The sequence below is a fragment of the Negativicoccus succinicivorans genome, assembly GCF_014207605.1.
Lineage (GTDB): Bacteria > Bacillota > Negativicutes > Veillonellales > Negativicoccaceae > Negativicoccus > Negativicoccus succinicivorans.
The window spans coordinates 56074-113744 of the sequence record NZ_JACHHI010000005.1 but is presented as its reverse complement, the minus strand read 5'-3'; the positions used below and the strand labels follow the sequence as shown (position 1 = coordinate 113744).

The 57671-nt window shown below is 52.8% G+C and carries 53 protein-coding genes, 1 tRNA gene, 2 other RNA genes, 2 pseudogenes and 1 riboswitch (2 of these 59 only partly in view); all 58 genes and pseudogenes read left to right on the top strand.

All coding sequences use genetic code 11. From position 1 onward, the window contains the following. Nucleotides 1–1701, top strand: the 3' portion of a protein-coding gene (recJ, locus tag HNR45_RS06055) for a single-stranded-DNA-specific exonuclease RecJ (protein ID WP_159823273.1). It extends 306 nt beyond the left edge of the window; 1701 of the gene's 2007 nt are visible here — the last part of the coding sequence; its start codon lies off the left edge, out of view; it ends in the stop codon at nucleotides 1699–1701. Next, on the top strand, nucleotides 1689–3908 hold the full coding sequence (locus HNR45_RS06050) for a RelA/SpoT family protein (RefSeq protein ID WP_159823272.1): 2220 nt from the start codon (nucleotides 1689–1691) through the stop codon (nucleotides 3906–3908). The genes recJ and HNR45_RS06050 overlap by 13 nt, the downstream gene beginning before the upstream one ends. Continuing rightward, nucleotides 3908–4357 (top strand): D-aminoacyl-tRNA deacylase, encoded by a 450-nt coding sequence (dtd, locus tag HNR45_RS06045; protein WP_024048563.1) that lies wholly within the window; start codon nucleotides 3908–3910, stop codon nucleotides 4355–4357. The genes HNR45_RS06050 and dtd overlap by 1 nt, the downstream gene beginning before the upstream one ends. A gap of 7 nt (nucleotides 4358–4364) precedes the next feature. Then, a complete protein-coding gene (locus HNR45_RS06040; protein ID WP_024048564.1) occupies nucleotides 4365–5006 on the top strand; it encodes an MBL fold metallo-hydrolase in 642 nt (213 codons plus the stop codon). Then, nucleotides 4973–6073 (top strand): AI-2E family transporter, encoded by a 1101-nt coding sequence (locus tag HNR45_RS06035; RefSeq protein ID WP_159823271.1) that lies wholly within the window; start codon nucleotides 4973–4975, stop codon nucleotides 6071–6073. The genes HNR45_RS06040 and HNR45_RS06035 overlap by 34 nt, the downstream gene beginning before the upstream one ends. 16 nt (nucleotides 6074–6089) lie before the next feature. Further along, entirely contained in the window at nucleotides 6090–6548 is a 459-nt protein-coding gene (locus HNR45_RS06030; protein WP_184327576.1) for a Fur family transcriptional regulator, read from the top strand. Next, complete coding sequence (gene hemZ, locus HNR45_RS06025) at nucleotides 6545–7984, top strand: coproporphyrinogen dehydrogenase HemZ (RefSeq protein ID WP_159823270.1); 1440 nt, start codon at nucleotides 6545–6547, stop codon at nucleotides 7982–7984. Before HNR45_RS06030 ends, hemZ begins: the two co-directional genes overlap by 4 nt. Then, nucleotides 7981–9249 (top strand): histidine--tRNA ligase, encoded by a 1269-nt coding sequence (gene hisS, locus HNR45_RS06020; RefSeq protein WP_024048568.1) that lies wholly within the window; start codon nucleotides 7981–7983, stop codon nucleotides 9247–9249. Before hemZ ends, hisS begins: the two co-directional genes overlap by 4 nt. Before the next feature lie 4 nt (nucleotides 9250–9253). Beyond that, complete coding sequence (gene aspS, locus HNR45_RS06015; protein ID WP_159823269.1) at nucleotides 9254–11047, top strand: aspartate--tRNA ligase; 1794 nt, start codon at nucleotides 9254–9256, stop codon at nucleotides 11045–11047. A gap of 62 nt (nucleotides 11048–11109) precedes the next feature. Then, nucleotides 11110–11268, top strand: a non-coding RNA gene (ssrS, locus tag HNR45_RS06010) — 6S RNA. A 53-nt stretch (nucleotides 11269–11321) separates the two neighbouring features. After that, nucleotides 11322–12662: a replication-associated recombination protein A gene (locus HNR45_RS06005; protein WP_159823268.1), complete on the top strand. Its 1341-nt coding sequence runs from the start codon at nucleotides 11322–11324 to the stop codon at nucleotides 12660–12662. Continuing rightward, the gene (locus HNR45_RS06000; protein ID WP_420892097.1) at nucleotides 12643–14910 is read left to right on the top strand and encodes an FtsK/SpoIIIE family DNA translocase; all 2268 of its coding nucleotides are present in this window, start codon (nucleotides 12643–12645) and stop codon (nucleotides 14908–14910) included. Before HNR45_RS06005 ends, HNR45_RS06000 begins: the two co-directional genes overlap by 20 nt. Beyond that, the gene (locus HNR45_RS05995; RefSeq protein WP_159823266.1) at nucleotides 14907–15338 is read left to right on the top strand and encodes a helix-turn-helix domain-containing protein; all 432 of its coding nucleotides are present in this window, start codon (nucleotides 14907–14909) and stop codon (nucleotides 15336–15338) included. The genes HNR45_RS06000 and HNR45_RS05995 overlap by 4 nt, the downstream gene beginning before the upstream one ends. A gap of 137 nt (nucleotides 15339–15475) precedes the next feature. Then, nucleotides 15476–18961: a chromosome segregation protein SMC gene (gene smc / locus HNR45_RS05990; protein ID WP_159823265.1), complete on the top strand. Its 3486-nt coding sequence runs from the start codon at nucleotides 15476–15478 to the stop codon at nucleotides 18959–18961. Next, nucleotides 18958–19911 carry a signal recognition particle-docking protein FtsY gene (gene ftsY, locus HNR45_RS05985; protein WP_024048256.1) on the top strand — a complete coding sequence of 318 codons (954 nt, stop codon included), beginning with the start codon at nucleotides 18958–18960 and terminating at the stop codon, nucleotides 19909–19911. Before smc ends, ftsY begins: the two co-directional genes overlap by 4 nt. Nucleotides 19912–19980: 69 nt before the next feature. Continuing rightward, nucleotides 19981–20622, top strand: a complete 642-nt coding sequence (locus HNR45_RS05980; protein WP_159823264.1) for an NUDIX hydrolase — start codon at nucleotides 19981–19983, stop codon at nucleotides 20620–20622. Continuing rightward, nucleotides 20619–20831 carry a heavy-metal-associated domain-containing protein gene (locus HNR45_RS05975; RefSeq protein WP_159823263.1) on the top strand — a complete coding sequence of 71 codons (213 nt, stop codon included), beginning with the start codon at nucleotides 20619–20621 and terminating at the stop codon, nucleotides 20829–20831. Before HNR45_RS05980 ends, HNR45_RS05975 begins: the two co-directional genes overlap by 4 nt. Beyond that, a complete protein-coding gene (locus HNR45_RS05970; RefSeq protein WP_159823262.1) occupies nucleotides 20831–21475 on the top strand; it encodes a precorrin-2 dehydrogenase/sirohydrochlorin ferrochelatase family protein in 645 nt (214 codons plus the stop codon). The genes HNR45_RS05975 and HNR45_RS05970 overlap by 1 nt, the downstream gene beginning before the upstream one ends. Next, entirely contained in the window at nucleotides 21444–22739 is a 1296-nt protein-coding gene (gene hemA / locus HNR45_RS05965; RefSeq protein ID WP_159823261.1) for a glutamyl-tRNA reductase, read from the top strand. The genes HNR45_RS05970 and hemA overlap by 32 nt, the downstream gene beginning before the upstream one ends. Continuing rightward, nucleotides 22729–23670: a hydroxymethylbilane synthase gene (hemC, locus tag HNR45_RS05960; RefSeq protein WP_159823260.1), complete on the top strand. Its 942-nt coding sequence runs from the start codon at nucleotides 22729–22731 to the stop codon at nucleotides 23668–23670. The genes hemA and hemC overlap by 11 nt, the downstream gene beginning before the upstream one ends. 1 nt (nucleotide 23671) lies before the next feature. Then, nucleotides 23672–25195 carry a uroporphyrinogen-III C-methyltransferase gene (cobA, locus tag HNR45_RS05955; protein WP_159823259.1) on the top strand — a complete coding sequence of 508 codons (1524 nt, stop codon included), beginning with the start codon at nucleotides 23672–23674 and terminating at the stop codon, nucleotides 25193–25195. Next, on the top strand, nucleotides 25192–26178 hold the full coding sequence (gene hemB / locus HNR45_RS05950; protein WP_159823258.1) for a porphobilinogen synthase: 987 nt from the start codon (nucleotides 25192–25194) through the stop codon (nucleotides 26176–26178). The genes cobA and hemB overlap by 4 nt, the downstream gene beginning before the upstream one ends. Beyond that, entirely contained in the window at nucleotides 26175–27485 is a 1311-nt protein-coding gene (hemL, locus tag HNR45_RS05945; protein WP_159823257.1) for a glutamate-1-semialdehyde 2,1-aminomutase, read from the top strand. The genes hemB and hemL overlap by 4 nt, the downstream gene beginning before the upstream one ends. 108 nt (nucleotides 27486–27593) lie before the next feature. Then, the gene (locus tag HNR45_RS05940; protein ID WP_159823256.1) at nucleotides 27594–28529 is read left to right on the top strand and encodes a glycosyltransferase family 2 protein; all 936 of its coding nucleotides are present in this window, start codon (nucleotides 27594–27596) and stop codon (nucleotides 28527–28529) included. Nucleotides 28530–28537: 8 nt separating this feature from the next. Then, a riboswitch (cyclic di-AMP (ydaO/yuaA leader) is annotated at nucleotides 28538–28662 on the top strand. Further along, complete coding sequence (locus HNR45_RS07355; RefSeq protein ID WP_200841516.1) at nucleotides 28659–29321, top strand: C40 family peptidase; 663 nt, start codon at nucleotides 28659–28661, stop codon at nucleotides 29319–29321. It overlaps the preceding riboswitch by 4 nt. 53 nt (nucleotides 29322–29374) lie before the next feature. Beyond that, nucleotides 29375–30091 carry a metal ABC transporter ATP-binding protein gene (locus HNR45_RS05930; RefSeq protein WP_024048111.1) on the top strand — a complete coding sequence of 239 codons (717 nt, stop codon included), beginning with the start codon at nucleotides 29375–29377 and terminating at the stop codon, nucleotides 30089–30091. Then, nucleotides 30088–30906, top strand: coding sequence for a metal ABC transporter permease (locus tag HNR45_RS05925; protein WP_235020647.1), 819 nt, complete (start codon nucleotides 30088–30090; stop codon nucleotides 30904–30906). Before HNR45_RS05930 ends, HNR45_RS05925 begins: the two co-directional genes overlap by 4 nt. 51 nt (nucleotides 30907–30957) lie before the next feature. Continuing rightward, nucleotides 30958–31743, top strand: a complete 786-nt coding sequence (locus HNR45_RS05920) for a carbon-nitrogen family hydrolase (protein ID WP_159823255.1) — start codon at nucleotides 30958–30960, stop codon at nucleotides 31741–31743. Between the two features lie 79 nt (nucleotides 31744–31822). Beyond that, a complete protein-coding gene (gene alaS, locus HNR45_RS05915; protein WP_159823254.1) occupies nucleotides 31823–34429 on the top strand; it encodes an alanine--tRNA ligase in 2607 nt (868 codons plus the stop codon). A gap of 13 nt (nucleotides 34430–34442) precedes the next feature. Next, on the top strand, nucleotides 34443–34703 hold the full coding sequence (locus HNR45_RS05910) for an IreB family regulatory phosphoprotein (protein ID WP_024047931.1): 261 nt from the start codon (nucleotides 34443–34445) through the stop codon (nucleotides 34701–34703). Then, nucleotides 34700–35179: a Holliday junction resolvase RuvX gene (gene ruvX / locus HNR45_RS05905; RefSeq protein WP_159823253.1), complete on the top strand. Its 480-nt coding sequence runs from the start codon at nucleotides 34700–34702 to the stop codon at nucleotides 35177–35179. Before HNR45_RS05910 ends, ruvX begins: the two co-directional genes overlap by 4 nt. Next, nucleotides 35133–35453 (top strand): DUF1292 domain-containing protein, encoded by a 321-nt coding sequence (locus tag HNR45_RS05900; protein WP_235020646.1) that lies wholly within the window; start codon nucleotides 35133–35135, stop codon nucleotides 35451–35453. The genes ruvX and HNR45_RS05900 overlap by 47 nt, the downstream gene beginning before the upstream one ends. Nucleotides 35454–35552: 99 nt before the next feature. Further along, nucleotides 35553–36596: an ABC transporter substrate-binding protein gene (locus HNR45_RS05895; RefSeq protein WP_159823252.1), complete on the top strand. Its 1044-nt coding sequence runs from the start codon at nucleotides 35553–35555 to the stop codon at nucleotides 36594–36596. Then, nucleotides 36593–37936 (top strand): 30S ribosomal protein S12 methylthiotransferase RimO, encoded by a 1344-nt coding sequence (rimO, locus tag HNR45_RS05890; RefSeq protein ID WP_159823251.1) that lies wholly within the window; start codon nucleotides 36593–36595, stop codon nucleotides 37934–37936. Before HNR45_RS05895 ends, rimO begins: the two co-directional genes overlap by 4 nt. An 11-nt stretch (nucleotides 37937–37947) precedes the next feature. Then, nucleotides 37948–38442, top strand: coding sequence for a CinA family protein (locus HNR45_RS05885; protein WP_159823250.1), 495 nt, complete (start codon nucleotides 37948–37950; stop codon nucleotides 38440–38442). Then, nucleotides 38432–39484, top strand: a complete 1053-nt coding sequence (gene recA, locus HNR45_RS05880; RefSeq protein ID WP_159823278.1) for a recombinase RecA — start codon at nucleotides 38432–38434, stop codon at nucleotides 39482–39484. The genes HNR45_RS05885 and recA overlap by 11 nt, the downstream gene beginning before the upstream one ends. Further along, nucleotides 39474–39938 (top strand): regulatory protein RecX, encoded by a 465-nt coding sequence (locus HNR45_RS05875; protein WP_159823249.1) that lies wholly within the window; start codon nucleotides 39474–39476, stop codon nucleotides 39936–39938. The genes recA and HNR45_RS05875 overlap by 11 nt, the downstream gene beginning before the upstream one ends. A gap of 385 nt (nucleotides 39939–40323) precedes the next feature. Then, complete coding sequence (gene rny, locus HNR45_RS05865; RefSeq protein WP_159823248.1) at nucleotides 40324–41844, top strand: ribonuclease Y; 1521 nt, start codon at nucleotides 40324–40326, stop codon at nucleotides 41842–41844. 96 nt (nucleotides 41845–41940) lie between these two features. After that, the gene (gene dnaG, locus HNR45_RS05860; protein WP_159823247.1) at nucleotides 41941–43716 is read left to right on the top strand and encodes a DNA primase; all 1776 of its coding nucleotides are present in this window, start codon (nucleotides 41941–41943) and stop codon (nucleotides 43714–43716) included. Nucleotides 43717–43736: 20 nt separating this feature from the next. Beyond that, a complete protein-coding gene (gene rpoD / locus HNR45_RS05855; RefSeq protein WP_024048519.1) occupies nucleotides 43737–44828 on the top strand; it encodes an RNA polymerase sigma factor RpoD in 1092 nt (363 codons plus the stop codon). Nucleotides 44829–44868: 40 nt separating this feature from the next. Beyond that, a pseudogene (locus HNR45_RS07375) lies at nucleotides 44869–45660 on the top strand (sigma-70 factor domain-containing protein); the annotation flags it as partial. Between the two features lie 393 nt (nucleotides 45661–46053). Continuing rightward, nucleotides 46054–46767 (top strand): annotated as a pseudogene (gene rpoD, locus HNR45_RS07315) (RNA polymerase sigma factor RpoD); the annotation flags it as partial. A 54-nt stretch (nucleotides 46768–46821) separates the two neighbouring features. Then, nucleotides 46822–46896 (top strand) — tRNA-Ile (locus tag HNR45_RS05845). Between the two features lie 54 nt (nucleotides 46897–46950). Further along, nucleotides 46951–47679, top strand: coding sequence for a tRNA (adenine(22)-N(1))-methyltransferase (locus tag HNR45_RS05840; RefSeq protein WP_159823244.1), 729 nt, complete (start codon nucleotides 46951–46953; stop codon nucleotides 47677–47679). Beyond that, nucleotides 47661–48776 carry a Nif3-like dinuclear metal center hexameric protein gene (locus tag HNR45_RS05835; RefSeq protein WP_159823243.1) on the top strand — a complete coding sequence of 372 codons (1116 nt, stop codon included), beginning with the start codon at nucleotides 47661–47663 and terminating at the stop codon, nucleotides 48774–48776. The genes HNR45_RS05840 and HNR45_RS05835 overlap by 19 nt, the downstream gene beginning before the upstream one ends. A gap of 32 nt (nucleotides 48777–48808) precedes the next feature. Continuing rightward, nucleotides 48809–49147, top strand: an RNA gene (gene rnpB / locus HNR45_RS05830) — RNase P RNA component class A. 187 nt (nucleotides 49148–49334) lie between these two features. After that, the gene (gene trxA / locus HNR45_RS05825; protein WP_024048523.1) at nucleotides 49335–49661 is read left to right on the top strand and encodes a thioredoxin; all 327 of its coding nucleotides are present in this window, start codon (nucleotides 49335–49337) and stop codon (nucleotides 49659–49661) included. A 152-nt stretch (nucleotides 49662–49813) separates the two neighbouring features. Continuing rightward, nucleotides 49814–50065 carry a type B 50S ribosomal protein L31 gene (locus HNR45_RS05820; protein WP_024048524.1) on the top strand — a complete coding sequence of 84 codons (252 nt, stop codon included), beginning with the start codon at nucleotides 49814–49816 and terminating at the stop codon, nucleotides 50063–50065. A gap of 108 nt (nucleotides 50066–50173) precedes the next feature. Further along, on the top strand, nucleotides 50174–51001 hold the full coding sequence (locus HNR45_RS05815; RefSeq protein WP_159823277.1) for a DUF1385 domain-containing protein: 828 nt from the start codon (nucleotides 50174–50176) through the stop codon (nucleotides 50999–51001). After that, nucleotides 50988–52064, top strand: coding sequence for a peptide chain release factor 1 (gene prfA / locus HNR45_RS05810; protein WP_159823242.1), 1077 nt, complete (start codon nucleotides 50988–50990; stop codon nucleotides 52062–52064). Before HNR45_RS05815 ends, prfA begins: the two co-directional genes overlap by 14 nt. Next, nucleotides 52064–52921, top strand: a complete 858-nt coding sequence (gene prmC / locus HNR45_RS05805) for a peptide chain release factor N(5)-glutamine methyltransferase (RefSeq protein WP_159823241.1) — start codon at nucleotides 52064–52066, stop codon at nucleotides 52919–52921. Before prfA ends, prmC begins: the two co-directional genes overlap by 1 nt. Next, on the top strand, nucleotides 52918–53946 hold the full coding sequence (locus HNR45_RS05800) for an L-threonylcarbamoyladenylate synthase (protein WP_159823240.1): 1029 nt from the start codon (nucleotides 52918–52920) through the stop codon (nucleotides 53944–53946). The genes prmC and HNR45_RS05800 overlap by 4 nt, the downstream gene beginning before the upstream one ends. Continuing rightward, complete coding sequence (locus HNR45_RS05795) at nucleotides 53947–54411, top strand: low molecular weight protein arginine phosphatase (RefSeq protein ID WP_024048529.1); 465 nt, start codon at nucleotides 53947–53949, stop codon at nucleotides 54409–54411. Nucleotides 54412–54474: 63 nt separating this feature from the next. Continuing rightward, a complete protein-coding gene (gene rpiB, locus HNR45_RS05790; RefSeq protein ID WP_159823276.1) occupies nucleotides 54475–54930 on the top strand; it encodes a ribose 5-phosphate isomerase B in 456 nt (151 codons plus the stop codon). Then, nucleotides 54923–55465 carry a TIGR01440 family protein gene (locus tag HNR45_RS05785; protein ID WP_159823239.1) on the top strand — a complete coding sequence of 181 codons (543 nt, stop codon included), beginning with the start codon at nucleotides 54923–54925 and terminating at the stop codon, nucleotides 55463–55465. Before rpiB ends, HNR45_RS05785 begins: the two co-directional genes overlap by 8 nt. A gap of 27 nt (nucleotides 55466–55492) precedes the next feature. Beyond that, nucleotides 55493–56728 (top strand): serine hydroxymethyltransferase, encoded by a 1236-nt coding sequence (gene glyA, locus HNR45_RS05780; protein ID WP_159823238.1) that lies wholly within the window; start codon nucleotides 55493–55495, stop codon nucleotides 56726–56728. A gap of 11 nt (nucleotides 56729–56739) precedes the next feature. Further along, on the top strand, nucleotides 56740–57366 hold the full coding sequence (gene upp, locus HNR45_RS05775) for a uracil phosphoribosyltransferase (RefSeq protein WP_024048533.1): 627 nt from the start codon (nucleotides 56740–56742) through the stop codon (nucleotides 57364–57366). Nucleotides 57367–57522: 156 nt separating this feature from the next. After that, on the top strand, nucleotides 57523–57671 hold the 5' portion of the coding sequence (locus HNR45_RS05770) for a FeoA family protein (RefSeq protein WP_024048534.1). The gene runs 106 nt beyond the window's last position; the window shows 149 of its 255 coding nt (coding positions 1–149); its start codon is at nucleotides 57523–57525; its stop codon lies beyond the right edge, outside the window.

Here is a 57671-nt window from a genome sequence, read left to right as displayed (position 1 = left end):
TGTTTACGTCGACTTGGCGGCAATGTGGAGTATTATATTCCCGACCGCATTGAAGAGGGCTACGGTCTGAACGAAACGGCTCTTGCGGAACTTGTCGCCAAGGGCGTGAAACTCGTCATTACCGTGGACTGCGGAATCAGCTCGACGCAATTGTGCAACCGTTTTCAAGGACCGTTGGATTTGATCGTTACAGACCATCACCAACCGCCGGAAGAATTGCCGCAGGCTCTTGCCGTCATCAATCCGAAACAGCCCGGCTGTGTCTATCCCGATAAAAATCTGGCGGGGGTAGGCGTGGCTTACACGCTGTGCCGAGCGCTTTGGCGGGAGATCAAAGGCGAAGATTATACGGACGATATTGAACTCGTGGCGTTGGGGACGGTCGCCGATGTGGTACCGTTATTGGCGGAAAATCGTTTGTACGTCAAAGAGGGATTGAAACGGTTTGCAACGACGGACAATGTCGGATTGCAAGCGCTTTTACAGGTCTGTGAAATCGATCCGGAGCAAGTGACATCCGAGCGCATCGGATTTTCTATCGCCCCGCGCTTAAATGCGGCGGGACGTTTGGCGCATGCGCGTTTGGGCGTGCAGCTTTTAACGGCGACCGACGCGGAGCAAGCACTGGCGCTCGCGCAAAAATTATTTACGATCAACAGTGAGCGACAGTCCTTGGAACGTGAACTGGTGACTGCGGCTCGGCATCGCTTGGCAGAGCTTGGCGCCGCTGACGACCGGATGTTGGTGGTGGACGGAGCGGCATGGCATCCGGGTGTCATCGGTATCGTGGCCTCGCGCTTGGTGGACAGCTTTCATCGCCCCGCTTTGGTCATTTCGGTAAATGACGGGATCGGCAAGGGTTCTTGCCGCAGTATTCCCGCGTTGGATATATATGACGCTCTGCATTCCTGCGCGGACATTTTGGAACAATTCGGCGGACATCATCAGGCGGCCGGGTTCTCCATTCGGGAAGAACGCATTCCCGAATTGCGTAAGCGTTTACAGGATTATGCCGATACGCATTTAACACCGGACGATTTCATCCCGGTGTTGCGTGTGGAACGCGCGCTTGCGTTGGCGGATGTCGATTTGGATTTCGTCACGGCGCTCGAACGCTTAGAGCCGTTCGGCGAAGGCAATCCGTCACCTTTATTTGCGTCCCGCGATCTGACCGTGCAAAAAATTCGCCGTATCGGTAAAGATCGGCGTCATTTGAAAGCCAACTTTGCGCAGCAAGGTGATGACTTGGAATGTGTCGGCTGGGGATTCGGGGAACTGACCACGGAAATTTTCAGCGGCGATACTGCCGCGATCGTTTACGCGTTGCAAAAAAATACATGGCAGAACCAGGTGCAAGTGCAGGGCGTGGTGAAAGATATCACGTGGGAAAGCGCGCAAAAAGTGCATTTAAACCGTGAAATTATGGTAGCCGTATATCGTGAACTGCGCGTGCTTTTGGAGCCGCATGATCGGACCGTCGCGCAAGTTCAGACTATCCTCGCGGAGCAGAGTGGCTTGTCGTATGCGCCGCGGGATTTGTTCGCGGCGGTGACCGTGTTGGAAGAACTGCATTTATTGGAACGTCAACAGCATGAGAATGAAACCTGGTATAATTGGCGACCCAGTGACGAAAAACTTGCGCTGGAAAATTCCGCCACATATCGTGCCGGTGCGGGAAAGGAGGATATATGGAAACCGTAAACACGGAATTTGATCGGGAAGCGGCGTATGCGAAATTAGTTGCCGACGTCAAAAAATATTTGCCCGATCTCGATGAAGATTCCCTGCGTGAAGCGTATGAACTTGCCGATACGGCGCATGCGGACCAAAAACGTGTTTCGGGTGAACCATATATTATGCACCCGTTGGCTGTCGCCGACATTATTGCCGGCCTGCAAATGGATCCGGACGGTATCAAGGCGGCGTTGCTGCATGATGTTGTGGAAGATACCGATTACACGCTGGAAGATATTCGCATGCTATTCGGTGATGAAGTGGCGTTTCTGGTGGACGGCGTCACCAAGCTTAACCGGATGAATTACAAGACGAAAGAAGATCAGCAGCTCGATACCTATCGTAAGATGTTTCTCGCGATGGCGAAAGACGTGCGTGTGGTCGTTATCAAGTTGGCCGACCGCTTGCATAATATGCGGACGCTGTCTTTCGTGCGGGAAGAAAAGCAGCAGCGCATTGCCCGCGAAACGCTGGAGATTTTTGCGCCGCTCGCGCATCGGCTCGGTATTTTTAATATAAAGTGGGAGCTGGAAGATCTTTCGTTCCGCTATTTGGAACCGATGGCATACTACGACCTCGTCGAACAGATGAAGGTCAAACGCCAGGTGCGCGAAGAAATCATCAAACAGACGATTGATATCTTGCGCGATTCACTGCAGAAGAACAATATTGAAGCGGACATCAGCGGTCGTCCGAAACATTTTTACAGTATTTATAAAAAAATCAAGAAAAAACATCAGGATATCAGTGAGATTTACGATCTGTACGCGACTCGAGTGATCGTCAACACGATCCCGGAGTGCTATGCGGTTTTGGGGATTGTCCACAGTTTATGGAAACCGTTGCCGTATCGGTTTAAAGATTATATCGCGATGCCGAAACCGAATATGTACCAGTCGTTACATACGACGGTCATCGGCGAATCGGGGCAACCGGTCGAAATTCAGATCCGTACGCAAGAGATGCACCAGGTCGCCGAGTACGGTGTGGCGGCGCATTGGCGCTATAAAGAAGGTACGAAAAAAGCGTCGCAGCAACAGAATTTTGATGAAAAAATCGGTTGGTTGCGCAAATTGCTCGAATGGCAGGATACGAGCAATTCGAAGGAATTTGTCGACGCGTTGAAACTCGATGTATTCGCCGACGAAGTCTTTGTGTTTACGCCGCGCGGCGACGTCATTGACTTGCCGCAGGGCGCCATTCCGTTGGATTTCGCGTATCGTATTCATACGGAAGTCGGCAATACCTGCACGGGAGCTAAAGTCAACGGCAAAATCGTGCCGATCGACTACAAACTGAAAAACGGCGATATCGTTTCGATTATTACGTCGAAAAACGGTAAACCGAGTTTGGATTGGCTGAACATTGTCGCATCATCGGAAAGCCGTTCGAAGATTCGCGGTTGGTTTAAGAAGGAAAATCGCGCGGATAATATTGCCAAAGCGAAAGAAGCGCTGGAGAGCGAAGCGAAAAAACTCGGGTATGAGTTCAAGACGCTGAATAAGCCGGGACGCTTGGAGGCGGTTGCCGAACAGATCAATGCGGGCACGCCGGAAGATTTGCTGGCGGCGGCCGGATATGGCGGGTTAACCGTGCGCGGAATTACGCTGAAACTGATTGACCTGCACAAAAAAGAGGAAGAGAAAAATAATCCGATTTCTTCTCAGCTGCAACAAACGCTCGACAGCTTGCGGGTCAGCAAAAAGGCGACGAAGGGCAACAGCGGCATTCTCGTCAAAGGCGAGCCGGGACTGTTGGTGCATATGGCTCGTTGCTGCAATCCGGTACCGGGCGATCCCGTCATCGGCTACATCACACGCGGTCGCGGTATTTCCGTGCATCGTTTGGATTGTGACAATATTATTCACAACGATGACCCGAATCGCCTGATCGAAGTCAGCTGGATGTACGGGGCGAATGAAACTTTTTTGGTGGTCGTCGAGATCGAAAGTTACGATCGTCGCGGTTTGCTGGAAGATGTCTTGGGCGTCGTTTCGGAAATGAAATTATCCGTCGGCTCGGTGAACGCCGATTTGCCGCAGGATAATGTCGCCAAAATTCGGCTGGGCGTACAAATTAAAGACTTACATCAATTGGAGTTTATGATGACCAAGCTGCGACGGATTCGCGATGTGTATTCCGTGCGCCGTTTGGAATCGGCAGGAGGAACGTAATGCGTGCAGTGATCCAACGAACGACACAAAGCCAAGTAACGGTAGACGGTGAACTTGTCGGCAAAGCCGGCGCGGGATTGACGGTGTTGCTCGGTGTCGGGGCGGAAGATACGGCAGAAGATGCCCGTTATCTCGCCGATAAAATTGTCAATTTACGCATCTTTGAAGACGCGGACGGCAAGATGAACCGGTCTCTTTTGGATACGGGCGGCGAAATTCTCGCGATTTCCCAATTCACTTTATACGGTGACGTACGCAAAGGCCGGCGGCCGAGTTTTACCGCCGCCGCTCCGCCAAGTCTCGCGGAGCCGCTTTATGAAGTATTTGTTCAAGCGCTGCGCGCGCATGATGTGACGGTCGGGACCGGTCGTTTTCAAACGGAAATGCAGGTCACATTGACGAATAACGGACCCGTGACCATTTTGCTGGATAGCGGAAAGTTATTTTGAGGTAGCTATGAAAATTATCGCGTTAACACTCGGACCGCTGGCGACCAATTGCTATATTCTGTTTTCAGAAGCGACCAAGCATGCGATCGTCATCGATCCGGCAGCGGAAGCCAAAGAGATCCAAAAAGCGCTGACGAAATTTGATTTACAATTGAAAAAAATTCTGCTGACTCATGGTCATGCCGATCATATCGGAGCATTAGAAGAACTGCGCGCGTTGTACCCGGATGTACCGGTGGCGATGCATCAGGCGGATCAAGCCTATTTGAGCGATCCGAAACTGAATTTATCGGCTTACCAATACCAAAGCGTGAAGGCGCAGCCGGCGGAAGAATTTCTGACGGAGGGCGATACCGTCGTCTTGGATGATATCCGACTTGAGGTTTTGGAGACACCGGGCCACACGCCCGGCGGCATCAGCTTTTACGCCGCCGAACCGGGAGTGGTATTTGTCGGTGACGCTCTGTTTCAAGGCTCGATCGGGCGCACGGATTTTCCGGGCGGCTCGATGTCGCAATTAATTACCCGTATTGAAGAAAAATTATTATCTTTGGCCGATGCCACCGTGGTTTTATCCGGACACGGACCATCGACTACGATCGGAGAAGAAAAAAGATGCAACCCGTTTCTGAACATGAAAAAACAGTGAATGTAGTACCTTTGAAACGCGATGCGCAATTTTGGCTGCGCATTGTCCTTGTGACGGCCGTCGCTTTAACCGTTTACTATGTGCCGTGGATTGTCGTACCGTTTTTGATCGGCCTCTTTTTGTGCCTGATCTTGCGACCGCTCGTCGATTTTCAGATGAAAATGGCGGAGAAATTGCGCTGGCGCCGGTTCCCCATCGATATTGCCATTATCATTGCGTTCTTGGTATTTATCGCGGTGATGACCATTCTGGCGCGCAGTATTTTCGTGCCGTTCTGGCATCAATTTGAAGGCTTTGTATTGCAGATTCCGTCGTTGACGTCGCAACTTTTAGAAACCATGCAGTATTTGCAGGCGCGCTATATTGACTTCATCCCGCCGGAAGCGCAGGAGATGATCAATGACTCGCTGGTGCGTGCGGGTAACTACTTGATTGACGTTGCGAAAAACGGTATCTTCGCCGTGATTGCATTTACCGGCACTTTGGTCGAACTGGTCGTCGTGCCGATTATTACGTTTTACATGTTAAAAGCGGGCAGCACATTCAAACGCATTTTCGCCGGATTGTTCCCGATGGAGTATCGTCAACATATTATGGATCTGGTGCAGGAAACGGATCATATCCTGAGCGCCTATATTCGCGGTCAGTTGATCTTGTGCGTGGCGATCGCCAGCATGGTGTTTGTCGGCATGTGGTGGCTGGAAGTTCCGTATCCTTTGGTCATCGCGCTGCTCGCGGGAATCGTGGAATTGGTGCCGATCGTCGGTCCAATCGTGGGCGCGATTCCGGCCCTTTTGTTGGCGCTGACCATCAGCGGCTCACTCGCCGTAAAAGTACTGATCTTCTACATCGTCGTGCAGCAATTTGACGGTCATATCTTAATGCCGAAACTCATGGGCAACGTCATTGAGATTCACCCGGTCGCGATTATCGCCGGCGTTCTTTTGGGAAGCGCCGTTCTCGGCGTGTTCGGCATGATGCTTGCCGTACCGACACTCGCCGTGTTGAAGGTCATTACCAAGCATATGTGGTATTACAACAAGTACAGAGAAATCGCACGTAGTTAACAGAAAGGATTTCGACATGCGACAAAATGAAATTATGCGGACGTTGCGCGAAAAGATCAAAGAACACAAGTATAAATTTACCACGCAGCGGCAGGATATTTTGAAAGTGTTTGTGGAAAGCGACGAAAATCACATGAGCGCGGAAGATGTCTACAATGCGGTCAAAGTCATTCAGCCGGATATCGGTTTGGCGACGGTATATCGTACGCTCGATTTATTCGTGGAACTCGGCTTGTTAAAGAAGTTGGATTTCGGAGATGGGCGTTCGCGCTACGAATTATTTGATGATAATATGCCGCATTTCCATCACCATCTGATTTGCTTGGGTTGCGGCACCATTAAAGAATTTGAGTACGATATGCTGGATCCGCTGGAACAGATCATCGAAGAAGAGGAGCGGTTCCAAATCGTGGATCATGTGCTGAAATTCTACGGCTACTGCCGCAAGTGCCGTCGTAAACAGCGTCGTATATGACGCTGCATACCTATTTTCTGGACGGACCGGCGGCATGGCATTCCCCCGTGGCGCAGCTGATGCTCCGCTTCGGTTTGCGTTGGGACGAAAAACAGCCGGATTGTCGGGTACGAGTGACGCCGCAAAACAATACGTACCGGGTAGAATTGTTGCTGGGTAACACCTCGTATGCTTCGCAAACAGTTTCCACGCGGCGCGCGGGCGGTCATTTTTTGAGTGACGTACTTGTTACTCTTTGCGAAAAGCCGCTCGGTGAATGGGGTTACCTCGTTGGGATGCGTCCGACCAAGCTTTTGCACCCGTTGCTTGCAGAAGATGATTTCGCCGCGCAGGCGGAGGCGCTGTGGGCACGCGAAAAAGTCGCGCCGCGCTGGGGACGACTTTTAACCGCGATCGGTGAACGCCAACGGCCCTATCTTTCCAACGATTGGCGGCAAACCGATCACCAAGCGGCGGTGTATATCGGTGTTCCGTTTTGTCCGAGCCATTGCGTATATTGCTCGTTTCCGGCTCGTGTCGCGCGACCGGATGAAGATTGGGACGGATTTCTGGCGGCGCTGCTGGAAGATGTACAGCGCGCCGGCGCGCTGCTGCGCCGACATCAGTTGATGATCGACAGCGTCTACTTCGGCGGCGGTACACCGACCGTACTTCCGGAGCAACACTTGCAAACGTTATTGACGGCGTTACAAACGGAACTTGCAATTCCATCCGGTACGGAATTTACCGTTGAAGCGGGGCGCCCGGATACGATTACCGAAGCGAAGCTGGCGGCGATGCGCAGGGCGGGAGTAACGCGCTTGAGTATCAACCCGCAAACATTGCAAGATCGCATTTTGCAAACCATTCATCGCGCGCATACCGGCGCACAGATCGAACACGTGTACGCCGAGGCGCAAAAGTATCATTTTGACGCGATCAATATGGATTTCATTGCGGGTTTGCCCGACCAGACCATCGCGGATATGAAAGAAAATTTGGACGCGGTGGCGCGTCTGCGACCGGAAAATGTCACCGTGCATACGTTGGCATTGAAGCGGCACAGCCCGTTGATGCAAACGGCGGGCAAATACCGGCTGCCGTCCGTGGAAACGACGCGGGCGATGGCGGATCTCGCCTATGAAACACTGTGCGGCATGGGTTATGAGCCGTACTATTTATATCGTCAGAAATATCTCGCGGCGGATTTGGCCAATATCGGGTACGCCTTGCCCGGCACGCTTTGCCGCTATAATATACAAATGATGGGCGAACGCATTCACATACTCGGCATCGGACCGGGAGCGACGAATAAAGTGATCAAAAATGCCGCGTTTCAATTTGATCGCTGCTATTTTCCCTGGGACAATGCAGCGTATTCTGAACGGTTGGAGTCATACCTTACGGAAAGGGATCGCCTGTTTCAATCGATATCGCAAAGGAGCGAAGTACAATGATTAAAGCCTTGCGAGGAACGCAAGATATCTTGCCGCCGGAAAGTGAGCAGTGGCGGTATGTGGAAGAAATGATACGTAAATTGTGCGCGCAGTACGGATTTCAGGAAATTCGCACGCCGCATTTTGAAAAAACGGAACTGTTTCAACGCGGTATCGGGGAAACGACCGACGTCGTTTCCAAGGAAATGTATACGTTTACCGATCGCGGCGATCGTTCGCTGACGCTCCGCCCGGAAAATACGGCGGCGGCGGTGCGCGCTTATTTGGAACATAAAGTGTATGCGGATCAGAACGTGACGAAATGGTATTACATCGGTTCGATGTTCCGTTACGATCGGCCGCAGGCGGGACGCTACCGTGAATTTCACCAATTCGGCGTGGAAGTATTGGCGACCCCGTCGCCGCAGGCGGACGGGGAAATTATCGCGCTCGCGGTACAACTTTTCCAAACGCTCGGCTTGCACGATCTGAACGTGTTTGTGAACTCGGTCGGTTGTCCGAAATGCCGACCCGTTTATCGGGAAAAACTGATCGCGTACTACGAGGCGCATCAGGATGAATTGTGCGAAGACTGCAAGACGCGCTTATATAAAAATCCGTTGCGGCTGTTGGATTGTAAAGAGGAAGCATGCCAAAAGCTCGCGCAGGACGCGCCGGAAATCACCGATTACCTTTGTGAGGAATGCGCGGATCACTTCGCCGCTACACAGAAGCTGCTCACTGCGGCGGGGATTCCGTTTACGTTAAATCCGCGTCTCGTGCGCGGTTTGGATTACTATACGAAAACCGCTTTTGAAATTCAGTACGCGCCGCTCGGCGCTCAAAGCGCTATTTGCGGCGGCGGGCGTTACGACGGACTCGTCGAAGAGATCGGCGGTCCACATACGCCGGGCATCGGTTTTGCCGTCGGCCTAGAGCGCTTAATGCTCGCGTTGTCGATGCAAGATTTATTACCGGAGGTCACTGCGGCCGGCGATGTCGCGATCGCGACTCACGGCGAGGCCGCGAGTGAACTCGGGTTCGCGATTGCGCAGGAATTGCGGGCGGCGAATTTCACCGTCGATACCGATCTTTTGGGACGCAGTTTGAAGAGCCGTTTGAAGCAGGTCGGTAAAACCGGCACTAAGTATGTTATAATTATTGGCGAAACAGAATTAGCAGACGGCACCGTGATTATACGCGATTTGGCCGCGCGTGAGCAGACAACGCTGGCGCGCAGCGAGGTTGTCGGCTACTTGCAAAATGAACGAGAACGGAGAGGATAAAGGAATGGAAACAATGGCAGGTTTGCACCGTACGTTGATGTGCGGCGAAGTGACCGAGGCGCAAAACGGCAACGAAGTCGTTTTGTGCGGATGGGTGGAACGACGTCGCGATCACGGCGGTTTGATTTTTGTGGATTTGCGCGACCGGACCGGTGTAGTGCAGCTGGTGGCTTCGCCCGATTATGACGAGGAAAGTTTTCATAAAGCGGAAGGCATCCGGAATGAATACGTGATCTGCGTACGCGGTACGGTGCGTGAACGCGACGCGCAAACGGTCAACGAAAATATGCCGACCGGCAAATGGGAAGTCGTAGTGTATGAAATGCGCGTCTTAAATGCCGCCAAAACCCCTCCGTTTTATATCGAAGATAATGTTGATGTGGATGAAAATATCCGCCTGAAATATCGTTACCTGGATTTGCGCCGTCCGGAAATGCAAAAGAATTTGCGGCTGCGTCACCAAGTAGCGAAAGCGATGCGCGACTATTTGGACGAGCACGGTTTCTGGGAAATTGAAACGCCGATGCTGACCAAGAGCACGCCGGAAGGCGCGCGCGATTACCTGGTACCGAGTCGTGTCAACCCGGGTAAATTTTACGCGTTGCCGCAGTCTCCTCAGATCTTCAAACAGATCCTGATGGTGTCCGGCATGGATAAATATTTCCAAATCGTACGTTGCTTCCGCGATGAAGACTTGCGCGCGGATCGCCAGCCGGAATTCACGCAGCTGGATATTGAAATGAGCTTTATCGAACGCGACGATATTTTGAAATTAATGGAAAACATGGTCGCTTTCATTTTTGAACGCGCGCTCGGCAAAAAGATTCCCACGCCGTTCCCGCGCATCAGCTATGATGACGCGATGAACCTGTACGGTTCGGATAAACCGGATCTGCGTTTCGAAATGCCGTTCTTCAATGTGACGGATATTGTAGCCAAGACCGATTTCAAAGTGTTCCGTTCGGTCGTCGAAGCAGGCGGCGAAGTCAAAGGCATTGTGGTGAAAGGTTACTTCGACATTCCGCGTCGCGAACTCGACGGCCTGGTCGACTATGTCGGCCGTTACGGCGGTAAAGGCGTGGCTTGGATTGTAGTCAATCCGGACGGCTCCGTCAAATCGCAGATTGCCAAATTCCTCGGTGAGGAAATGGTGCAGTCGATTATCGCTCACAGTGAAGCGCAGCCGGGCGACTTGATCCTCATGGTAGCGGATAAAGCGAAAGTCGTTGCGCAGGCGTTGGGCGAATTACGCTTGGAAATGGCGCGTCGTCGCAACTTGATCGACCCGGATGAACTGGCGTTTACCTGGGTGCTCGACTTCCCGATGTTTGAATACAGCGAAGAAGAAAAACGCTACGTCGCGATGCATCACCCCTTCACGATGCCGCGCGATGAAGATATCGAGTTCCTCGCATCGAATCCGGAACGCGTGAAGGCAAAAGCGTATGACCTTGTCCTGAACGGTATCGAAGTCGGTGGCGGCAGTTTGCGTATTTACCAGGAAGAACTGCAGCAGAAAATTTTCGCGGCGATCGGCATCAGTCAGGAAGAAGCGCAGCAAAAATTCGGTTTCCTCATGGAGGCCTTTGAATTCGGCGCGCCGCCGCACGGTGGTATCGCATTCGGCCTGGACCGTTTGGTCATGCTGATGGCCAATCGCCAGTCGATTCGTGACGTTATCGCGTTCCCGAAAACGCAAAGCGCGATCGATCCGATGACCCAGGCGCCGTCGGAAGTAGCGCCGAAACAATTGCGCGAACTTTCCATTCGTACGGAAGACGATCTCGTAAAAAAATAATTGCAGCGGCGGCAATATAACTTGAAAAATTGCCTGCACTTTGCTATTATATAAGTGTAAAGAAACCCCTACCGTGCACGTGTGGCTAACGTTATTTTGAACCAACACCATCGATAAGGGAGTCCAACTTCGCTCGCGGAGTAGATTTTCTTCGGGCGGGAAGACACCCACCTGCACATGCAGGCTCAAAATACAGCAAATCACGACATGGTGGGGATTTTTCATAGCCGCTGACTTTATGGACAGCGGTTATTTTTGTATGTCGGGAGAGAATATGGCCAATTTATTCGAGCAGACACAGCGCGCGGATTTTCGGCCGCTGGCGGTACGTATGCGGCCCCGCACTTTGGATGAGATTTACGGACAGGAAGCCGTCGTCGGTGCGCAGAGTTTTTTAGCGGCGATGATTCGCTCGGATACCGTGCCGTCTCTGCTTTTATTTGGACCTCCCGGCACCGGTAAGACAACAATTGCCCGCGTTATCGCTAACCTCACGCAAAGCGAATTCGTGACGGTGAACGCGACGACCAGCGGCGTGGCCGAACTGCGTAAAGTGATTGCCGAAGCCAAAGAGCAGGGCAGTCTTTACGGCCGGCGCACAATTGTTTTTATCGATGAAATTCATCGTTTTAATAAAGGGCAGCAGGATTTATTGCTGTCCTATGTGGAAGACGGCACCATTACGTTGATCGGCGCCACTACGGAAAATCCGTTTTTTGAGGTGCAGAAGGCACTTTTATCCCGCTTGCGTCTGATTCGTTTGGAAGCGTTGACGCCGGCGGCCATTGTCCGGATTTTGCAAAATGCGGTGACGGATGCGGAGCGCGGCTTAGGTAAACAAAAACTTACCGTGGCGCCGGAGGTGCTTCGTGAGCTCGCGTTGCAGGCCAACGGCGATGCTCGGCTCGCGCTGAACATGCTCGAGCAGACGGCGGCCGGACTTGCGCCGGGCGCGGAAATGACGCCGGAGGACGTTGCGCGCGCGGCGGGAATCGGTCGGTTGGCTTACGATAAAAGCGGCGACAGCCATTACGATATCGCGTCCGCGTTTATTAAAAGCATGCGTGGCTCGGATGCCGACGCGGCGTTGCATTACCTCGCCCGCATGATCGAAGGTGGCGAGAAACCTTCGTTCATGGCGCGACGGATCATGATTTGCGCGGCGGAAGATGTCGGACTGGCCGATCCGCAAGCGCTTGTTGTCGCACAGGCGGCGGCGCAGGCGGCGGAGATGGTCGGCTTTCCCGAAGCGCGGATTATTTTAGCGGAAGCGGTGTTGTATGTTGCGCTGGCGCCGAAAAGCAACTCTGTGATTACCGCGATTGACGTGGCCTTGTCGCGCGTGCGACAGGGCGCCATGGGAAATGCACCCGCGCATCTGCGCGATGCGCATTACAGCGGCGCGCAACAACTGGGTCATGGACAAACGTATCGATACGCCCACCAATATCCGAACGGTTGGGTCAGGCAACAATATTTACCCGATCCGCTCGTGAATGATCGGTACTATCAACCGAAAATGTACGGCAGCGAAGCGGAGCTCGTCCGCCGCTGGAACGAACGGCGCGGTCTTAGCGCTACAAAGGAGAAACAGAGTGCCCAAAGCAAATCGTAAATCCCCCACTGAAAAAGAAACGACACGGCAGGAAAGCCGACGCTTTGAAATCGGCGGCGTGCTGATGATCGCCGTCGGGCTGTTCGCATTGACTGCGATCGCCCGTTTTGATGTCGGCATCGCCGGTTATTGGACGCACACGATTTTGGAATATTTATTCGGTCTTGGCGCGTTTATTCCACCGCTGGCTTTGATCTTCCTCGGCGCGCGATACATTTATCATCCGCGCGCGATGGCGGTGAAAACACGGGATACGGCATGGATTATTTACTTTGTCCTCGGACTGATCACCTTGCATTGGTGGTACGTGCCGACCGGCCAGGAAATCCAGCCGTCCTGGTTTCCGCAATACGGCGGCGCGCTTGGCGGTGCGGGCTTACTGTGTTTGCGCACGCTCTTTGGTGAGACAGGTGTAAAAATTGCGTTGCTCGTCATTCTTGTGGTGAACACTATTTTCGTCAGCAAATGGACGGTGACGGATGGCGTCAACTTTGTGAAAGGCAAAGCGCAACCGCATTGGGAAAAAGCGAGCGACAAAGTGAAAGAAACCGTCGAGGCGCACCGACATGTCGAAACCACGCCTACGGAACAGAAACAGCGCGCGCAGTTTTTTGATTTTGACAAATCGAAAAAACCTCCGGTAAATGATGCGCCCGCGCCGGAGCGCACAACGAAGGCGGCAGTTACCCCGTTTACACCGCCCGCTGCGGCGCCCGCCGCTGCGCCGGAACCGAGCTGGACGCAACCGGAACCGGATACCGATACGGAACAGGTGAAGCCGGATATCGCGCCCGCGAAACCAAAAAATGATCGCGCCGATTATAAATTGCCACCGCTCAGCTTGCTAACCAAAACGCGCCAAAGCACAACCGACACGCAGGCGGAAGTAGCGGAAAACGCGCAGAAACTGGAAGAATTATTGGCGAGCTTCGGCGTGGAAACTAAAATTACTCACGCCAGCCGCGGTCCGTCCGTGACGCGTTACGAGCTGGAACCGGGACCGGGTGTGAAAGTCAGCAAAATCGTCAACTTGGCGGACGATATCGCATTGCAGCTCGCGGCGACCGATGTCCGTATCGAAGCGCCGATTCCCGGTAAAGCGGCTGTCGGCATTGAAGTGCCGAACCGGGAAATTTCTTCCGTGGGCTTACGCGAAGTGCTTGCCTGCGACGAATTTCAACACGCCGTCGGCGGCATCGCCGTCGGTTTGGGAGAAGACATTACCGGTCAGCCGGTCATTACCGATCTTGCCAAAATGCCGCATCTTTTGGTGGCGGGTTCTACCGGTTCGGGCAAAAGCGTTTGCATCAATACGCTGGTGGCGAGCATTTTGCTGCGTTCGTATCCCGATGAAGTGAAATTAATTCTGATTGACCCGAAAGTAGTCGAGCTTGCGCAGTATAACCACATTCCTCATCTCTTGACGCCGGTCGTTACCGATGTCAAAAAAGCGGCGGGCGTATTGCGTTGGGCGGTGCGTGAAATGGAAAACCGTTACCGTTTATTCGCCTCCGCCAAAGTGCGCAACATCACCGGCTACAACGAAGCTAATCCGGATTCGCCGTTGCCGCTTGTCGTCATCATCATCGACGAACTCGCGGATCTGATGATGGTTGCGCCGCATGATGTGGAAGATGCGATCGCGCGCCTCGCCCAAATGGCGCGCGCGGCCGGATTGCATCTCGTGCTCGCGACGCAGCGTCCGTCCGTTGACGTATTGACCGGCACCATCAAAGCCAACATTCCGAGTCGAATTTCGTTTGCCGTTTCGAGTCAGATCGATTCGCGCACGATTTTGGATATGGCGGGCGCGGAGAAATTGCTCGGTAAAGGCGACATGCTTTTCTATCCGATCGGCGCGCCGAAACCGCGGCGCGTGCAAGGCGCGTTTATTTCCGACGCGGATGTGGAAAAACTGGTAGAATACATCAAAAAGCAAGGGCAACCGGAATATAATGAAACGGTTGTGCAACCGGCCGCGGAAGCCGAGGAAGCGCAACAGCCGCGTTGGGAAGATGAACTTTTGCCCGATGCCATTCGCATGGTCATGGATACCGAACAGGCCTCCGTTTCGATGTTGCAACGTCGTTTTCGCGTAGGTTACACCCGCGCCGGTCGACTGATCGACACCATGGAAAACATGGGAATTGTCGGACCGTCGCTGGGCAGTAAAGCGCGTGATATTCTGTTGACGAAAGACGAAGTGGAAGAATTGCTGGCACGCTATGAAGGGGACAGCGAGGCATGAACGAAATCGGAGCTATTTTACGACGCGCGCGTGAGGGAAAAGGCCTGTCGCTTTCCGAAGCGGCGCTTGGTACTTATATCAGCGCGCGCTACCTGGCGGCATTGGAGCGGGAAGACTACAAAACGATTCCGGGCACGGTTTACATGCGCGGCATGCTGCGCAACTACGGCAATTTCCTCGGCCTGTCGGGGGTAGGACTCGTGGATCGTTACAACGCGGCTATGGGCGAGGAGCGTCCGATGGAACGCGCGTACGTGCCGAGCGTCGGAACAAAAGATTATTTGGATGTCGAACCGACCGCGCGACCGCAGCGCAAAAAAATGCATCGCAGACGCCGTAAAAACCGCCCGTTCACACGAGTGGAGCAGGGTCTTACGGCACTCATCATCATATTGTTTTTACTGAGTTTGTACTGGATCTTCGGATAACAGCCGCGTCTGCGGCTGTTTTTTTACGCCGCAAGAAAAAATTTACAACCGGCGCCCGCGGCTATTTCTTTCGGCGGACATGATGAACTGACGAAGATTTGCTGTATAATAGAAGTAATTATGTAAAGGGAGTCGGTATGCGTTTATTACGGATGATTCTGCGCGGTTTCAAATCCTTTGCGGATAAAACGGAAGTGGAATTCGCGCCGGGTGTGACGGCGATCGTCGGTCCGAACGGCAGCGGCAAGAGTAATTTAGCCGATGCGGTGCGCTGGGTGCTGGGCGAGCAAAATATTCGCCAGCTGCGCGGTGAGCAGTCGAGTGACGTGATTTTTGCGGGCACGGCGACCGAACGCGCGAAAGCTTCGGCGGAAGTGACACTCGTTTTTGACAATAGTGACGGCTTTTTCCAAACGGATACGGCAGAGGTGGCGGTGACGCGACGTCTGCTTCGTTCGGGTGCGAGCGATTATTTTATTAATCGTCAAAATTGCCGCTTAAAAGATATTCAACTGTTGCTGGCGGATACCGGTTTGGGTCGGGACTCCTTGGCGGTCATCGGGCAGCAGCGGGTCGATCGGATTTTAATCGGTCGACCGGAAGAACGCAAACTCGTTTTTGAAGAAGTAGCGGGCATTACCCGTTACAAGCTGCGCAAAGAAGAAGGCATGCGCAAATTGCGCGAGGCGGAACGCAATATGGAGCGCGTCAGCGACATTGCGCGACTGCTCGCGCAGGATTTACCGCCGCTGGAAGAAAAAGCGCGGCAGGCGAAACAACGTAATGAGTTGCGCACGCAGGAGGCAAATATCACGCGCAGTCTCGCATGGAAAGCGTGGCAAACGGCGCAACGTCAACTGACGCGCGCGGAGAAAGAATGGATTACCGCAGATCAGGCGGCGACGGCGGCGACAGCCGAACTTACGCAGCTGGAAGCGGCGGCGCAGGCGCAAACGGAAGCGGATACGAAAGCGCAACAAATGTTGCGTGAAAAAGAGCAGGCGGCCAACACCGCGGCGCAGCATTGCGAACGCTTGCGCAGTGAACTCGCTGTACTGACGGAGCGAAGTCATCAGCACGCGAAAGAAATGCAGGAAGTGGCGGCGGCGCTGGCGGCAAAACGGCAGATGCTGGAACAGCTTGCGGCGGCACAGGTGACGACGGCCGCGGCGATAGCGGCCACGGTGCAAGATCGGGACGAAGCGCAGGCGCGCTTGACGGAAGGAACGGCGCAGCGTGATCGGTTGCGCGCTGTATTGCAAGCGGCCCGTGAACAGGTCGCCGACCGGTTGCGACGCGAGGAACGGAGCGCGGCGGAACAGGAGTTTTTGCAGCAAACAGCGCAGCAATTGCAGGAGCGCAATGCCGAACTTACGCGTCGCGCGCGGGAGTTAGACATACGCAAGGAAACATTACAAACGCGTTTGCAGCAGGCGCAAGCGGCACTTACGACGGCGCAGGCGACCGCATCGGAAAGCAGCCGACAACTCACGGCGCAGGAAGAGGTTGTGAACAAACTGCAGGCGCAGCGCGAAGCGGCGCAGGCGGCTAATGCGAAAGCACGCGAAACATTGCGGACAACGCAAACGCGGTACCAATATTTACAACAATTAGCCGACAGCTACGAGGGCTATGGCCGCGCGACGAAAGCGGTTCTTGGCGCCACGGAAGCATGGCGCAGTGACTGCTATGGGACGGTGGCACAACTTTTGCGCGTGCCGAAGGAATATACGACGGCGCTGGATATTGCGTTGGGCGGTACGCAACAGCATCTTGTGATGCGCGACAGCCAAGCGGCGCAGGCGGCGATCCGTTTTTTGCGCCGCACGAAAAGCGGTCGCGTGACGCTGTATCCGTTGGACGAAATACGGCCGCGGACGCTTGCAGATCGAGATCGGGCGATTTTACACGAGCCGGGCGTGATCGGTTTGGCCGCGGCGTTGGTGAAAGCGGAATCTTATTTACAACCGCTGGTTGATTATTTGCTGGGGCGCACGGTGTTGGTGGAAGATCTCGCCACCGGTTCGCGCCTGGCGGCAAAATATCAGCAACGCATTCGTCTGGTGACGCGCGCGGGTGATCTTTTTCAACCGGGCGGCGCGCTTACGGGCGGCAGCACGCGGCGCGCGGAGCTGACATTATTCGGTCGGCAGCAGGAATTATCCGCATTGCGCGCCCAACTGGAAACGCTTGCCGCACAACCGGAGCGAGAGCTACCGGACATCTCCGCGGCGCTCGCGCGACGGGATGCCTTACAAAACACCGCGCAGACGACGGCCCTGGCGATTGCTTCGCAAACGGCGCAGCTGCAGGCTCTGCGTGACGAATGGAACGGTATCGTGCGCCAAGCGGATGAAATTCGCAGCGCACAAACGCAGACGGCGGACGAATACCGGCTGACGGTAAACAAGCAAAAAGAACTGACCGTTGCGCCGACAGCAGTCACTGAAACGACAACGGATACGGTCGCGCAGGAAGCGGAGCTGGCTCGCTGCGAGCACGCCTACACCGAAGCGCATGTGGAGTTGGCCACGGTGCAGGCAACGCTGCGGCAACAGGAGCAGGAGAAGGTCCGCCAAACCGAGCAGGAAAAAAATGCGCAGGCGGACATGGAACGGCTTGCGCAACGTGAAAAGGAAATTCAAGCGGCGGCCAAAGCATTGAGCGCTTCGCAGGAAACGTTGCAAAAGCAGGCGGATGAGGCGCAGCAAACGGCGCAGACGGCGAAAGTGCAAGCGGACGCGTTTTACGATGCGCACGCGGAACGTTTGAACGCGCAGCAAGCGGAGCAAGATCAGTTGCGCGCCATGCGGGCGCAAGCGACGGAAACGAAAGTGGAAGCGGCGCGACTTCTGGCAAAAAAGGAAGCGGCGCAGGCGGAAATGGAACAGCAGCGCGAACAATTGGCGATGTATGATTTAGATCCGCAGGCAGTGGATCCCGCGATCGTCGCGGGAACGCAGGCGACGCTGCTTGCCGAACAGCGTCGATTATTGACGGAAATTGCGCGCTTTACAGATATTTCCGAGCAGGCGATTGAGGAGTACGAAAAATCGCGTGAGCGCAGCGAGTTTTATACGGCGCAGCTCGCCGATTTGACGGCGGCCCGCGATACGTTGCAAAATGTAGTGGCGGAGATTGATCGCACCATGCAGGAACAGTTCGCGGCGGCATTTGAAGTCGTGGCCGCCGAGTTCCAGCGAATTTTCGCCCACCTGTTCGGCGGCGGCGAGGCGCAATTGGTGCTGACGGACGCGGACGAAAATAAACCCGCCGGCGTAGAAATTATGGTCCGACCGCCGGGTAAAAAACAGCAGGCGCTCTCGCTCTTGTCAGGCGGTGAACGCGCTCTGACTGTCATTGCGTTGCTCTTTTCCTTTATGGCCTATCGGCCGGCGCCGTTTTGTCTGGTAGATGAAATTGATGCGGCGTTGGACGATGCTAATATCAAACGTTTCACACGCTACTTGGAAACGGGGCGCAACGGCTTGCAATTTATCGTCATTACGCACCGCAAACCGACCATGGCGTCCGCGGATCGTCTGCAAGGCGTGACGATGGTGAAGCGCGGGATCTCGCAATTAATTGCCGTCAATTTGAAACAGTATAAGGAGACACCATGAGCTTTTTGGATAAAGTCCGTGCCGGTTTAGAACGCACGAAAAAAAGTTTTGTCAAAAATATGGAAACGTTGGTTATCGGCTATGACGAAATCGACGAAGAATTTCTAGACGATTTGGAAGCCGTTATGCTGACCGGTGATCTCGGTGTGACGGCAACCGACTACTTGCTCGGTGAAATTCGCACCGCGGTAAAAGAAGGTGAAATTCACAGCACGAAAGAAGTCATGCCCTTCCTCGCCAAAACGATGGAAACATGGCTTGCCGTGGATAATGATCCCGCCGCGCTGCCGCATTCGCCGGAGGTTATTTTAATTGTCGGTGTCAACGGCGTCGGCAAAACGACGAGTATCGGCAAGTTGGCGCAATACTATAAAAACGCCGGTAAAAAAGTTTTACTGGCGGCCGGCGATACGTTCCGCGCCGCCGCGTCCGAACAGCTGACGATTTGGGCGGAGCGTGTCGGCGTACCGATTGTCAAACATCAGGAAGGAGCGGATCCCGCCGCGGTCGTTTATGATGCGTTGGAAGCGGCGTTGGCGCGCAAAAGCGATGTCGTATTGATCGATACTGCAGGACGTTTGCACACCAAAGTGAATTTAATGGGGGAACTCGCCAAAATCAGTCGTGTCGCTGCCAAGTTGGTGCCGGATGCGCCGCACCAAACCTGGTTGGTACTCGATGCCACCACCGGACAAAATGCAGTGAGTCAGGCGAAAGTATTCGGTCAGTCCGTACCGCTCACGGGCGTTGTACTCACCAAACTGGACGGTACCGCGAAAGGCGGCGTTGTGATTTCCGTCAAGGAAGAACTCGGCGTGCCTGTGAAATGGGTAGGACTCGGTGAAGGCGTTGACGACTTGCAGCCGTTTCGTGCGCAAGAATTTGTCGAAGCGCTTTTCGATGATGAAAATAAAACCGCGACGGAAACGACAAAGGTGCGTTTGCGTTAAGGATGCAAGCACCTTGGTCATAGCTCATTGCGGGTAATGTTATAATAAAGAAATAGAGGGGGGCGAACCGTGAAGAATCCGTTACCGCGTCATGCGGATTGGCGCAGCGTCTTACAATATGCCGTTGCCGTACCGCTAATGCCTGCCGACGAGGGCTGGCAACTGGTATTGGAACTGCGAAACCCTCATTTGCGCTCCCATCCCAATGAAGTATCCTTTCCGGGCGGCAGAATTGAAGCCTATGATGCGCATCCCGGTGTGACGGCGCTGCGCGAGATGGCGGAAGAAATCGGCACGCCTTCGGAAAGTTGGGAGTTGCTTGGCGCGTTGCCATTGGCTTACACGGTGAACGGGCGCATGGTAGCGCCATATCTTGCCTTCCGTGAAGATGTCCCGAAATTCGTTTGCAATCCGGCGGAAGTGAATTCCGTGTTTACGGCGCCGTTGCAGTGGCTGATGGAACACGAACCCGTGCGCGTCGAAATGCAGGACGGCGTGCGCCCGGGAGAAAACTTTCCTTATGAACGTGTTACAAGCGTTGTACCCGGATGGACCGGTCGTCAGAAGTACGACGTGTATTTTTATACCTATGGCGATTTTACGATTTGGGGATTGACGGCGCGTATCATTAGAAACTTTTTACAAATTTGTCGGGAACAGAAGATATCCTTCGACTTTGATTTTCGGCAATGGAGAGGAGACTTGACATGAAGACAAAATTGAAAGTGACCGGGATGAGTTGCGAAAATTGCGTGCAATCGGTAACGAAAACATTGCGCGATGTCGAAGGCGTACATGACGCTAAAGTGGACTTGGCTTCCGGCATCGCGGACGTTGATTTTGATGAAACCAAAACCGATGTAGAAGCACTTTGCGCCGCCGTAGACGATATCGGTTTTGATGCGGCAGCGGCGCAATAATGAAACCTAACGGCGTGGCGGCGGTGTTGGATGTGGCACACCGCCGCGTTGTTTGCGTGGGTGCGGGACCGGTGGCGGTCCGTAAATTGCGTAAAGTAATGGGAAAAGCGCAGACGGTCATTGTCATTGCGCCGAAAGCGGAACCGATGATTCGGGACTGGCATGAGGCCGGTCAACTCATCTGGTATCCGCGGACGTTTGCGGCGGACGACGTGCAACAAGGTGATATCGTCATTTCCGCTGCAGGGGCGCAAGTCAGCGCATTGGTAAAAACTGCGGCGCATACCAAAGGAGCGTGGCTTAACGATGCGGTCAATGCCGCAGAGGGGGATCTGATGCTGCCGGCCAACTGGGAAAGCGGCAGCCTCACCGGGACGGTGACATCGCAGGGCGCGATGCCGCGATTGGTCGCGCTGCTCACGCGGGATTTGGAGAAACAGTACGCGGACATCGGTGCGTTTGCTGCAGAACTTGCACCATTACGGCAAAAGGTAAGGGAACTGTTGCCGCAATCTGCGGAACGGCAAGCGTTTTGGCGAATGTACTTGCCCGATGATACCTTGGAACGAATTCGCCGCGGGGAAAAAGAAATCATAAAAGGGGAGATTTTGCATGCAATTGGCCGTCTTGGGGCTGAATCATAAAACGGCGCCGATCGAAGTACGTGAACAATTCGCACTGGACGCTACGCAAGTCCATCAGGCGTTGACCGAGATTTACGGTCTGGCCGAGCTGGATGAAGCGGTCCTTTTAGCGACTTGTAATCGTACGGAATTATATGCCGTGGTGGCCGATGATGTTCCGCCGCTGGCAGCGATGCAGAAGCTGTTTGCAAAAATCGGTACTGCGGTTTCACAAGAATATACGTATTACTATAAGGGCGAAGATGCGGTACGCCATCTGTTTCGCGTCGCGGCCGGCATGGATTCGCTCGTTATCGGTGAAGGACAGATTCTCTCGCAGGTGAAGGTGGCCTATTTGACCGCGGTGCGGGTCGGAACGACCGGTACCATCAGCAATATGCTGTTTCAACGGGCGCTTGCCATTGGCAAAAAAATCCGCACGCAAACGAGCATTGCGGATAATCCCGTTTCGGTAAGCTATGCGGCCGTCAAGCTCACGCAACAGATTTTCGGTTCGCTTGGGGAACGACGGGCGCTGATTTTAGGCGCCGGAACGATGTCGGAACTGATGGCGAAACACCTCATCGGCCACGGCTTGCAAACCCTGCTGATTGCCAACCGCAGTATGGATAAAGCGGAAGTGCTCGCCAAAAAATATCACGGTCGCGCGGTGCCGCTGGAAGAACGCTTACGTTGGGCGGGACGTGTGGATGTCATCTTAACGTCGACCGGTGCGAATACGTATTTAATTGATTACGAGCAGGCGGTGGAGTTGATGCATAAGCGTCAGGGGCGACCGCTGGTGATGATCGATATTGCCGTGCCGCGTGACATCGATCCGGAAGTCTCTCAAATTGAAGGGGTTACTTTATATAACCTGGATGATTTGGAACAGGTCGTCGATGAAAATAAAGAAATGCGGGCCCAGGAAGCGGAAGCGGCGTACCCCTTGCTGGAAGAAGCGGTGGCTGAATTAATGGAAAAATACAGCTATTTTTCCATGCGTCCGTTGATGGCGGCCGTGACCGACCGCTTTGAAATGGTGCGTAAGCGTATTGTGCATCGAGCGTTTGCCAAGTTGCCCGATGTGCAAGACGATGAACGTCGCGTGATTGAGGGCATGTCGAAAGTGCTCGTGCGCAAATTATTACGCGATCCGATGATTCATTTCCGCGAGGTGGCGGGGACAGAGGACGAGAAGATGTATTGGCAAATCCTGGCGGATGTATACCAATTGCCATTACCTGCGGAGGCGCGGCCGGAGGAAACTGACGATGCGAAATGAATGCAAAGTAGGTACGCGCCAAAGCGCGCTGGCACTGTGGCAGACCCGGCATGTGATTACGCTTTTAGAAGCGCTGCCTGCCGCCAAAGGGATAACGTTTACGACGACCAAAGTCAATACGGAAGGGGATCGTAAACTGCAACAGGCCTTACATACATTTGGCGGTAAAGGAGCGTTCACGGAAGCCCTTGAGGCGAAACTTTTGGACGGCAGCATTGATTTTGCCGTACACAGCTTGAAAGATATGCCGACTAAACTGCCGCAAGGTCTTGTGATCGGAGCGATTCCGCAACGGGCCGCCGTAGAGGACGCGTTTGTCTCCGCCGACGGCACTCTGTTGCGCGATTTACCGACCGGTGCGCAGGTAGGAACGTCCAGTTTACGTCGGACGGCGCAGCTTTTACATTGGCGACCGGATTTGGTGCCGGTATCGATTCGCGGCAATGTGCAAACACGTTTAGGGAAAATAGAAACAGAACATTTGGCGGGCGTTATTTTAGCGCGCGCCGGTTTAGAGCGTCTGGGATTGGCAGATCGCATTACGGAAGTATTGCAAGCGCCTCAGTGGTTGCCGGCGGCCGGCCAAGGCGCATTGGCTATCGAATGTCGCGCCGATGATGAAGAATTGTTGGCGCTGCTCGCGGGCATTCATGATCCCGAAACGGCAGCGGCCGTGGCGGCGGAACGCGCGATTTTAGCCGCGCTGGAAGGCGGCTGTCAGGTTCCGATCGGCGCTGCGTCTGTGTATGAAAACGATACCATTCAAGTACAGGGACGATTATTATCGTTGGACGGCGCCACGGTCATTGAAGCCGTACGAACCGGAAAATGCGGCACGGCCGCGTCGTTGGGACAAGCCGTTGCGGAAGAAATCTTGGCTAACGGCGGACGTGAGTTATGGACGAAAGTCCGCGCGATGTTGGAGGAATGAGATGGCGGGAATTGGATATTTAATCGGTGCAGGGCCGGGCGATCCCGGCTTACTGACGGTCAAAGGGCAAGACTGCTTAAAAAAAGCGGATGTTGTCATTTATGATTACTTGGCCGATGACAGCTTGCTGTTTTTGACGCGGCCCGACGCGGAATTGATTTATGCCGGTAAACAGGCGGGAAAGCACACGCTGAAACAGTCGGAAATCAATGCGCTGCTCGTTGAAAAGGTAGCACAGGGGCATACGGTAGCGCGTTTAAAAGGCGGTGATCCGTTCGTTTTCGGGCGCGGTGGGGAAGAAGCGCTCGCGTTACGGGAAAATAACCTGGCCTTTGAAATCGTTCCGGGTGTCACCAGCGCGATCGCCGCGCCGGCGTATGCGGGTATTCCCGTGACACATCGCGCGGTGGCGACATCATTTGCGGTAGTTACGGGGCACGAAGATCCGACAAAACCGGAAGCCTCCATGCGCTGGGAGCATTTAGCGACCGGCGTAGACACATTGACATTTGTCATGGGTCTGGGCAAACTGCGCAAAATTGTCGGTGAATTGATCGCGCACGGACGACCGGCGACGACTCCTGCCGCGGTTGTGCGTTGGGGTACAAAAGCCGAACAGGAAACGGTGGTGTCCACATTGGCGGAATTGCCGGCGGCGGTGGAAGCGGCTGGTTTGAAACCGCCGGGACTGCTGGTCATCGGCGAGGTGGTGGCGTTGCGTGACAAACTGCGCTGGTTTGAAGATCAGCCGCTGTTCGGTAAACGTATCGTTGTCACCCGTGCGGCCGATGTCGCGTCGGTGTTGGGCGAGAAGTTGGCGCGTTTGGGCGCGCAACCGCTTTATATTCCGGCGATTCGTCGACAGGCGACGGACAATACGGCAGAGCAAAAGCAAGCGGTGCAAAATGCCGCGTCATATGATTATTTACTTTTTACCAGCCCCTATACCGTGGAACGATTCTTTGCCGTGCTCACGGAATGCGGTCGCGACAGTCGCGACCTGGCGACACTGAAAATCGCGGCGGTCGGTTCGAAAACGGCGGCAAAATTGCGGCGTTACGGTATTCTGGCGGATATTGTACCGGAGACGGCGCAGGCGGAAGGATTGTTGGCCGCGCTTAAAGACGAAGAAATGACCGGCAAGCGCGTGCTTTTGCCGCGGGCGGTGCAGGCTCGTGAATTGTTGCCGGAGACGCTGCGCAAAGCGGGCGCCGTGGTAGATGTAGTACCGTTTTATGAAACCGTACCGGAGACCTCGCGCAAAGATATTTTTCAAAATGAACTGCAAAGCGGGAAAATTTCCGCGATTACGTTTACCAGTGCATCCACCGTGACCGGTTTACTGGCGATGCTGGAAGATCCGTGCAAGGAGCTTGCGGGCATTCCGCTGATTGCGATCGGCGAGATTACCGCCGACGCATTGCGACAAGCGGGCTTGGAGCCGGATCGGCTGGCGGCCAAAGCCACACAGGATGCCATGGTGGATGCTGTACTGGATGTATTTCGAAAGGAAGCGAATGTATGATTACTCCGTATGATCGTCCGCGCCGTTTGCGCGCCGACCGCAATATTCGACGCATGGTGCGCGAAAACGCATTATCTGTCAATGATTTGATTTATCCGTTGTTTATCATTCCGGGGGAAGGCGTAAAAGAAGAAATCGCAAGCCTGCCGGGCCAGTATCATCTCTCCGTAGATGAAGCGGTCAAAATGGCCAAAGAAACAGCTGAGCTCGGCATTCCCGCGGTTGAAATTTTCGGCATTCCGACCTATAAAGCGGCGGATGGCGATTCCGCGTGGGATGACAATGAACCGGTGCAACAGGCGGTTCGCGCGATCCGCAAGGAAGTACCGGAACTGTATGTGATTACCGATGTCTGTCTGTGCCAATACACGGAAAGCGGTCACTGCGGCCATGTGGAAAACGGTTGCATTATGAATGACGAAAGCTTGCCGCTGCTTGCCAAAGTGGCGGTCAGTCATGCGAAAGCCGGCGCGCATATGGTCGCGCCGAGCGATATGATGGACGGCCGTATTGCGGTGCTGCGCGAAGCGCTGGATGAAGCGGGTTACAGCGATGTGGCGATTATGAGTTACGCGGCGAAATATGCGTCCGCCTACTATGGTCCGTTCCGTGATGCTGTACATTCGGCGCCGCAGTTCGGAGATCGCAAAACCTATCAAATGGATCCGGCGAATGCGCGCGAAGCCTTGAAAGAAATTGAACTGGACTTGTTGGAAGGCACCGACGCGATCATCGTGAAACCGGCGCTGGCGTATCTTGACGTCGTACGTGCGGCGCGTGAAATTACCCATTTGCCGATCTGCGTGTATAACGTCAGCGGCGAATATGCGATGGTCAAAGCAGCCGGCGCCGCCGGTTTGATCGATGAAAAGCGACTTATTATGGAAACGCTGCTGTCGATGAAACGCGCGGGTGCGGATTTGATTATCACGTACCACGCATTGGAAGCGGCTCGCTGGATACGAGAGGGGTATGAAGGATGAGTCGGACGCGTTCGTTAGAAGCATTCGCTACGGCGCAGAAATTTATGCCGGGCGGCGTGAACAGTCCCGTCCGTTCGTTTCGTAACGTCGATACGACACCGCCGTTTATCGCCAAAGGTAAAGGCAGTCATATTTTTGATATCGACGGCAATGAATACATCGATTATGTTCTCAGCTGGGGACCTTTGATCCTCGGCCATGCCGATGCCGACGTTGTCGCAGCGATTCGTGAACAGGCGCAATATGGCACGAGTTACGGCGCGCCGACGGAATTAGAAACGGAAATTGCGCAAAAAGTACAGACTTTTTTCCCGGCGATTGAAATGATTCGTTTGGTCAGCTCCGGGACCGAAGCTACGATGAGCGCGTTACGGTTGGCGCGCGGCTATACAGGGCGCGATAAGATTGTGAAATTTGTCGGCTGCTACCACGGTCACAGCGACGGACTCCTGGTCAAAGCGGGGTCCGGCGCGGCGACAATGGGCGTTCCCGACAGCCCGGGGATTCCTTCGGAAATTGCAGCGGATACGCTGACGATTCCGTATAACAATCCGGACGCGGTCAAAGAACTTTTTGCCCAATATGGCGATGAAATTGCCGCCGTGATTGTGGAAGGCGTCGCGGGTAACATGGGTTGTGTATTGCCGCAGCCTGGTTATTTGCCGCTCTTGCGCGAATTGACGCAGAAAGCCGGCGCGCTTTTGATTGTCGATGAAGTCATGAGCGGTTTTCGCGCGGCGGCCGGTGGTGCCTGTGAATGTTTTGACATTACACCGGATTTGATTTGCCTCGGTAAAGTAATCGGCGGCGGTTTACCGGTCGGTGCGTTCGGCGGTAAACGCGAAGTGATGGGAAAATTGGCGCCGCAAGGACCGGTATATCAGGCGGGGACGCTTTCCGGTAATCCGCTCGCGGTAACGGCGGGACTGGCGACAATGAATAAATTGTCCGCGGACCGTTTTACAGAATTGGCTGCGAAAACGGAAACGTTGTGCCAAGGCTTGGAAGCGGCGGCGCAAGAAGCGGGAGTACCGATCATAGTACATCGGATCGGTTCGATGTTCACCGTGTTTTTCAATGAACATGAAGTCACGGATTACGATACGGTAGCGACTTCGCACTTGGATGAATTTAATGTCTATTTCCTCGCTATGCTGGAGGCCGGTGTGTATTTAGCGCCGAGTCAATTCGAATGCGGCTTTATGTCGCTTGCGCATACGGATGAAGATATTCGCCAAACGCTTGATGCAGCGCGTAAAGCGTTCCAAAAAGTAGCAGCTTTTCGGGAGCATAAAGGGCGTAAATAGGGAACGGTTCGGCGCTCAATAAAAAGCTATCCGCAGTTGCAGTTGTCGCAGTGGCGCGGTCCTCTCGCCTATGGTAAAATAAAGAAGTAGTAGTGTTTGGTGGTAGAAATGCTGATTTCAATCGTTGTTCCTTTTTTCAATGAAGAGGACAATATATTGCACTTTTACGATGCGTTATGCGAAGTGGTTGCGCATCGTGATGAATCATTTGAGTTCTTATTTGTCGATGACGGCTCAAGTGATCGCACACCGTTGATTTTAACGGAACTTGCGGAACGGGATGCCCGCGTGACCGCTTTTATTTTGGCACGCAATTTCGGACATCAAACCGCACTTACCTGCGGTTTGGATCATGCCCGCGGCGATGCGGTGGTTACCATGGATGGAGACATGCAGCATCCGCCGACGATGATACCGGACCTGCTGGATAAATGGTATGACGGTTATGAAGTGGTACAGACGGTACGGCTTTCGACCGCCAATGTCGGTGCGTTCAAAAAATGGACATCGAAACTCTACTATCGTTTTATTAATTCTATTTCCCAAGTGCAGATTACCGAAGGCGGTTCCGATTTTCGCCTGATTGATCGCAAAGTGGCGGACAGCTTATTGCTCTTTCGCGAAAAGGCGCGATTTATCCGCGGCCTGGTAAGCGATATCGGCTATCGGCAAACGCAAATTACATTCCGTGCACCGGCGCGCTATGCCGGCGAAAGTAAATTTTCGTTGCGCAAGATGGTGCGGTTCGCCTTGGACGGAATTACTTCATATTCGACGTTGCCGCTGCGTATGGCTCTCTATGTGGGAGTGTTGTCAGGCATCGGCAGCTTGCTTTTGATCATCTATGTGCTGTTGATTAAGTATTATTTCCTGGAAGCGGTTCCCGGTTGGGCCACGCTTGCTGTGATGATGTTGCTTTTCGGCGGTTTGCAGTTGATCTTTTTGGGAATTATCGGTGAGTATATCGGGCGCATTTTTGCGGAGGTAAAGGATCGACCTCTGTATTGGTTGCGCGGTACGGTGAATCAGAAAACGAGACATTAACGACAGGACACAAGGGTGTGCCGAAGCGCATATGCGCGCGGGGGAACCAAATGTTTTCGGGGTGTATCTTGCAAAAGACGGTCAGCTCTTGGCCGAACCCGGCAGCTAACCTCGCAGGCGGAAGGGAGCATGATGACGAGAATACGACACTGGGCTTGTATGGCGATGTTTTTGGTAGTACCGATGGCGGTGGGGGCTACCTATCACCCGGGAGATATCGGCGAAGATATCTCGACGATTCAACATCGTTTGGGAACGCTAGGGTATCATTTGGACGCGGACGGCGTATACGGTCCGGCAACGGAAGATGCGATTCGGGAATTTCAGGCGGCGCATGGTTTGGAAGCGGACGGCTTGGTCGGCCCGGCTACTTACCGCGAGTTGTTGAGCCGTGATATACCTACCAGCCGCGGCGATTTTTCGACGATGTTGGTGCGGCGACTGATCTCCGTAGCGCAGGAATGTATCGGTGTGCCGTATCTTTTTGGAGGTTCTACTCCCAGCGGTTTTGATTGCTCGGGATTTGTTCAGTTTGCTGCCAAAGCGGCCGGACTGGTATTGCCGCGGTCGGCCGATGAACAATACCACATGGGGCGTAGCGTGAGTCGCAGTCAAATGCAGCCGGGTGATCTGGTCTTTTTCTCGACATATACGGACGGTGTATCGCACTCGGGTATTTACTTGGGGGGCGATCGTTTTATCAGTTCCACATCAAGTCGCGGCGTAGTCATTGACAGCTTGTCGGAGGGCTACTGGAACGATTGTTATGTGGGTGCAAGGCGGTTAATTTAAGAGGCGTAAGCCTCTTTTTTTATGAAATAAACATTTGAAGGATCAATCAGATAATGAACACATGGATTACAGCGCAAAACCTGGCATTTCGGTATGACAACGAGACGGTATTTACCGATATACACTTTGCCGTGGAGCACGGCGGATTTACTTTGATCGTCGGTCCGAACGGCGCCGGGAAAACAACGCTGCTGCGGCTGTTAGCGGGACTCCTGACGCCGGCCGAGGGAACGATTACGATTGCCGGCCAATCGCCGCAAGCTTGGCAACGCGCCGGCGGTATCGGTTTCGTGCCTCAGCATTACAATCAAAATACGGCATCATTTCCCGCGACGGTGAACGAAGTAGTCGATCTCGGCTTTTGGGGAACCGAGATTTCACATGCCGAACAGATCAAACAACGTCAGGCAGTACTCACTAAAGTGGGGATGGCGGAATGGGCGCATAAACGTATCGGTGATCTGTCGGGAGGTCAACAGCAGCGTGTCATGCTGGCGCAGGCGATTGCCGCGCGGCCGGCATTGCTGCTTTTGGATGAGCCGACCAGCGGGATCGACTATACGGCAGGAAATATGTTGCTGGATCTGCTCAGCAATATTCAGGCGGAGCAGCAGACAACAATTATTATGGTGACGCATGATATCGCGCGCGCGTTACCGCATGCCGACCGAGTGCTTTGCATCGACCGTACGCTTTGTTATGACGGTCCGCCGCATCAATTTGTCACCAGCCATGCGACCGGATTGCACATGGCGGAGGTGGTCGGATGATGGAAATGCTCAGCTATGAATTTATGCAGCGCGCGTTTTTGGCCGGTCTTATTGTCGCGTTGCTCTGTCCTTTAGTCGGGATGTTTGTCGTGATCCGGCGGCAGTCGCTTTTGGGAGACGGTTTGGGACACATCGCCTTTGCCGGCGTCACGGGAAGCGCGTTGCTAGGCATTAATCCCGCGATCGGCGCGGTCGTTTTGACACTCGCCGCGGCGGGCGGTATTGAAATCGTGCGCCGCAAGCATCTGCAATACGGCGATATGGGGCTGGCGTTGTTTTTCTACGGCGGTTTGGCGTTGGCAGTCGTGTGCAGCTCGCTCGCGCGGATCCCGAATACCAGTTTGATGAGCTTTCTCTTCGGCAGTATTTTAACGGTTAATTGGGCGAATATTGCGGCGATTGCGATCATTGCATTACTTGTCATTTTGTTACTTGGAAAATTTCATACGCCGCTGTTGCTGGCCAGTTTTCAGCCGGATATCGCACATACGCGCGGGATTCGTTTGGAACGCATGAATATGTTTTTCGCCTTGCTGGTGGCGGCGGTCGTAGTGATCGGCATGTCGATTGTCGGTATTTTGCTGGTGAGTGCGCTCATGATTGTACCGGTTGCGGCGGCGCATTTGTGGCGGCGAGGATTTAAGAAGACCACGGCGATTGCGGTCGCTTACTCGTTTACGATGGTGCTGTGCGGACTTTGGGGCTCGTACAGCTGGGACCTTGCGCCTGGTGGGACCATTGTCTTAACGGGATTGGCGCTGTACGCATTGACCGCCGTCTTAGCACCGTTTTTACATACCCGACACGGAGCGTAAACGAAACTTCACGGGAATGCGGTATAATAAAACCATGAATGGAGTGATCGCATGAAGCGTACGCTGGCATTAATTCAGCTGCATGTCGAAGCGGGAGATAAAGCAACCAATATAGCGAATGCCTTTGCCCGCATTAGAGAAGCGGCGGCAAAGGCCGATATTATCGTGTTGCCGGAAATGTGGACAACGGGCTACAATTTGAGCCGTTTGGATCAGCAGGTAACGCACGAAGGCGATGAATTGCTGCAACGGTTGGAGGCATTTGCCCGTGAGCAGAAAAAGTGGATTGTAACGGGCAGCTTGCCGACGAAAGAAAATGAAAAAGTGTACAATCGCACGCATTGTTTCGGGCCGGACGGCGCGGTGGCGCAGTACGATAAAATTCATCTTTTCAGCTTGCTTTCCGAACCGGATAACTTTGCGGCGGGAAATCGAATCGTTTCGGCGAAGCTCGCGGACATTCATTGCGGTTTATCCATCTGCTACGATTTACGTTTTCCGGAACTGTATCGCAAACTGGCTCTGGATGGCGCGACACTCGTCTTTGTGCCGGCGGAATGGCCGACGTCGCGGCTGGTCGCGTGGGAAAATTTGATTCAGGCGCGCGCCATCGAGAACCAGATGTATATTTGCGCGGTGAATGTGGTCGGCACCTTTAAAAATAATATCTTCGCCGGGCACTCCGCCCTGATTGATCCGATGGGCGAAAACGTGGTAAAAGGCGACCAAAATGAAGCGATTTTGTATGGCGAATACAACAGCGACCTGGTCGAGCAAACACGCGCCCGAATGAGCGTTTTTGCCGATCGCCGTCCCGGAGTTTATGGCGGCGAGTAACCGGCATTGCATTGTTAGCAACGGGGGCGCATGGTATAATAAGCACACATCGAACAGTGCTGGGGGGAACATATAAAGCATGAAAGGTAATGAAATTCGTGAGCGTTATTTACGCTTTTTTGAAGAACGCGGGCATTTGCATCTGCCCAGCTTTCCGTTGATTCCGAAAGATGATCCGAGTTTGCTTTTGATCGGGGCCGGTATGGCACCGTTAAAACCTTTTTTCACGGGGAAAGTAGAACCGCCGCGCCATCGCGTGGTAACCTGTCAAAAATGTATGCGTACGGGCGATTTGGAGAATGTCGGCAGAACCGCGCGTCACCATACATTTTTTGAAATGTTGGGGAACTTTTCATTCGGCGATTATTTTAAGCAGGATGCCATTCAATGGGCTTGGCAGTTTCTCACGGAAGAACTGCAGCTGGATCCCGAGCGTCTGTACGTGACAATCCACCCGGAAGACAAGGAAGCCTATGCGCTTTGGCATGAAACGGTAGGTTTGCCGGATGAGCGCATCTATAAGTTGGAAGATAACTTCTGGGAAATCGGCGAAGGGCCGTGCGGTCCCTGCAGCGAAATTTTTTACGATCAGGGTGAATCGTTCGGTACCGGTCCCGAAAATGCAATGGGCAGTGACGGCGATCGGTTTCTGGAAATTTGGAACCTCGTATTCACGCAGTACAATCGGACGAAAGACGGTCAATACGAACCGCTCGCCAAGAAAAATATCGATACCGGCGCAGGCCTGGAACGACTGGCGGCCGTTTTACAGAAAAAGCGCAACAACTTTGAAACAGATTTGATTTTCCCGCTTATTGAACGCGCGGCGGCGCTGGCGGGGACGAAATACAATACCTCGGCGGAGACCGACGTTGCGCTTAAAGTTATTGCCGATCATTCGCGGGCGGTGACGGCGCTGATCGGCGATGGCGTACTGCCGTCCAATGAAGGTCGCGGCTATGTATTGCGTCGAATCTTACGACGGGCGGTACGGCAGGGTAAATTGCTCGGTATTAACCAACCGTTTATGGCCGAGTTGGTGGACTTAGTCATTGATTTGTTGGGACAGGGCTTGCCGGATCTGTTTGAAAAGCGCGCTTATATTAAAAAGATTGCAGCCAGCGAAGAAGCCCGTTTCCAAAAAACGCTGGACCAGGGCAGCTTGCTGTTGCAGGAGAAAATAGATGCCGCAAAAGAGCAACAAAAAACATCGCTCAGCGGCGAAGATGTTTTCCAATTGTATGATACATATGGGTTCCCTTGGGAACTGACCGAAGAAATTGCCGCCGAAGCAGGACTTGCGATCGACATTGACGGCTTTAAAACGGCAATGAAAACGCAACGCGAACGCGCGCGTCAGGCGCGTGCGAAAGTGTCCGCGAAGGTCGCGACACCGGATACTACCCGCTTGGCGGGGGCCGGTAAGACGGCCGATGAAACGGCGACGGCCAGTGAGATTTTGATGCTCGGTCGCGATGGTGTCGAAATCGAATCGGCTTCCGACGGCGAGTCGGTACTCATTATTTTGGCCACGAATCCGTTCCATGCCGAAGGCGGTGGTCAGCTGGGTGATATCGGCGAACTGCAAAGCGCTACGGGCAAAGTAGAGATTACCGATACGAAGAAAAACCCGGACGGCACGATTTATCTCTTAGGTGATGTCACCGAAGGAACGATCGAACGCGGCGCGGAAGTGACGCTCGCCGTCGATACGGAACGTCGTCATGATATGGCGCGCAACCATACCGCAACGCACCTTTTGCAAGCGGCGTTGCGCCATGTGCTGGGCGATCATGTCACGCAGGCGGGTTCGGTCGTGATGCCGGAACGTTTACGTTTTGATTTTACGCATCCCGAACCGCTTTCCTCTGATGAATTGAAAGCGGTCGAAGCGGAAGTCAATGAACGCATTTTGGCCGGCATTGCTACGAATATTCGCGAACTGCCGATCGAAGAAGCCAAAGCATTGGGCGCCATCGCACTCTTCGGCGAAAAATACGGAAACATCGTTCGTGTGGTCGAAGTACCGGAGGTCAGCATCGAATTATGCGGCGGCAGTCATGTCCGCAACACCGGTGAAATCGGTTCTTTCCGAATCCTTTCGGAAAGCGGTATCGGTTCCGGTATTCGTCGCATCGAGGCCGTGACCGGTCATGCCGCATATCGGTTGGCGCAACAGGATACGAATGATCTGGCGCAGGCGGCGGAGCTTTTAAAAGCACGTCCGCAGGAATTGCTGGAAAAATTGGAAAAATTGCTGGCGGAAAAGAAAGAGTTGGCGCAAGAGCTTTCTTCATTGCATCAGGCGCAGGCCAAAGACCAGGTCGGTGATCTGGTGAAAAATGCAGTTACGCAAGACGGTCTGCGGATTGCCAGCGGCGTTGTGGAAGTGGCGGACGTACAGGAATTACGTGCCTTGGGCGATATGCTCAAAGCACGTAATGATATTCAGGCGCTTGTATTGGGTGCGCAAATTGGTGAAAAAGTAAATTTAGTGGCTATGGCGGACGCGACCGCAGTGGCTCGCGGCATTCATGCGGGGAATGCGGTCAAAGCGGCGGCCAAAATAGCCGGCGGCGGCGGTGGCGGTCGTCCGGATATGGCGCAGGCGGGCGGCAAAGATCCGGCTAAGCTTGGTGAAGCAATTGAGGCCGGCGTGGCAGTGATGCTGCAAGCCTTGGCGTGAGGGGAGGATTATCGTGGCAGTGAATGATGAAACCAAATTTTATGCTCCTATAAAAAAAGGGGATTCGGAAGTATCCTTAATGCTTCGTGAGGTCATTGCGGCGATGCGTGAAAAAGGTCACGATCCGGTCGTGCAGCTGGCAGGATACCTGCTGTCCGGCGATCCGACTTATATTACCAGTCACCGAAATGCGCGTAATTTGATTCGCGGGTTTGAACGTGACCGCATTTTAGAAGACTTGATTACGTTGTACGTAGCCCAAGACCGCCAATGAAACGGATTTTAGGGCTGGATGTCGGGACAAAGCGCACGGGCATTGCCGTGAGCGATCCGCTCGGACTGACGGCGCAGGCGGTGGAAACGTGGGAGCATGTTTCCCGCAACGCCGATCTGGAACGCATGGCCGAATGGGCGCACCATTATGATGCAGCGAAGATTGTGGTCGGTTTACCGAAAAACATGAACGGAACGATCGGTGAACGAGCGGAAAAAACGCAAAAATTTGCGGCGCGTTTACAACGTCTGCTTCCCGATACCGAAATTGTTTTTTGGGATGAACGACTTACGACAGTCGCTGCCCAGAGGAGTCTTTTGGCGGGTAACGTGCGTCGCGATAAACGACGCACTGTTGTTGACCAATTGGCCGCAGTGCTTATATTACAAGGATATTTGAATGCCATCGCGCAGAAAGAAGGGGTAGACAATGGAAAAGCAACCGGAAATGCAAGCGGAACAGGAACTGCAGAATGATGAAGAAGTAGTCATCGTGGAAGTGGAAGGTCCGAACGGCGAAGAGCAGTACTATGCACAGGATATTATTATTCCGTACAGCGGCAAGCAATTTGCCGTGCTGGTGTCCATCCCGGACGATGATGCACCGGAAGACGAAGAGCCGGATCTGATTTTAGCTCGTATGTATACGACTGCAGATGGCGAGATCGAATATGTATCGCCGGAAGAAGATGAATTTGAAGCGGTCCAAAAATTGTACGACGATATGTTCGAAACGGAAGATGAAGAATAAAAAACACATCGGCTGATAAGCCGATGTGTTTTTTATTTGCGACAATTTTGGGCAAATTCATAGCGGGCGGCTATGGTATAATAAACCCGAGGTGAAAACATGCGGAAATGGTTGCCGGTAGGGCTGTTGGTCGTTGCCGTGTTATGGCTTGTGGCGACGGCGCACTTGCCCCCACAGGATGCGTCAGAAGAAGGGGCTGTCCCCGTCAGGGAGAAGCTGGTGGTATATTCCGATATGCCGCCGGATATTATCCAAACCTTGGCGGAAGTCTATCGCAATGAACAGCAGGTGGAACTTACCTTGGTACCTTTGACCGGGGAGCAGATTATAACCCATCTGAAATCGCCGGGAAATACGCCTGCACCGGATCTTGTCTGGGCGAGTCAGGCTACACTGCAAGAGCTCGCTCGCTTTGATCTGCTGCAGCCATACACATCGGAACAAACCGATCTCGTCGCGCAACAATTTAAAGATGAAAACGGACTGTGGACCGGCACATGGTATATTCCGATCGTGTTTGTCGTGACCAATGATTACTATCACTCCACGTCAAAACCGTTGCATTCGTGGCAGGATTTGACAGCGCATAATGATGTTCGCATTACGATGACCGATTTCGTAGCGGCGGATCTCTCCGCAGAGCTTTTATACTCGATGGTAGAACAATACGGACATGCCGAAGCATTCCGCAAACTGGATTTTATTCATCGACATGTAGTACAGTATTCGAAATATTTGTCGACACCGGTACGCGTGCTGGCGATGCAAAAAAGTGACGTGGCCATTGCCGATGCGTCTACCGCACGCGAATTTATGGTGCAGGGTTTGCCGTTGACCATGATTTATCCGCAGGACGGTACAGCGTACTACTTATACGGCGTCGGGATTCCTAAATCGACACCGCGGGCGCAGGAAGTCGGCGCCTTACTGAATTGGGTGATGGAAGGGCACGCGTTTACGCCTTTGCATCGCAAGCATTATTATTTTTACTATACCGGATTTCCGAATTCGCAGGTAGTGGATTCCGAAAATCGGGATTTGCAACTTTGGCCACTCCATAAAGCCTATACGCCGACCGGACGCAAAGCGTTATTGGCGGCCTGGTTGAAGGAAGTACGATTCGCAGGAAAGGAAGTTGAATGAAACAAGTCGCAGTGATCAGCCTGGGCTGTTCAAAAAATTTAGTCGATGCCGAAATGATGATGGGGTTGTTGCAAAAGGCGCAATGGCAATTGACGGAGGATCCGGCGCAGGCGGATGTCATCGTCGTCAATACCTGCACGTTTATCGAAGCGGCTAAGGAAGAGTCCGTTCAGGAAATTTTGCAGGCGGCGCAATATAAAAAAACCGGCCGTGCACGGCTGCTGGTTGTCACCGGCTGTTTGAGCCAGCAATTTCAGGAAGAGTTGTTTCGCGAGATTCCGGAAATTGATATTTTGCTGGGCACGGAATCATGGGAACGCATTGTGGAAGCGGTGGAGCGTTTTGAACGTGAAGGCAAGTCGCATGTCGCCTACTTCGATCGGGCGCCGCTGCCGGATTTGGCCGCTTTGCCGCGCGAACGTACCACTCCGCATTACAGTGCGTATGTCAAGGTGGCGGAGGGCTGCAGCAACGGCTGCGCGTTTTGCCTGATTCCCTACGTGCGCGGACGTTTTCGCAGTCGCAGTGTAGCATCTATCGTCAGTGAAGTACGAAAAATGGCGCAGGAGGGTGTCCGTGAAATTAATGTCATCGCGCAGGATACCACAAGCTACGGTCGCGACTTGGAAAATCCGACGACTCTTGCCGCATTATTGCGGGAATTGACGGCGATTGAGGGAATTGAATGGGTGCGACTTTTATATTTATACCCGAAATATTTTACGGATGAACTCTTACAGGAAATCGTTACGAATCCTAAAATCTGCAAATATATCGACATTCCGTTGCAACACATCAGCGATCGCATTTTGCAGCGCATGAATCGTCGTGACCGCAAAGCGGATATTATCAGTTTGCTTGAAAAAGTGCGCGCGCAGGCCGTTCCGATTACCTTGCGTACGACGTTTATCGTCGGTTTTCCCGGTGAAACGGAAGCCGATTTTAAAGAACTTTGCGAACTCGTGAAAAAAATCCGTTTTGATCGCGTGGGTGTATTTCCCTATTCGCAGGAAAACGGCACGCCGGCGGCGCGTATGCCGGAGCAGGTGCCCGACGAAATCAAACGCCAACGTTACGATATTCTGATGTCCATGCAAGCGGCGATTTCCGAACAGCTTAATCGTGAAAGCGTCGGTCAGGAAACGGTCGCCCTGATTGAAACGGCGGCGACGGCGGGGACCCCGGCGGAAGGACGTTTGATCAGCCAGGCGCCGGATGTGGACGGTAAAGTGTATTTGGAAAATGAACCGGATTTACTGCCGGGTGATTTCGTACCCGTAAAAATTATGGCAGGCTACGCTTACGATGTCGTAGCGGAGTCGATCGGACCGGCCTACTGATGCGGTCTTTGATGCCGAAAGCGCTGCATGAAGCATTGCTGCAAAGCGGTTTACGCATAGCGACTGCAGAGTCTTGCACCGGCGGTATGCTCGCGGCCGCGCTGACGGATCGGGCGGGCAGTTCCGCTTACTTCGAGGGCGCGATAGTTGCGTATCAGGAGCGTCGTAAAGAAGCGTGGCTCGGTGTGCGCGCCGAAACACTCGCGCGGTATACCGCCGTTTCCGAAAAAACAGCGCAGGAAATGCTCATGGGAATTTTGGGCAGCGCCGCGGCCGATATAGGCTTAGCCACGACAGGATATGCGGGGCCGGGCGGCGGCACGGTGAGCGAACCTTGCGGCACGGTGTATATCGCCTGTGGCAGCAAAACGGATTATAAGGTACACCGCTGCGTGTTTAGCGGTACGCGTGAGGAAGTGCGCGCAAGCGCTGTCCGATTCGCACTGGAACAATTGACAACATGGTTACAGACACATTCGAAGGAGGATACGATTGATGGAAAATAATAGCCTGAATGAAGGTAAAGTAAAAGCACTGGAACGCGCGATGAAACAGATCGAGCGGGATTTCGGTGCGGGCGCCGTCATGCGTTTGGGAGATGTCGGCTCCAACATGAATTTGGAAGTTGTTTCTTCGGGCTCACTGGCGTTGGATTTGGCGTTGGGCATCGGCGGTTTTCCGCGCGGACGTGTCATTGAAATCTACGGTCCGGAATCGTCCGGTAAAACAACGATCGCCTTGCATGCGATCGCACAGGCGCAAAAACAGGGCGGTATCGCCGCTTTTATCGATGCGGAACACGCGCTGGATCCGATTTACGCGCGCCATCTCGGTGTCGACACACAGAATCTTTTGATTTCGCAGCCGGATACCGGTGAACAGGCACTGGAAATTTGCGAGATGCTGGTGCGCAGCGGCGCGATTGATATTATCGTTATCGACTCGGTGGCGGCGCTGGTTCCGAAAGCGGAAATTGAAGGAGAAATGGGCGATTCGCACGTCGGTTTGCAGGCTCGTCTGATGAGCCAGGCGCTGCGCAAATTGACCGGCATCATCAGCAAATCCAAGACGATCGTTATCTTCATCAACCAGTTGCGTGAAAAAGTCGGTATCATGTTCGGCAACCCCGAAACGACCACCGGCGGTCGTGCGCTGAAGTTCTACGCGACCATTCGCATTGATATTCGTAAAGGCGAAACGATTAAACAGGGGACCGATGTGATCGGTAACCGAACTCGCGCGAAGATTGTTAAAAATAAAGTGGCGCCGCCGTTCCGTTTAGCGGAATTCGACATGATGTACGGCTCCGGTATTTCGCATGAGGGCACGTTAATTGATATCGGCGTGAACATGGACATTATCCAAAAGAGCGGCTCGTGGTATTCCTACAACGGCGAACGTATGGGCCAGGGTAAGGAAAATGTCAAAGAATATCTGAAACAAAATCCGGCGATTGCGCAGGAAATCGATAAATTGATTCGCGATACGCTGTTGGCCGAACCTGAACTTTTCGAAGAGGGCGAGCTGACGGAAGCGAATGACGAATGAAGATCGCGCCTATGATCAGGCACTGACATATCTTTCAAAACGAAGTTATTCCGCGCTGGAGATTCGTCGCAAACTCACGGCAAAAGGGTATACGGACGAAGAAAAAGACGCCGCGATGAAGCGTTTGCAGGACAACCGCTTCATTGATGACGAAGCACTGGCAAACCGTGTGTATCGTCGCTTTGTGGAGGAAGGCGTCTACGGCAACAGCTATATCGCCTACAAAATGAAAGAGCGCGGGTTGGAGATGCCGGAGCGGCTGAGCGCAGAGGAAGAAAAGGAACGGGCCCTTGCTCTTGTGCTTGCGAAATTAACCAAAAACGGTTCGGTATTGCGTCGGAAAGTCGGCTCCTACCTTGCCAATCGCGGTTACGGACAAAGCACGTTTTATGCGGTTTTGGAAGAACTCGATGCACGGGATTTATTGCTCTCCGAGCGTTCGAAATACGATTGATGTTGTCACAGTAAGACAAGCGCCGCTCCTACTTCGAGACGGAGTGGTGACGATGAATGGAATCGGTTTTTCATATGAAGCAGAAAAAACATCATAAAAAATGACTCCTTTTGCGGGAGTCATTTTTTGTAAACGTATTTATGAAAATTATTTTTTTGCTACTCCTGTCGTTGCTTTTAGCGGCGCGCAAAACATCCGCATTAAAAAGCTTTTTGCCCATGCCGGAGATATTTATAAGACGGCGCGTTACTTGACAGTATTATTAAAAAAATCTACAATAAATAAAGGCAATCTGTAAGAAACGAACATAAAAAACCAAATAATATATAGAAAATCAATTGATTTTCTATGCGCAAGGGAGGTGGAGATCATAGTTGAGACTCTCATGATAGGACTTCTCTTGGCGATTATCGGCGTGGCATGCGGCTATTTTTTACGACGCAGTTTAGCGGAATCGAAAATCGGCAGTGCCGAGCAGGAAGCTTCCCGCATCGTCGCTCAGGCGCGACGGGATGCTGACAGCACGTACAAAGAGAGCGTCCTGCAGACAAAAGACGAAATGCATCGTCTGCGTACCGATTTTGAACAGGAAGAAAAAGAACGCCGCACAGATTTACAACGGTATGAACGACGTTTACTGCAAAAAGAAGAAAATTTGGAGAAACGTGCGGATTCGCTGGAACATAAGGAAGAAGCGTTGCAGCGCCGTGATGCGAAAGTAAAAGAACGGCAAAGCGCGGCAGACAGCCTGTATGCGCAGCAGTTGCAAAAGTTGGAAGAAATCTCTGGCTTGACTGCGGAACAGGCGAAGGCATTGTTGCTGGAGCAAACGGAGACGCAAATTAAGCATGATCAAGCGGTCTTGATTCGTGAATTACAAACAAAATTCGAAGCGGAAGCGGATAAAAACGCACGTGAAGTGATTTCACTGGCGATTCAACGCAACGCCGCCGATCAGGTCGCCGAAACTACGATTTCGGTGGTAAGCTTACCGAATGATGAAATGAAGGGTCGGATTATCGGTCGTGAAGGGCGCAACATTCGAGCGCTGGAGATGGCGACCGGTGTAGATTTAATCATTGATGATACTCCAGAAGCGGTGACGCTGTCCGGTTTCCATTCCATACGGCGGGAAATCGCGCGTATTGCCTTGGAAAACTTGATTAAAGACGGCAGGATTCATCCAGCTCGTATTGAAGAAACCGTCGAAAAAGCCAAACGAGAAGTGGATAAAGCGATGCGTGAAGCCGGTGAACAGGCGACATTCGACGTCGGTATCCACGATTTACATCCCGAGCTGATTAAGATATTGGGACGATTGAAATATCGCACCAGTTATGGTCAAAACGTTCTGCAGCACTCCGTGGAAGTGGCGATGTTAGCGGGCACGCTGGCCGCCGAGATCGGAGCCGATGTGGGCATGGCACGTCGTGCCGGCTTATTGCATGATATCGGCAAAGCGATCGATCAGGAAACGGAAGGCACGCATGTGGAATTGGGTGTAGAGATTGCCAAGAAGTACCATGAACCGGACGTTGTTGTGAATGCGATTGCATCCCATCACGGCGATACGGAAGCGACCTTTGTGGAAGCGGTTTTGGTAGCGGCAGCAGATGCGATTTCAGCCGCACGGCCGGGCGCTCGTCGCGAAACGCTGGAAAATTATTTGAAACGTCTCACGAAGTTGGAAGAAATCGCCAAATCGTTTGAGGGCGTGGAAAATTGCTTTGCGATTCAAGCCGGTCGCGAAATTCGTGTTATGGTCAAACCGGAAAAAATAAATGAGGACGAAGCCACGTTGCTGGTACACAAAATTGCCAAGCGCATCGAAAACGAACTCAAGTATCCGGGGCAGGTCAAAGTAGTCGTCATCCGGGAAACCCGGGCGACCGATTATGCCAAATAAATAAAAGCCGTCGTCACCATGACGACGGCTTTTGCGTGGACAAAAAAAGGATTTTGCCGCTCCACGGTTAATACATATATCAGAAACGGAGGCGTTATGCAATTCAGCAAAGAATTTATTGAGCAGGTGCGAGCCGGCAATCCGATCGTCGATGTTGTCGGAAGCTACGTGCCGCTGACCCGAAAACAGAATAATTACTGGGCGTGCTGTCCGTTTCATGAAGAAAAGACGCCGTCATTTTCCGTCTCACCCGACAAGGAATTTTTTTATTGTTTCGGTTGCCATGCGGGAGGCGACGTTTTTCAATTTGTGCAAAAGATAGAAAATATTTCTTTTCCGGAATCCGTGGAAAAGCTGGCGCAACGGATCGGTCTGGAAATTCCCAAAACGGATTTATCGCCGGCCGAACGCGAGCGGGAAGAAGAGCGGCAACGGTTATATGAGATCTGCGATTTGGCGGCTGGCTATTTTCATAACTGCCTGACGAAAACACGCATGGGCGCTGCGGGTATCGACTATTTTAAGAAACGCGGTTTATCCGCGCAGACCATTGTCGATTTTAAACTCGGCTTTGCGCCGCCCCAATGGGATCGCTTGTATCGCGATTTTCGCGAACGCGGTTATCGGGAGAAAGATCTGATTAAAAGCGGTTTATGCCTGACGAAAAACGGGAAAACGTATGACCGTTTTCGGGGGCGCTGCATGTTCCCGATTCGCGACGATAAAGGTCGTGTGGTGGCTTTCGGCGGTCGCATCATCGAAGAGGGCGAGCCGAAGTATTTAAATTCACCGGAATCGCCGATCTTTCATAAAGGCGACTTATTGTTTGCGATGGAGCGGGCTCGCAAAGAGATCCGCAGGACAAAACAAGCGGTGCTGGTCGAAGGTTACATGGATGTCGTGGGCGTTCACAATTTGGGAGTGACCAATGTAGTCGCTTCTCTCGGTACGGCATTCACGCAACGTCAGGCGCAACTGCTGCGCCGCATCTGCGATGTAGCGATCGTTGCGTATGATATGGATCGCGCCGGCCGCGAGGCGACTCGACGGGCGATTACCATCGCGCGCGAGACGGGTTTGAAACTTCGTATTGCGACACTTCCCGACGGGAAAGATCCGGATGAATACATTAAACAACACGGCGCTAACGCGTGGGAAGATGTCATTGCCATGGCGCAGAACGTATTGGATTACCGACTGGATGAAATCATTGCCGCGCACGACGCGACCAGTACCGACGGCAAAAATATGATCGTTCAGGAATTTGTTCCGGAAATCATGCAAACGGATAATGCCATTACGATCGACAGTTATCTGCGGCGTTTGGCGACGCGCTTACGCATGAATGAAAATATCGTGCGCAGTGAAGCGCAAAAAATCGCCAAAGCGCAAGCAAAAAACGTGTACATTGCACCCGCGGGCAATCGGGCGGAAACGGCCGAGGCACCGCGCGTCACCCCCGATCCGGCGGAAGACAATGCGATCCATCTGCTGTTCAGCGGATCGGCGCAACGCCAAGATTTGCTTGATCAATTGACGATTGAGGATTTCACGGATCCTCTGTGGAAAAATATTTTTGCCTTTTTACAGACGACGGCCAACGATACTGTTAGTGCGGCGCAAATCGGTCGGGAAATTTCTTTGACGGCCGACGAGCAAGCGCGGCTTTCGGGTGTTATAATAGATGGGCTGACGCCACGAACCACTGACGTGGCATTACTTATCCGACGTCTTCGCAAGGCGACGCTGGTGCGCTCGTATAATGCGCACAGAAAAGCGGCCGAACGGTATAATCAGGCGGGAGATGTCGAAGCGTTCCGCAGGGAAATGGAATTGGTTGTAGAAATTTCGCAAAACATCCATTCTCTGTGATGAGTGGTAAAGGAGGCGCCATGCAAACAACGAAGAAAGGCAATCGGGCACACATCGCAAGTCTTGTGGCACGCGCGGATAAACACGGTAACCTTGCGTATAGCGTTTGGCAAGAGTATGCGGTGCAGCAAGGTTTTTCGTATCGTAAATGGGACCAGATGCTCGCTGCGCTGGCCACGCGGGGACTCGTCCTCTGCGCGGTCACATCGCCCGCCGCTGCACAGGCGGAGGCGACGGAAGCGGCCGGCAGTCGAGTCGATGACGCGGTGCAAACCTATTTAAAAGAAATCGGTCAGGTCGACTTGTTGACGGCCGACGAAGAAGTGGAACTGGCGCAACGCATCGAAGCCGGTCGCGAGGTGGAAGGTTTCACGAGACGCGAACAGCGGGATCTGGAAGCGGATGCCGATATGGCGCGCAAAGAACTTTCCGATGCCAATCTGCGGTTAGTTGTAAGCATTGCCAAAAAATACCACGGTCGCGGCTTGCCGTTTTTGGATTTGATCCAGGAAGGCAATCTCGGTTTACTGCGAGCAGTGGAAAAGTACGACTATACAAAAGGATTTAAATTCAGCACGTATGCGACCTGGTGGATTCGCCAGGCGATTACGCGAGCGATCGCCGATCAGGCACGCACGATCCGTGTTCCGGTGCATATGGTGGAAACAATCAATCGGATGAACCGGTTGACCCGCCAGATCGGACAGGAAAAGGGACGCGAGGCGACGATTGAAGAAGTCGCCGAAGCGATGGAAGTAACGGTTGAGCGAGTACGAGAGATCCGAAAAATTGCGGAGGAACCGGTTTCGTTGGAAAAACCGGTTGGGGAAGAGGAAGATTCCCACTTGGGCTCGTTCATTGAAGATCGCGATGCGGTGGCGCCGGAAGAAGCCGTGGCGGAAACATTGCAACGCGAACAGATTGAAGCGGCGCTCAATACGCTACCGGAACGCGAACGCGAAGTCATTTATCTGCGTTTCGGTTTGCGTGACGGCAAACACCGTACGCTCGAAGAAGTCGGACGATACTTTGACGTCACACGCGAGCGCATCCGGCAAATCGAACGCAAAGCGCTGGAAAAACTGAAAACGCAAGAAAAATTATTGCGCTGATTTAAGGAGAGAGATTTTTGAACAAAGCAAGTACGGAGTTATGGAAGAGGATGGAACAATGACGGCAACTAACCAGACCAAGACGACAAAAAAACGGACGCGCCTGACGGTGTCGGAACGAATCGAAATAGCGCGGCAGGATTTGATCGAATGGTATCAGTCAAAGCCGCAAGATACTGTCGCCGCATCTTCCATTTTGGCTCCGCATCATTTTTCGCAACGCAGTCGCACATTGTTGACGCAGCAATTACAGGAGGCAGGCCTTCCGCTTGCGATCACGGAAGATGATCAAGTCACCGTGACGGAACGGGCGGAAAAAACCTCAAAGCAAACTAAACAAAAAGCAGGCGGTAACAAAAAAGCGACCGCATCTAAAACGGAAAAGAAGAGCAAAGGAAAAGCATCGAGAAGCGCCGTCGCAGCCGATGATGCCAAATCGATGCAACAATTGATCAAAAAAGGCGCCAGCCTTGATCAGGTTCTGATGCTTCTGGTGGAACGCGGCCGTCGCGATGGCATGTTGACATATGAAGAAGTCATGGATGCCTTCGAACGGTTTGATTTAAGCGCGGAAAAAAATGAAAAAATTTACGCTCGCTTCTACAAAGAGAACATTGAAATGGTCAACAGCGAAGAGAAGGAAGAGGCGCTGGCGGAAGAGGATGAAGACGAAGACAGTGAAGCGCGCGAAGTACGTAAAGCCACGTCCGAAAACTTGCAGGATGGCAATGACAATATTCATTTAGATGATCCGGTGCGTATGTACCTTAAAGAAATCGGTCGTGTTTCACTGTTAAAAGCACCGGAAGAAGTAGCGCTTGCCAAACGCATCGAAGCCGGCAAATTGATTATGGAAACGCAGGCGCAGCGACAGGCTGTGATCCATTGGGTAGCCGCGATGGCGCAGGTAAGTAATGCGCAGGGAGATATTCCGTATACGGCATTCCAAGTTCCTTCCGCATTAACATGGGACGAAACGACGGCGGAAATCTTGCAAAAATCATTGGATATTCTGCAAATGAAGCCCGCGGATGGCTTGAATATAGCGCAGGCGGTAGAAATGGCGACAGCCATGGCGGAACTTCCGACCGATGAAGAAAACGCAGAGACAACACCGAGCGAAGCGTTTTTATCACCTGACGAAGTGCAAAGCCGGTTAGAGGCCGGACTCGTCACGGAAGAAGTACGTCACAATGAGGGCAGCGTTTTGGCGGATGCGCATTTTGCCAAGCAGGATCTGACGGATGCCAACTTGCGTTTGGTTGTCAGCATTGCGAAACGCTACGTCGGCCGCGGCATGCAATTTTTGGATTTGATGCAGGAAGGTAACCTCGGCTTGATCAAAGCGGTCGATAAATTCGATTATAAAAAAGGTTACAAATTCAGCACGTATGCGACCTGGTGGATTCGCCAGGCGATTACCCGTGCAATCGCTGATCAGGCGCGTACGATTCGTATTCCGGTACATATGGTGGAAACCATCAACAAACTTTCACGAACGGCTCGCAATTTATTGCAGGAACTGGGACGCGAAGCAACGCCGGAAGAAATCGCCGAGCAAATGGACATTACCGTGGAACGTGTGCGCGAGATCATGAAAATTGCGCAGGAACCGGTTTCGTTGGAAACTCCGATCGGCGAAGAGGAAGATTCCCATTTGGTGGAATTCATCGAAGACCGCAATGCCGTCGCTCCGGAAGAAGCGGCTTCGGCCATTTTGCTTAAAGAGCAGGTCGATGATATTTTGCAAGGTCTTACCAAGCGTGAACGGGAAGTCATCTATTTGCGGTTCGGGTTAAAAGACGGCAAGCAGAGAACGCTGGAAGAAGTCGGTCAGTACTTTGACGTTACGCGTGAACGGATTCGTCAGATCGAGCGTAAAGCCTTGGAAAAATTGCGCAGTCGCGGGAAACGCGAGAAGATTACCGATTACCTCTGATGTTTGACAGGGCTTGATATGCTTTTGTATAATAGAAAAGTATATTTATACACCGGGCCTATAGCTCAGGGGTAGAGCAGCCGGCTCATAACCGGTCGGTCCCTGGTTCGATCCCAGGTGGGCCCACCACATTGCATTGTAGGACGACTGCGGTCGTCCTTTTTTGTCGAAAGGAGTTCTTGTATGCCGGATGGCGCAGCGCCTTCTGTAACGTTGTCACCACGTTTGCAAACCGTTGCGGATGCCGTGCCCGTGTGCGATACTGTAGCTGATATCGGTAGCGATCACGGCTACGTGTCCTTGTACCTGCTCGAAAAAAAGCGGGCGCGTCACGTTATCGTCAGCGATTTACGGAAAGGTCCGTTGGCAACGGCGCGGCAAAATTTTTGCCGAACGCAATGCAGCGCGCAGGCTGATTTTCGTCTGGGCAGCGGCCTGGAAATTTTACAGGCTGACGAGGCGGACGGTATTATTTTGGCGGGAATGGGCGGTCCGCTGATGCGGGAACTTTTACAGGCGCGGCCGGAAGTATATCAAAAGCTGGCGTTTATTATTTTGCAGCCGATGACGGGGCAGGCGCTGTTGCGACGAAGTTTGCGGGAACTCGGTCTGAAAATTGATCGGGAATGGCTTTGCGAAGAAGGCAAACACCTCTATGAAATCATTCGTGTCGTTCCCGGGACGCAGAATCTGCCGGAGGAACTCGCGGCGGTCGGGCCCTACCTTTGGGAAAGCCGCGCGCCGATGCTAGCCCGTCATCTGCAGCGATTAATTCAGCGCGCGCAAGCTCATCGCAACGGTCTATTGCACGCGAAAGAGCGATCTGCGGCACGACAGGTGGAATTATATTCATTGGAGAAACATATCGCACAGTGGAAGGAGATGCTGCAGCAATGCGAATCCGAAAGATAATGCAGGCATTGGAAGAATGGGCGCCGCCGAAATTGGCGGAAGACTGGGACAATGTAGGATTGCTGGTCGGCGATCCGGAGACGGAAGTGACAGGTGTTTTGACGGCGCTTGATGTCACGAAAGAAAATATCTGTTATGCGAAAGAGCACGGTATCAACCTCATCGTTGCGCATCATCCGATTCTGTTCAAACCGTTGAAGCAATTGGTCGCCGGAGACCCGGTTGCGGACTTAGTGAGACTTTTAGTGCAAAACGATATCGCCTGCTACGCCGCGCATACGAATTTGGATATTGCGACCGCGGGTGTAAATGATCTGTTGGCGGAGCAAATCGGGCTTGTTGATGTCAAAGGACTTGTACCGGTACATAGCGAGCCGTTTTACAAAGTGGCGGTATTCACACCGCAAACGCATGCAGACGCAGTCCGCGCCGCCATGGGCGATCACGGTGCCGGCGCGCTCGGCGATTACTCGCATTGCACGTTCAGTGCGCAGGGACAGGGACGCTTTTTACCGTTAGCCGGCGCGCAGCCTTTTTTGGGGAATCCGGGACAAGTGGAAACGGTCGAGGAAGAACGCGTGGAAGCCATCGTGTCGGCACATGACTTGAACGCAGTACTCCGCGCGATGCTTGACGCGCATCCCTACGAAGAAGCGGCGTATGATGTGTATCCTTTGGAACGACCGCGGGAAACCTCTTACTTGGGACGGATCGGCCGTTTTCCTAAAGCGCTGTCGCTGGGCGATGTGCTCAAGAAAATTCAAACCGCCTTGGAGATTCCGGTATTGCGGTATGCCGGCCAACGTGCAACCATTGAACGCGTTGCGCTTTGCAGCGGCGCCAGTATGGAATTCGCCGATGCCGCGGTGCAGAAGGGCGCGGATTTATATTTGACCGCCGACGTCAAATACCACGAGGCGCAGCGTGCCGCGGCGCAGGGAATCGTGGTAGTCGACGGACATCATTACCACACGGAGATCAAAATTGCCGATCGTCTGGCGGATTATTTAGCGCAAATGCTTGCGACGGATGGCGTCCGCCTGAACATCGTCGCTGATCCTGTGCGGGCAGATATATTTTCATTTTGGGGAAATTGACGACCTGGCAGAAACATGATACACTGTCAAAACGAGTACGAAAGACAATCGCGAGCGTAAGCTCGAGGAAAGTCCGAGCTCCGCAGGGCAGAGTGCCGGATAACATCCGGCGAGGGTGACCTCAGAGATAGTGCCACAGAAATGTAGACCGCCGGCAACGGTAAGGGTGGAACGGTATGGTAAGAGCATACCGGCGGCGGGGTAACCCGTCGGCCAGGTAAACCTCACTCGGAGCAAGACCGAATAGAAAAGGGATGAAGTTGCCCGCTGACCTTTTGGGTGTGTCGCTTGAACAGTCGAGTAATCGGCTGTCTAGAAAGATGATTGTCACGTGTAAACGTACAGAACTCGGCTTATTGACTACTCGTAATAAAAAAATCCGCTACGGCGGATTTTTTGTTTTCAATTTACTCTCGCATAAAGTGCAACAACGCCTGCCGTATCGGTATTTTGATACATATATAATAGGGACAAACTTGACAGACTGAAAGAAAGTAGGTATGATATTGATATAGGATTTCTATATTTTTCGATATATATTACATGAGGTGATACCTAATGGCAAATATTACAGAAATTACCACTGCACAAGAATTTGAATCGGAAGTAAAATCTGAAAAAGGCGCTGTATTGGTTGATTTTTGGGCTTCGTGGTGCGGCCCGTGTAAAATGATTACGCCGGTAGTTGATAAGCTCGCAGAAGAATACGCGGGCAAGATCAAAGTTGTCAAAGTGAATGTGGATGAAGGCGGCGACCTCGCCGGTCAAATGGACGTAATGGGCGTACCGAGCCTCATTTTCTTCCAGAACGGCGAAGAAGTAAAACGAATCGTCGGCAATCGTCCGGATGAACTGAAAGCGGCATTTGCGGAATACGCAAAATAAAATAATTTTACGCAAACGGTACTGCGGTGCCGTTTGTTTTTTTTGTAAAGTCCACTATAAAATGAGATATCGGTATGTAAATTATCTTGCATTTGACATGGGCATTTGTTATACTATCTTAGTGTCAGTATGTTAAGAAAAGAGGTGCAACTGTGAAGAAAGGAATTCATCCCGAATATCATCCGGTCGTATTCCAAGACGCCGGCGCGGATTACGCGTTTTTGACTCGTTCCACAATGACGTCGAGCCAGACAATTAAATGGGAAGACGGCAACGAATACCCCCTGGTCAACGTGGATATCAGTAGCAAATCGCATCCGTACTATACGGGCCAGCAGCGTTTCGCGAAAGCGCGCGGCCGTATTGAAAAATTCAATAAACGATACGGCAAAGAGAGCGAATAAAAGGGTAGGCAGGCGCGTACAGTGTCTGTCTATTTTTATACATAAAATGAAAGTGGGAATTTGGTGAAAAAAGCTTATGTAGGAGGTCAGGCGGTCATCGAAGGTGTGATGATGCGCGGACCGGAGTATGTTGCCACGGCGGTTCGTGAGGCCGGCGGCGATATCGTCATAAAAAAGGACAGAGTATTGCCCTTAGGCGCGAAGTATCCGATTTTAAGCAAGCCTTTGCTGCGCGGTATGGTAGCGCTGTACGAGTCGCTTGTCATCGGCATGCGTTCCCTGATGTTTTCGGCGCAGGTCGCGGGCGAAGAAGACGAAAAGCTGGACGATAAAGAGATTTATACGACGATGGCGGTGTCAACGATATTTGCCGCGGTTTTGTTTCTGGCGATTCCGACATACGCGGCTAAATTTATCCCGGGGACGGGTTCCAACCATGTTTTGTTGAATTTGGCGGAAGGAATCTTGCGGCTCCTGATCTTTTTAGCGTATTTATACGGCATTTCGCGGACGAAAGATATTCAGCGCGTATTCGAGTATCATGGTGCCGAGCATAAAACGATTTACTGCTATGAAAAGAATTTACCGCTGACGGTCGAAAATGTTCGTCCGCAATCCCGATTACATCCGCGTTGCGGCACGAATTTTTTGCTGATGGTTGTGATTGTCAGTATTTTTGTGTTTGCGTTTTTAGGTTGGCCAAGTTTGTGGGAACGCTTTCTTTCCCGCATTATTTTGATGCCTGTCGTGGCGGGCCTTGCCTATGAATGGATTCGGCTGGCTGCGCGCAGCGACAATTCGTTGGTGCAGGCATTGGTAAAACCGGGACTGTGGCTGCAGAATATTACCACTCGCCCGCCGGATGACAGTCAGATCGAAGTCGCCATTGCCGCGATGAACGCGGCCAAGCCGCAGGAGGAATATGTTAGAGGATAAATTACAAACGGTCGAAGATACTTTTTTAGATTTAGAGCAGCAAATCAGCGATCCGGACGTTATCGCGCAGCAGGCAAAGTGGCGCGCGTTGATGCAGCAGCATGCCGCCTTGGCGGAAACGGTCGAAACGTTTCGCGAGTACAAAAAAGCTGTGGCCGGCATTCGTGAAGCAGAAGAATTACTGAACGATAAAGACCAGGACGCGGATATGCTGGCTCTGGCAAAAGAGGAACTCGCTGAGAATAAACAGGCAAAAGCGGAACTTGCCGAGCGGTTGAAAATCTTATTATTACCGAAAGATCCCAACGATGAGAAAAACGTCATCGTGGAAATTCGCGCCGGCGCCGGCGGCGATGAGGCGGCTTTATTCGCCGCGGAGTTAATGCGCATGTATACGCATTACGCCGAAGCGCAAGGCTGGCATTGCGATTTGATCGATTGGAATGAAACCGGTTTGGGCGGCTATAAAGAAGTCGTCTTTTCGATCACAGGAGTCGGTGCGTATTCCAAATTGAAATACGAAAGCGGCGTACATCGTGTGCAACGTGTGCCTGAAACCGAAAGCGGCGGTCGTGTCCACACATCGACGGTGACGGTGGCCATTTTACCGGAAGCGGAAGATGTGGAAATCGAAATCAAACCGTCGGATCTGCGCATCGATACGTATTGCGCATCGGGGGCAGGCGGTCAGTACGTCAACCGTACGGAAACCGCTGTACGCATTACGCATTTGCCGACCGGCCTGGTAGTGACCTGCCAGGATGAGAAAAGTCAGGCCAAAAACAAAGATAAAGCAATGCGCGTACTAAAAGCGCGTCTTTACGATTTAGCGCAACAGGAAGCGGATGCGAAACTGGCGGCTGACCGTAAGAGTCAAGTGGGAACCGGCGATCGTTCCGAACGCATTCGCACGTATAATTTCCCGCAAGGTCGTGTGACGGATCATCGTATCAATGTAACGATTTACCAGCTGCAGGCGGTACTTGACGGCGATTTGGAAGAACTGTTATCCGGCTTGATTGCTGCGGATCAGGCGGCCAAACTGGCGGAAAGCGAGAACTGATGGCGAACGAGCTCTGGACGATCGGTCGTATGCTGCAATGGCTGGTGGCGTATTTTACCAAGCACGAAATAGAAAACCCGCGTTTGGATGCCGACTTATTGGTAGCGGAAGTGCTCGATGTCAATCGATTATATTTGTATACGCACTTTGAACGTCCGCTCGAAGCGTCCGAACTCGCCCGACTGAAAACATATATTCAACGTCGCATCGAAGGCTACAGCGTCGCGGCGATCGTTGGTAAAAAAGAATTTATGCGCTTGCCTTTTGTGGTGACAAAAGATGTTTTGATCCCGCGTCCGGCGACGGAAACGCTCGTGGAAACGGTACTGGAGCACTGCGGTGAAACGCCTTTGCGGGTATTGGATATCGGTACCGGCAGCGGCGCGATCATCTTGAGCCTTTTGCACTATCGTCCGCAATGGACAGGCATTGCTTGCGATATCTCCGCTGCCGCCTTGGCGGTTGCGAGGCAAAATGCGGTGCGTTTGGAAGTAAGCGATCGCGTGGAAATAATCGAGAGTGATCTTTTTCGCTCACTTGCCGATCAAACATTTGATATTATCGTGTCTAATCCGCCGTATATTCCCGATGGGGATATTGAAGACCTTGCGCCGGAAGTACGGCACGAACCGATGACTGCGTTGCGCGGCGGAGAAGACGGCTTAGCCATTTACCGCCGAATGATTCCGGCCATGGTACCTCATTTGCGCAAAGGTGCGCTTTGTGCGGTGGAGATCGGCGCGGAGCAGGGGGCCGCGGTAAGCGCTCTTGTGCGTGAAGTGAACGCGTTCAGCGAACCTGCCGTCAGGCAGGATCTGCAGAATCTTGATCGTGTAGTTTGGTGGAAACGGATATGAAAACAAAGTATGTAACAATTGATCACTCACGGCCGCTGGGTCCGCAGGTGGCTCCATGGGGTGAAATTCTGCGGGCCGGCGGCCTTGTCGCATTTCCGACGGAAACGGTATACGGGTTAGGGGCCAACGGCTTGGATAGTGAGGCGGCGAAAAAAATTTATGTTGCCAAAGGACGTCCGAGCGACAATCCGCTGATTTTACATGTGCTGGATCGCGACGGCCTGGCGCCTTTGGTAAAGGAAATTCCGCCGCTTGTTGACCGACTTATTTCCGAATTTTGGCCGGGACCGCTGACATTGGTATTGCCGAAATCGGACATCGTTCCGACAACAGTGACGGGGGGCGGTGCGACGGTAGCTGTACGGGCGCCGAGTCAGCCGGTGGCGCGCGCTTTAATTACGGCGGCAGGCGTACCTTTGGCCGCGCCCAGCGCGAATTTGTCCGGACGGCCGAGTCCAGTGACCGCGCCGGCGGTGCGGCATGACTTGGACGGCAGAGTGGATGTCATTTTAGATGACGGCGCTTGCCGGATCGGCTTGGAATCGACCGTGGTATCACTGCAGGAAAATGAACTTGTCATATATCGACCGGGAGCGATTACCTTGGAAATGCTGTCCGCCTTTGCGCCGACGCGTTTGGATACGGCGCTTGTCACAGGTCAAGGCATTCCGAAAGCGCCGGGCATGAAGTACCGTCATTACGCGCCGCGTGTACCGGTGTATTTATATACGGGAGAAACTGAAAAAATTCGCGCAGCGCTGGCAAAAACGTACGACTCTCGCCGCGGCTACCTGGTAAGCGCCGAGACGGCGCGCGCCTTACCTGCCGGTGAGAATATCTATATTTGGGGCGAGGCAGCTGACGCTGCAGCGTATGCGGCGCATTTATACCAGGGCTTGCTGTATCTTGACGAGACGGCGGCGGAGGAGATTTATGCCGAAGGTATTTCCGATCAGGGCATCGGGCTTGCGGTCATGAATCGCCTTTTGAAAGCGGCCGCGTACCAGGTTCGAGAGGTGAAATAAATGAAAGTCGTATTTGTATGTACGGGCAATACCTGTCGCAGTCCGATGGCGGAAGCGATGTGGCGATATTTAATGAAAGATGTTACTGACGATTCACACACGGTCCACTCGGCGGGCTTGGCACCGGCCATCGGTATGCCGGCGGCGCCGTTGGCAGTGGCGGAACTGTCACGTCGTGAGATTCCGTTTTCCGGGCATACCGCAAAAGCATTGACACGGGACATGTTACAAAATTCGGATGCGGTCGTGGTGATGACGCAAAGCCAACGCGATCTTTTACGGCGCTCGTTCGGTGAGCTGGAAAAGAAAATCCAAACACTTGGCGAATGGAGCGGTTTGGGCGGAGAAATCCCCGATCCTTTCGGCGGTGACGCAAGCTTGTATGCGCAATGTGCAAGCTCGATTTGGGAGCATCTCGCAGCGGCGAAACAAAGACTTTATCCGGAGCATGGCGACACAAAATAAGTGTACTTTTTATGCCCTTACCGCCTGTTTTATGGTAGGATAGAACTACCAAGGAGGGATATGATGAAGATAGTGATCGGCAGTGATCATGGCGGATTTCATTTGAAAGAAACGATTCGTCGTGAACTCGCAGAGGAAGGTTATGAAGTAAAAGATGTGGGGACTCACTCGTTAGATTCTTGTGATTATCCCTTAATTGCGCAGGATGCCACTGCGGCGATACTCGCCGGTGAAGCCGAGCTGGGCATTTTGATTTGCGGCACGGGGATCGGTATCGGCATCGCCGCGAACAAAGTGCCGGGCATTCGTGCCGCGCTTTGTCATGATGTCTTTTCCGCGAAAGCATCGCGCGCGCATAATAATGCCAACATTTTGACGATGGGAGAGCGCGTCATCGGACCGGGCTTGGCGCTGGAAATTGTGCACGCCTTTTTGGAAGGTCAATTCGAAGGCGGTCGTCACGAGCGTCGGGTGAATGAAATTACAGCACTGGAACAGGGAGGCGCTACGCATGAGTGAAATATATGAACAGACCAAAGCGGCTTTTACCGAGCTTTGCGAGATCGCGCAATTTGCTCCGCAAGACTTAATCGTGGTTGGCGGTTCATCCAGTGAAATTCGCGGCGGTCATATCGGCAAAGACAGCTCCGCGGAAGTGGGCGAAGAAGCGATTAAGGCATTGATGGAAGTGGCGCAGGCTCAACATTTGGAACTGGCGATTCAATGCTGCGAACATTTAAACCGTGCGCTGGTTGTCGAACGTAAAACGGCGGAACGCTTACATTTGCAACAAGTTACGGTCGTGCCGTGGCTGCATGCAGGCGGTTCTTTTTCCACCAATGCGATGGCGCTTTTTGACGATCCGGTTGTGGTGGAGGAAGTATCGGCGGCGGGCGGCCTGGATATTGGTTGCACGATGATCGGCATGCATTTACGTCGCGTGGTAGTGCCGGTGCGACTGCAACAAAATCATATCGGTGCGGCTTTGGTAGTCGCGGCGCGAACAAGATTTCCGCTGATCGGAGGCGAACGAGCCCGTTATACAAAGGCATAAAAGTTTTCATTGAGTAGGAGGATGATCATGCAAAAGTTACGCGAACAGGATGCAGAATTATTTGCTTACATTACCGATGAATTGCATCGGCAGCAAAACAAATGGGAACTGATTGCTTCAGAAAACTTTGTCAGTGAGGCTGTTCTCGAAGCCCAGGGCAGTATTTTAACGAATAAATACGCTGAAGGGTATCCGGGAAAACGTTACTACGGCGGCTGCCAATTTGTCGATAAAGTAGAGAATTTGGCGCGCGATCGAGCCAAAGAACTGTTTGGCTGTGACCATGTTAACGTGCAGCCACATTCCGGTTCACAGGCCAATTTCGGTGTATATTTCGCGTTGCTCAAGCCGAACGATACGATCATGGGCATGGACCTTTCCCATGGTGGCCATTTGACTCACGGCAGTCCGGTCAATGTCTCGGGGAATTATTTCAATGTTGTTTCCTACGGGGTGGATCGGGAAACGGAATGCATCGATTATGACGAAATGGAAAAAATCGCTCGAGAAGCGAGACCGAAGCTGATTATCGGCGGCGGTAGCGCCTACTCGCGGATCATCGATTTTGAACGTATGGCGGCGATTGCGCATGCCGTCGATGCAATTTTCATGGTGGACATGGCGCACATTGCAGGTCTTGTCGCGGCGGGTGTACATCCGAGTCCGGTGCCGTTTGCCGATATCGTAACAACGACTACGCACAAAACTTTGCGCGGACCTCGCGGTGGTATGATCATGGCGACGGAAAAATATGCGAAGGCCGTTGACAAAGCGATTTTCCCGGGCATCCAGGGCGGGCCGTTGATGCATGTCATCGCCGCCAAGGCGGTGGCTTTCGGCGAAGCATTGCAGCCGGAATTTAAAGCCTATGCGAAACAGATTATCGCCAATGCCAAGGTGCTTGGCGACACATTGGTGGAAAACGGTTTGCGTGCCGTCACGGGCGGTACGGACAATCATTTGTTGCTGATTGATGTACAAGGTCTCGGGATCACCGGCAAAGACGCGGAACATGTTTTGGATGAAGTGGGCATTACCTGTAACAAGAATACGATTCCGTTCGAAACGCAAAGTCCGTTCATCACGAGCGGTATTCGTCTCGGTTCGCCGGCCTTGACGACACGCGGTTTCAAGGAAGAAGATTTCAAAACGGTAGGGCGTGTGATCGCGTCTGTTTTGAAAGCACCGCAGGATGCATCCGTCGCGGAAAAAGCACGTAAAGAAGTCGCGACACTTTGTGAAAAATATCCGATTTATAAATAACGGGAGAGCTTATGGCTGTACATATTCTGGACCATCCGCTGATTCAACATAAAGTCACTTTAATTCGTGACAAAAATACAAGTTCCAAAGATTTTCGTGAACTTCTGCAGGAAATCACATTGTTGATGGGTTACGAAATCACGCGTGATTTGCCGTTGGAAGATGTCGAAGTGGAAACGCCGATTACTAAGACGATAGGTAAACGTCTGGCCGGTAAAAAAATGGGCATTGTGCCTGTACTGCGTGCCGGTCTCGGCATGGTTGAAGCGTTGCTTGATTTGATTCCGAGTGCGCGCGTCGGTCATATCGGTTTGTATCGTGATCCGCAAACATTGAAGCCGGTGGAATACTATTGCAAGTTGCCGTCCGATATCGGGGAGCGCTTTTTCATCGTTACTGACCCGATGCTTGCGACCGGCGGTTCGGCCTCAGCTGCGATTACGCTTTTAAAAGAACGCGGTGCGAAAACGATTAAGTTGATGTGCCTTGTCGCGGCCCCGCAAGGCGTTGAAGTGGTACAAAAAGAACATCCCGATGTGGATATCTATGTAGCGGTTCTTGATGATCATCTTAACGAAAAAGGATATATTGTTCCCGGTCTGGGCGACGCGGGCGACAGAATCTTCGGCACTAAATAAAAAAGCTGCGCAAGCAGCTTTTTTATTTTACTTTATATGAAATCAAAAGCTTTGCCGGCCAATGTATACTTATTAAAAATAATTTTGCGAAACAATATCAAAAATCAGAAGAGCTGTGATATAATAAAAAATCATAAAACGAGGAGGTCCACCATAATGGCGGAGCGGACATTAGCGCAGTTGCGCCCGGGAGAAACGGGCGAGATTACACGTGTCGAGGGGCGCGGTAATGTGCAGCATCGATTGATTGATATGGGAGTTGTACGAGGGGCTCGGGCAACGGTGATGAAAGAGGCACCCCTGGG

Bases quoted from the DNA above. Each gene is read 5' to 3' on its own strand.
- HNR45_RS06050 (WP_159823272.1), top strand. From the start codon at position 1,689: ATGGAAACCGTAAACACGGAATTTGATCGGGAAGCGGCGTATGCGAAA.
- dtd (WP_024048563.1), top strand. From the start codon at position 3,908: ATGCGTGCAGTGATCCAACGAACGACACAAAGCCAAGTAACGGTAGAC.
- HNR45_RS06040 (WP_024048564.1), top strand. From the start codon at position 4,365: ATGAAAATTATCGCGTTAACACTCGGACCGCTGGCGACCAATTGCTAT.
- HNR45_RS06035 (WP_159823271.1), top strand. From the start codon at position 4,973: ATGCAACCCGTTTCTGAACATGAAAAAACAGTGAATGTAGTACCTTTG.
- HNR45_RS06030 (WP_184327576.1), top strand. From the start codon at position 6,090: ATGCGACAAAATGAAATTATGCGGACGTTGCGCGAAAAGATCAAAGAA.
- hemZ (WP_159823270.1), top strand. From the start codon at position 6,545: ATGACGCTGCATACCTATTTTCTGGACGGACCGGCGGCATGGCATTCC.
- hisS (WP_024048568.1), top strand. From the start codon at position 7,981: ATGATTAAAGCCTTGCGAGGAACGCAAGATATCTTGCCGCCGGAAAGT.
- aspS (WP_159823269.1), top strand. From the start codon at position 9,254: ATGGAAACAATGGCAGGTTTGCACCGTACGTTGATGTGCGGCGAAGTG.
- HNR45_RS06005 (WP_159823268.1), top strand. From the start codon at position 11,322: ATGGCCAATTTATTCGAGCAGACACAGCGCGCGGATTTTCGGCCGCTG.
- HNR45_RS05995 (WP_159823266.1), top strand. From the start codon at position 14,907: ATGAACGAAATCGGAGCTATTTTACGACGCGCGCGTGAGGGAAAAGGC.
- smc (WP_159823265.1), top strand. From the start codon at position 15,476: ATGCGTTTATTACGGATGATTCTGCGCGGTTTCAAATCCTTTGCGGAT.
- ftsY (WP_024048256.1), top strand. From the start codon at position 18,958: ATGAGCTTTTTGGATAAAGTCCGTGCCGGTTTAGAACGCACGAAAAAA.
- HNR45_RS05975 (WP_159823263.1), top strand. From the start codon at position 20,619: ATGAAGACAAAATTGAAAGTGACCGGGATGAGTTGCGAAAATTGCGTG.
- HNR45_RS05970 (WP_159823262.1), top strand. From the start codon at position 20,831: ATGAAACCTAACGGCGTGGCGGCGGTGTTGGATGTGGCACACCGCCGC.
- hemA (WP_159823261.1), top strand. From the start codon at position 21,444: ATGCAATTGGCCGTCTTGGGGCTGAATCATAAAACGGCGCCGATCGAA.
- hemC (WP_159823260.1), top strand. From the start codon at position 22,729: ATGCGAAATGAATGCAAAGTAGGTACGCGCCAAAGCGCGCTGGCACTG.
- cobA (WP_159823259.1), top strand. From the start codon at position 23,672: ATGGCGGGAATTGGATATTTAATCGGTGCAGGGCCGGGCGATCCCGGC.
- hemB (WP_159823258.1), top strand. From the start codon at position 25,192: ATGATTACTCCGTATGATCGTCCGCGCCGTTTGCGCGCCGACCGCAAT.
- hemL (WP_159823257.1), top strand. From the start codon at position 26,175: ATGAGTCGGACGCGTTCGTTAGAAGCATTCGCTACGGCGCAGAAATTT.
- HNR45_RS05940 (WP_159823256.1), top strand. From the start codon at position 27,594: ATGCTGATTTCAATCGTTGTTCCTTTTTTCAATGAAGAGGACAATATA.
- HNR45_RS07355 (WP_200841516.1), top strand. From the start codon at position 28,659: ATGATGACGAGAATACGACACTGGGCTTGTATGGCGATGTTTTTGGTA.
- HNR45_RS05930 (WP_024048111.1), top strand. From the start codon at position 29,375: ATGAACACATGGATTACAGCGCAAAACCTGGCATTTCGGTATGACAAC.
- HNR45_RS05925 (WP_235020647.1), top strand. From the start codon at position 30,088: ATGATGGAAATGCTCAGCTATGAATTTATGCAGCGCGCGTTTTTGGCC.
- HNR45_RS05920 (WP_159823255.1), top strand. From the start codon at position 30,958: ATGAAGCGTACGCTGGCATTAATTCAGCTGCATGTCGAAGCGGGAGAT.
- alaS (WP_159823254.1), top strand. From the start codon at position 31,823: ATGAAAGGTAATGAAATTCGTGAGCGTTATTTACGCTTTTTTGAAGAA.
- ruvX (WP_159823253.1), top strand. From the start codon at position 34,700: ATGAAACGGATTTTAGGGCTGGATGTCGGGACAAAGCGCACGGGCATT.
- HNR45_RS05900 (WP_235020646.1), top strand. From the start codon at position 35,133: ATGGAAAAGCAACCGGAAATGCAAGCGGAACAGGAACTGCAGAATGAT.
- HNR45_RS05895 (WP_159823252.1), top strand. From the start codon at position 35,553: ATGCGGAAATGGTTGCCGGTAGGGCTGTTGGTCGTTGCCGTGTTATGG.
- rimO (WP_159823251.1), top strand. From the start codon at position 36,593: ATGAAACAAGTCGCAGTGATCAGCCTGGGCTGTTCAAAAAATTTAGTC.
- HNR45_RS05885 (WP_159823250.1), top strand. From the start codon at position 37,948: ATGCCGAAAGCGCTGCATGAAGCATTGCTGCAAAGCGGTTTACGCATA.
- recA (WP_159823278.1), top strand. From the start codon at position 38,432: ATGGAAAATAATAGCCTGAATGAAGGTAAAGTAAAAGCACTGGAACGC.
- HNR45_RS05875 (WP_159823249.1), top strand. From the start codon at position 39,474: ATGACGAATGAAGATCGCGCCTATGATCAGGCACTGACATATCTTTCA.
- rny (WP_159823248.1), top strand. From the start codon at position 40,324: ATGATAGGACTTCTCTTGGCGATTATCGGCGTGGCATGCGGCTATTTT.
- dnaG (WP_159823247.1), top strand. From the start codon at position 41,941: ATGCAATTCAGCAAAGAATTTATTGAGCAGGTGCGAGCCGGCAATCCG.
- rpoD (WP_024048519.1), top strand. From the start codon at position 43,737: ATGCAAACAACGAAGAAAGGCAATCGGGCACACATCGCAAGTCTTGTG.
- HNR45_RS05840 (WP_159823244.1), top strand. From the start codon at position 46,951: ATGCCGGATGGCGCAGCGCCTTCTGTAACGTTGTCACCACGTTTGCAA.
- HNR45_RS05835 (WP_159823243.1), top strand. From the start codon at position 47,661: ATGCGAATCCGAAAGATAATGCAGGCATTGGAAGAATGGGCGCCGCCG.
- trxA (WP_024048523.1), top strand. From the start codon at position 49,335: ATGGCAAATATTACAGAAATTACCACTGCACAAGAATTTGAATCGGAA.
- HNR45_RS05815 (WP_159823277.1), top strand. From the start codon at position 50,174: ATGATGCGCGGACCGGAGTATGTTGCCACGGCGGTTCGTGAGGCCGGC.
- prfA (WP_159823242.1), top strand. From the start codon at position 50,988: ATGTTAGAGGATAAATTACAAACGGTCGAAGATACTTTTTTAGATTTA.
- prmC (WP_159823241.1), top strand. From the start codon at position 52,064: ATGGCGAACGAGCTCTGGACGATCGGTCGTATGCTGCAATGGCTGGTG.
- HNR45_RS05800 (WP_159823240.1), top strand. From the start codon at position 52,918: ATGAAAACAAAGTATGTAACAATTGATCACTCACGGCCGCTGGGTCCG.
- HNR45_RS05795 (WP_024048529.1), top strand. From the start codon at position 53,947: ATGAAAGTCGTATTTGTATGTACGGGCAATACCTGTCGCAGTCCGATG.
- rpiB (WP_159823276.1), top strand. From the start codon at position 54,475: ATGAAGATAGTGATCGGCAGTGATCATGGCGGATTTCATTTGAAAGAA.
- HNR45_RS05785 (WP_159823239.1), top strand. From the start codon at position 54,923: ATGAGTGAAATATATGAACAGACCAAAGCGGCTTTTACCGAGCTTTGC.
- glyA (WP_159823238.1), top strand. From the start codon at position 55,493: ATGCAAAAGTTACGCGAACAGGATGCAGAATTATTTGCTTACATTACC.
- upp (WP_024048533.1), top strand. From the start codon at position 56,740: ATGGCTGTACATATTCTGGACCATCCGCTGATTCAACATAAAGTCACT.